Annotated in this window: 43 protein-coding genes and 2 pseudogenes; 21 read left to right on the plus strand and 24 right to left on the minus strand. The window is 62.0% G+C overall.

The genetic code is table 11. The annotated features are described in order from the left end of the window. The 3 genes and pseudogenes from ASF98_RS13110 to ASF98_RS23730 all read right to left on the minus strand — a co-directional run. A pseudogene (locus ASF98_RS13110) lies at positions 1–287 on the minus strand (biotin synthase BioB); the annotation flags it as partial. A 182-nt stretch (positions 288–469) separates the two neighbouring features. After that, on the minus strand, positions 470–2626 hold the full coding sequence (locus tag ASF98_RS13115; protein WP_055802484.1) for an amylo-alpha-1,6-glucosidase: 2157 nt from the start codon (positions 2624–2626) through the stop codon (positions 470–472). Positions 2627–2758: 132 nt separating this feature from the next. After that, positions 2759–3142 (minus strand): MerR family transcriptional regulator, encoded by a 384-nt coding sequence (locus tag ASF98_RS23730; protein ID WP_082506830.1) that lies wholly within the window; start codon positions 3140–3142, stop codon positions 2759–2761. Between the two features lie 282 nt (positions 3143–3424). On the opposite strand from ASF98_RS23730, the gene ASF98_RS13125 reads away from it, so the two are divergent. From ASF98_RS13125 to ASF98_RS13175, 11 genes are all read left to right on the plus strand, one after another. Further along, positions 3425–4477 carry a zinc-dependent alcohol dehydrogenase family protein gene (locus tag ASF98_RS13125; RefSeq protein WP_055802488.1) on the plus strand — a complete coding sequence of 351 codons (1053 nt, stop codon included), beginning with the start codon at positions 3425–3427 and terminating at the stop codon, positions 4475–4477. A 48-nt stretch (positions 4478–4525) separates the two neighbouring features. Next, positions 4526–6007, plus strand: a complete 1482-nt coding sequence (locus tag ASF98_RS13130) for an aldehyde dehydrogenase family protein (RefSeq protein ID WP_055802494.1) — start codon at positions 4526–4528, stop codon at positions 6005–6007. 708 nt (positions 6008–6715) lie between these two features. Next, positions 6716–7162: a nuclear transport factor 2 family protein gene (locus ASF98_RS13135; protein ID WP_200939359.1), complete on the plus strand. Its 447-nt coding sequence runs from the start codon at positions 6716–6718 to the stop codon at positions 7160–7162. Positions 7163–7255: 93 nt separating this feature from the next. Beyond that, the gene (locus tag ASF98_RS13140) at positions 7256–8386 is read left to right on the plus strand and encodes a substrate-binding domain-containing protein (RefSeq protein WP_055802498.1); all 1131 of its coding nucleotides are present in this window, start codon (positions 7256–7258) and stop codon (positions 8384–8386) included. A 38-nt stretch (positions 8387–8424) separates the two neighbouring features. Next, the gene (locus ASF98_RS13145) at positions 8425–10971 is read left to right on the plus strand and encodes an ATP-binding cassette domain-containing protein (RefSeq protein ID WP_200939360.1); all 2547 of its coding nucleotides are present in this window, start codon (positions 8425–8427) and stop codon (positions 10969–10971) included. Between the two features lie 4 nt (positions 10972–10975). Next, complete coding sequence (locus ASF98_RS13150) at positions 10976–12007, plus strand: ABC transporter permease (RefSeq protein ID WP_235505894.1); 1032 nt, start codon at positions 10976–10978, stop codon at positions 12005–12007. Positions 12008–12093: 86 nt separating this feature from the next. Next, positions 12094–12444, plus strand: coding sequence for an EthD family reductase (locus ASF98_RS13155; RefSeq protein ID WP_055802502.1), 351 nt, complete (start codon positions 12094–12096; stop codon positions 12442–12444). A gap of 33 nt (positions 12445–12477) precedes the next feature. Further along, the gene (locus ASF98_RS13160) at positions 12478–13335 is read left to right on the plus strand and encodes an LLM class F420-dependent oxidoreductase (RefSeq protein ID WP_055802503.1); all 858 of its coding nucleotides are present in this window, start codon (positions 12478–12480) and stop codon (positions 13333–13335) included. Between the two features lie 122 nt (positions 13336–13457). After that, a complete protein-coding gene (gene npdG / locus ASF98_RS13165; RefSeq protein ID WP_055802505.1) occupies positions 13458–14159 on the plus strand; it encodes an NADPH-dependent F420 reductase in 702 nt (233 codons plus the stop codon). Between the two features lie 7 nt (positions 14160–14166). Then, a complete protein-coding gene (locus ASF98_RS13170) occupies positions 14167–14892 on the plus strand; it encodes an SDR family oxidoreductase (protein ID WP_235505896.1) in 726 nt (241 codons plus the stop codon). A gap of 206 nt (positions 14893–15098) precedes the next feature. Beyond that, the gene (locus ASF98_RS13175) at positions 15099–15713 is read left to right on the plus strand and encodes a TetR/AcrR family transcriptional regulator (protein ID WP_055802508.1); all 615 of its coding nucleotides are present in this window, start codon (positions 15099–15101) and stop codon (positions 15711–15713) included. 102 nt (positions 15714–15815) lie between these two features. Here the strand turns inward: ASF98_RS13175 and ASF98_RS13180 are convergent, their stop codons facing one another. The 9 genes from ASF98_RS13180 to ASF98_RS13220 form a co-directional block, all read right to left on the minus strand. After that, positions 15816–16616, minus strand: coding sequence for a coenzyme F420-0:L-glutamate ligase (locus ASF98_RS13180; protein ID WP_055802510.1), 801 nt, complete (start codon positions 16614–16616; stop codon positions 15816–15818). After that, positions 16601–17392, minus strand: a complete 792-nt coding sequence (gene cofC / locus ASF98_RS13185; RefSeq protein WP_055802513.1) for a 2-phospho-L-lactate guanylyltransferase — start codon at positions 17390–17392, stop codon at positions 16601–16603. Before cofC ends, ASF98_RS13180 begins: the two co-directional genes overlap by 16 nt. 30 nt (positions 17393–17422) lie before the next feature. After that, complete coding sequence (locus ASF98_RS13190) at positions 17423–20047, minus strand: bifunctional FO biosynthesis protein CofGH (RefSeq protein ID WP_082506831.1); 2625 nt, start codon at positions 20045–20047, stop codon at positions 17423–17425. Positions 20048–20117: 70 nt separating this feature from the next. Continuing rightward, positions 20118–21140, minus strand: coding sequence for a 2-phospho-L-lactate transferase (cofD, locus tag ASF98_RS13195; protein WP_055802515.1), 1023 nt, complete (start codon positions 21138–21140; stop codon positions 20118–20120). A gap of 424 nt (positions 21141–21564) precedes the next feature. Then, positions 21565–22386 (minus strand): SDR family NAD(P)-dependent oxidoreductase, encoded by an 822-nt coding sequence (locus tag ASF98_RS13200; RefSeq protein WP_162242329.1) that lies wholly within the window; start codon positions 22384–22386, stop codon positions 21565–21567. Between the two features lie 88 nt (positions 22387–22474). Further along, entirely contained in the window at positions 22475–23371 is an 897-nt protein-coding gene (locus tag ASF98_RS13205; RefSeq protein ID WP_200939361.1) for a nuclear transport factor 2 family protein, read from the minus strand. A 17-nt stretch (positions 23372–23388) separates the two neighbouring features. After that, positions 23389–23943, minus strand: a complete 555-nt coding sequence (locus ASF98_RS13210; RefSeq protein ID WP_235505897.1) for a flavin reductase family protein — start codon at positions 23941–23943, stop codon at positions 23389–23391. 29 nt (positions 23944–23972) lie between these two features. After that, a complete protein-coding gene (locus ASF98_RS13215) occupies positions 23973–24716 on the minus strand; it encodes a hypothetical protein (RefSeq protein ID WP_156372400.1) in 744 nt (247 codons plus the stop codon). Then, the gene (locus tag ASF98_RS13220; RefSeq protein ID WP_235505910.1) at positions 24713–25813 is read right to left on the minus strand and encodes an LLM class flavin-dependent oxidoreductase; all 1101 of its coding nucleotides are present in this window, start codon (positions 25811–25813) and stop codon (positions 24713–24715) included. Before ASF98_RS13220 ends, ASF98_RS13215 begins: the two co-directional genes overlap by 4 nt. A gap of 206 nt (positions 25814–26019) precedes the next feature. On the opposite strand from ASF98_RS13220, the gene ASF98_RS13225 reads away from it, so the two are divergent. After that, positions 26020–26502 carry a nuclear transport factor 2 family protein gene (locus tag ASF98_RS13225; protein ID WP_055802525.1) on the plus strand — a complete coding sequence of 161 codons (483 nt, stop codon included), beginning with the start codon at positions 26020–26022 and terminating at the stop codon, positions 26500–26502. 1535 nt (positions 26503–28037) lie between these two features. On the opposite strand, the gene ASF98_RS24165 is transcribed toward ASF98_RS13225, so the two are convergent. The 10 genes from ASF98_RS24165 to ASF98_RS13270 all read right to left on the minus strand — a co-directional run bounded on the left by ASF98_RS24165 (position 28038) and on the right by ASF98_RS13270 (position 37653). Further along, on the minus strand, positions 28038–28178 hold the full coding sequence (locus ASF98_RS24165; protein ID WP_156372401.1) for a hypothetical protein: 141 nt from the start codon (positions 28176–28178) through the stop codon (positions 28038–28040). A 401-nt stretch (positions 28179–28579) separates the two neighbouring features. After that, on the minus strand, positions 28580–29362 hold the full coding sequence (locus tag ASF98_RS13230; RefSeq protein ID WP_082506833.1) for an enoyl-CoA hydratase/isomerase family protein: 783 nt from the start codon (positions 29360–29362) through the stop codon (positions 28580–28582). 46 nt (positions 29363–29408) lie between these two features. Continuing rightward, positions 29409–30386, minus strand: coding sequence for an NAD(P)H-dependent flavin oxidoreductase (locus ASF98_RS13235; protein WP_235505899.1), 978 nt, complete (start codon positions 30384–30386; stop codon positions 29409–29411). A 165-nt stretch (positions 30387–30551) separates the two neighbouring features. Next, the gene (locus ASF98_RS13240; protein WP_235505906.1) at positions 30552–31670 is read right to left on the minus strand and encodes a zinc-dependent alcohol dehydrogenase; all 1119 of its coding nucleotides are present in this window, start codon (positions 31668–31670) and stop codon (positions 30552–30554) included. Between the two features lie 117 nt (positions 31671–31787). After that, positions 31788–32543, minus strand: coding sequence for an SDR family NAD(P)-dependent oxidoreductase (locus tag ASF98_RS13245; protein ID WP_082506834.1), 756 nt, complete (start codon positions 32541–32543; stop codon positions 31788–31790). 25 nt (positions 32544–32568) lie between these two features. After that, positions 32569–33585, minus strand: a complete 1017-nt coding sequence (locus ASF98_RS13250) for a cyclase family protein (protein ID WP_055802532.1) — start codon at positions 33583–33585, stop codon at positions 32569–32571. Positions 33586–33593: 8 nt separating this feature from the next. Then, positions 33594–34052: a VOC family protein gene (locus ASF98_RS13255; protein ID WP_024368561.1), complete on the minus strand. Its 459-nt coding sequence runs from the start codon at positions 34050–34052 to the stop codon at positions 33594–33596. A gap of 54 nt (positions 34053–34106) precedes the next feature. After that, positions 34107–35267 carry a mandelate racemase/muconate lactonizing enzyme family protein gene (locus ASF98_RS13260; RefSeq protein ID WP_055802535.1) on the minus strand — a complete coding sequence of 387 codons (1161 nt, stop codon included), beginning with the start codon at positions 35265–35267 and terminating at the stop codon, positions 34107–34109. Positions 35268–35275: 8 nt separating this feature from the next. After that, a complete protein-coding gene (locus ASF98_RS13265; protein WP_055802536.1) occupies positions 35276–36643 on the minus strand; it encodes an MFS transporter in 1368 nt (455 codons plus the stop codon). 92 nt (positions 36644–36735) lie between these two features. Further along, complete coding sequence (locus ASF98_RS13270) at positions 36736–37653, minus strand: LysR substrate-binding domain-containing protein (protein WP_055802538.1); 918 nt, start codon at positions 37651–37653, stop codon at positions 36736–36738. 166 nt (positions 37654–37819) lie between these two features. On the opposite strand from ASF98_RS13270, the gene ASF98_RS13275 reads away from it, so the two are divergent. Beyond that, entirely contained in the window at positions 37820–38530 is a 711-nt protein-coding gene (locus tag ASF98_RS13275) for an SDR family oxidoreductase (protein ID WP_055802540.1), read from the plus strand. 37 nt (positions 38531–38567) lie between these two features. Continuing rightward, positions 38568–39380, plus strand: coding sequence for an alpha/beta fold hydrolase (locus tag ASF98_RS23735; RefSeq protein ID WP_162242330.1), 813 nt, complete (start codon positions 38568–38570; stop codon positions 39378–39380). A 26-nt stretch (positions 39381–39406) separates the two neighbouring features. On the opposite strand, the gene ASF98_RS13285 is transcribed toward ASF98_RS23735, so the two are convergent. Continuing rightward, the gene (locus tag ASF98_RS13285) at positions 39407–40045 is read right to left on the minus strand and encodes a TetR/AcrR family transcriptional regulator (protein WP_082506837.1); all 639 of its coding nucleotides are present in this window, start codon (positions 40043–40045) and stop codon (positions 39407–39409) included. 191 nt (positions 40046–40236) lie between these two features. Between ASF98_RS13285 and ASF98_RS13290 the strand changes: the two genes are divergently transcribed. The 7 genes from ASF98_RS13290 (at position 40237) to ASF98_RS13320 (ending at position 50204) form a co-directional block, all read left to right on the plus strand. Next, on the plus strand, positions 40237–41733 hold the full coding sequence (locus ASF98_RS13290; RefSeq protein WP_235505908.1) for an ABC transporter substrate-binding protein: 1497 nt from the start codon (positions 40237–40239) through the stop codon (positions 41731–41733). A gap of 67 nt (positions 41734–41800) precedes the next feature. After that, positions 41801–42742, plus strand: a complete 942-nt coding sequence (locus tag ASF98_RS13295) for an ABC transporter permease (RefSeq protein WP_055802545.1) — start codon at positions 41801–41803, stop codon at positions 42740–42742. Further along, positions 42739–44556 (plus strand): dipeptide/oligopeptide/nickel ABC transporter permease/ATP-binding protein, encoded by a 1818-nt coding sequence (locus tag ASF98_RS13300; RefSeq protein WP_055802547.1) that lies wholly within the window; start codon positions 42739–42741, stop codon positions 44554–44556. The genes ASF98_RS13295 and ASF98_RS13300 overlap by 4 nt, the downstream gene beginning before the upstream one ends. Then, positions 44553–45413 carry an ATP-binding cassette domain-containing protein gene (locus ASF98_RS13305; RefSeq protein ID WP_055802549.1) on the plus strand — a complete coding sequence of 287 codons (861 nt, stop codon included), beginning with the start codon at positions 44553–44555 and terminating at the stop codon, positions 45411–45413. Before ASF98_RS13300 ends, ASF98_RS13305 begins: the two co-directional genes overlap by 4 nt. A 55-nt stretch (positions 45414–45468) precedes the next feature. Further along, entirely contained in the window at positions 45469–47958 is a 2490-nt protein-coding gene (locus ASF98_RS13310; RefSeq protein ID WP_055802551.1) for a beta-glucosidase, read from the plus strand. 37 nt (positions 47959–47995) lie between these two features. Beyond that, positions 47996–49021 carry an alpha/beta hydrolase gene (locus ASF98_RS13315; protein ID WP_055802553.1) on the plus strand — a complete coding sequence of 342 codons (1026 nt, stop codon included), beginning with the start codon at positions 47996–47998 and terminating at the stop codon, positions 49019–49021. A 16-nt stretch (positions 49022–49037) separates the two neighbouring features. Then, entirely contained in the window at positions 49038–50204 is a 1167-nt protein-coding gene (locus tag ASF98_RS13320; RefSeq protein WP_055802555.1) for a serine hydrolase domain-containing protein, read from the plus strand. Positions 50205–50230: 26 nt separating this feature from the next. On the opposite strand, the pseudogene ASF98_RS13325 reads toward ASF98_RS13320, so the two are convergent. Next, positions 50231–50355, minus strand: a pseudogene (locus ASF98_RS13325) (adenylate kinase); the annotation flags it as partial.

Genomic DNA, 50355 nt, shown 5'->3' on the forward strand with positions numbered 1-50355 from the left:
CCTCTTACCGGGCTGTCAAAGAGGCCGGACTGGCTGCAGAAGTGGCAGTCCTCGGGGCAGCCGCCGGTCTTGATCGAGATGATGCCCTCGACCTCGACGTCCTCGCCGCAGTGCTTCAGGCGCACCTCGTGGGCCAGTTGAAGGGCGGCGGGAAGGGCTGCGTCCGGGAGGCGGAGGACTTCCTCGAGCTGCGGCTGGGTCAGGCCGATGCCGTCTTCGAGGACCTGCTCGCGGGCTATTTCCAGGATTTCGTGGCGGGTAACGGGCGGGTCTGCCTGAATCGTCATGTGATGGTCCCTTTGTGATGGCTAGCTGTTATGTCTGTGCAAACAGACGCTAGTTTCCAAATGACCGCCAGTTTTTGTGTGATGTCTACAAAGCAGATGACCAGACCTTGGATGGGATTGTTAAGGGCCTCTGGAGAGTTACTTCTTTGGGATAGATCTACGGTTGACGGATGCGGATCCCGCTAACCCTTTTCGCGCATTCTGGCCTGTTCCACCAGGTCGGCCGCCCACGGCCGGGTTCCGCGGTGGAAGTGCATGCCCTCGGGCAGCCCCTGGACGCTGGCCTCAGAACCGGAGATGTCGATGGTGATCCGGCCGCCGGCCATCGGCGCATTGCTCATGTGCAGGTCACCGAAGGATTCAGGGAGCACAGGATCCATCCAAAGGCCGCCTAGGGCAACGTCGGCGTAGTAACCCATCAAGCCCTTCACCAGCTGAATCGGGGTGGTGGCGGCCCACGCTTGCGGCGAGCACGCCGTCGGATAGGGGACTGGTTCGTCGAAGTCCTCGCGGCTGAAGCCGCAGAACAATTCGGGCAGCCGTCCCTCTGAATACTCGGCCGCGTCAAACAGAGCTGTAGAGATCCGTTGTGCCTGCTCCGCCAAGCCGTAGCGCAGGAGCCCGGCGGCGATGATGGCATTGTCGTGGGGCCAGACCGAGCCGTTGTGGTAGCTGGCGGGGTTGTAAGCGCCCATGTTGCTTGCCAGAGTCCGCACGCCCCAGCCGCTGAACATTTCCGGGGACATCAGCCGTTCGGCCACCAGAGGGGCCTTGTCCTCATCGACGATGCCGAACAACAGGCACTGCCCCATGTTGGAGGCACACGCATCGACTGGCCGTTTCTTTCCGTCCAGGGCGATGGCGTAGTAGCCGCGGTCGGGCAGCCAGAACTGTTCGTTGAACTGCCTCTTCAGCTGTGCCCCGCGATCGCGGTACTCAGCTGCCAGGGCCTTGTCGCCGGCGTCGTATGCTATCCAGGAGCGCGCCATATACGCGCTGTAGACGTAGGCCTGCACCTCGCACAATGCGATCGGTGCCTCGGCCAGGCGGCCGTCGGCAAAGTTGATGCCGTCCCAGGAATCCTTCCAGCCCTGGTTGATCAGCCCGCGGTCGTTGAGGCGCTTATACTCGACAAAGCCGTCGCCGTCCCTGTCTCCGTAGTCGCGGATCCAAGCGAGTGCCCGGTCCGCATGGGGCATTAGGGCGGAGATGGATTCCGGGGCAAATCCCCAGCGGCTGACTTCCCCGAGCAGAGCCACGAACAGCGGGGTGGCATCGACGCTGCCGTAGTATGCGGACTTACCCCCCAGTGCCAGCCCGCTAGAAACGTCGAGCCGGACCTCGTGCAGGATCTTTCCCGGCTCCTCTTCGCTCATCGGATCCACCACGCTGCCCTGTCGGGCGGCCAATGTCTGAATGGTGCCAAGGGCCAGCGAGGGATCCACCGGTAATGCCATGAGCGACGCCAACAGCGAGTCCCGGCCGAACAGTGCCATAAACCAGGGCGCGCCGGCAGCGACTACGATCCGGTCCGGGTGATCAGGATCCTCAATACGAAGGGCACCCAGGTCGTCATAACTGCGCCGCAGGGTCCGTTCGATGGAGCGGTTGCCCATGTGCAGCACCGGAATCCTGGACACCCACTCCTGCCTGCGCAGGTCGCGCGGAGACATTTCCCCTTCGGTCGCGTGAACGAACGGCGCCAACGGACCGCCTCCGTCGACTGTGGGCAACACACTCAGCGTGGCGGTCCATTGTCCGTGCGGCGGGATAACCTGGCGGTAGGTCAGGGCCTCCGGTGCGATGTCGGCGCCGCCGGCCGACACAACGACGCCCTTTCGGACGCTCTGCCACTCGGCGCGGATGATCAGCCTGTCGCCATCCGCTTCGCGGGACTCGGCCCAGCGCCGCTGGATGCGTGCCTCCTTCACCTCGAAGAGGTCCGCGAAGTCTGCCTCGACTCTGAGTGATACAACGCACTCGGCTGGGGCCGGTGAGTAGTTTCGGACGGTCACCTGCTCGAGGATTCCGGCACCCACCTCTCGGAGGCGTTCGACGATTAGCGGGCTGTCGGCGTACCCGTCCGTGCGGGGAACGCGGCCCACAAACAGGGCCCGATACGGTTCCTTCGTCTTCGCGGCCAGCGGCTCTAATGGATGCCCATCAACGGTCAGATTCCACCGGGACAGGATGCGGGTGTCCTCATAGAACACCCCGTGCGGGTGTTCGGGATTAATATCGCCGTTCGCCGAGGAGATGCAGAAGGATGAGCCTTCCACTAAGGTGACCGACCCGGACCCCATGGGCCCGGCGGCAGTATCAGCGTTCCATCCAGCCATCCCGACTCCTTTAGAGGATTGACTTCAACGGCTCAACACCCGGCAACGTCGCGCGGACCCCGTTCCCCGAATGAACGCTGCACTATCTGTGAATCGACGCTACGCTTCTGTGCCCAGCGATGCCAGTGTCATCTAGCTACCTGAGAGCCTTGACGGGCGGGTGTGATTGAGCGGAGCCAGGTATTCGCTGATCATGTTCCGGTGCCGGGTCAAGGAGCGGATTCGATCGTCAATGTTGGCTAGCTCTTCACGCAGGCGAGTGGCTAGTGGGCCGTCGGGCTCCTCCGAAACATCAATGCGGTGACCGTCGAGGCAAGGAAGGGCACACCGAATGACCTCGGTGGGTAGGCCGGCGTGAAGGAGTGCCCGGATCTGCTTGACGATTTCCACTGCGCCGTGCGGATAGCTTCGATAGCCGTTGGCCGAGCGATCCGGGTGCAGCAGACCCTGCTCTTCGTAATACCGCAGCAGGCGGGTCGAGACACCTGTGGCCTCGGCCAAGTCACCTATTTTCATCTTGTCTCTTTCATCGGGTGGCACGCGACGCGGGAGGAGCCACAAGCCGCCAGCTTGACCTTCACACTTATGTGAAGGGTTACGTTGAATTCAACGATACAGGGACCTCTAAATGCGAGAGGTGTCTTTTTGCTGGGACGGTTCGCTGTAACCCGAAGTCACGGTGCGTCCCGATTGACAGAGGGTGAGACATAGGTAACATTGAGATAGCAAGAACAAGCGATTGTTCGTCTCGATTGCGATCAAGGATGATCTGGCTGTTGCAGCCACGGATGGAGAAACATGAAAGCGTTAGTACTTACAGGATTCGGCAAAGAACTCGAAGTGCTGGATGTCCCGGAGCCCGAGCTGACGCCAAAGGGTGTCATCATCAGGGTCGAGGCCAACGGTATTTGTCGAAGCGACTGGCACCTCTGGATGGGCGACTGGGACTGGCTGGGCCTGAAACTGGATCTTCCGCATGTGATGGGCCACGAGTTCGCAGGCGTCGTCGAGGAAGTCGGCTCCGAAGTTTCGCGGTACAAGAAGGGTGATCGCGTAGTCGTTCCTCATGCTCATGGCTGCGGACATTGTGAGTACTGCCTCGCCGGGCACAACAACATCTGCGAAAACGTCTCCTTCGCCGGCACCAACTACTGGGGCGGCTACGGTCGGTTCGTGCAGGTCCCCGACGCCGATCGCAACCTGGTCCGCCTCCCGGATAACGTCGACTTCGACGCTGCCGCTGGTCTGGGCTGCCGGTTCATGACTGCATTCCACGGCATTGTGGACCAGGTAAGTGTCAAGCCGGGGGAGTGGGTCTCCGTTCACGGTTGTGGCGGCCTGGGCCTGTCCGCCATCCACATTGCGTCGGCAATGGGTGCCAACGTGATTGCCGTGGATATCAACGAAGATTCCCTGGCACTGGCGAAGTCGCTCGGCGCTGTCGCCACGGTTAACGGACAACACGAAGATCCCGTTGCGGCGATCCGTGAACTCACTCAGGGCGGAGTCCACGTGGCCGTGGACGCTCTTGGTATCTCGATTACCTGCCAGGCGGCCGTCAACAGCCTCCGCAAACGAGGGCGTCTCCTTCAGGTCGGGCTGACGTCGAAGGAAGAAAAGGGCATGATTGCCCTGCCCATCGACAGCATTGTCCTTCAGGAGCTGTCAATCGTGGGATCCGCAAATATGCCCGTCTCCCGCTACCCGGACATGATGCGCATGGTCGAGCGGGGCGTACTCAATCCCGGCAGCATGATCACGAACCGGGTTGGCCTTGAAGAGGCGGGCAACATCATTTCATCCATGGGCGACTTCAAAGGCAGCGGCATCAGCGTCCTCAACCGCTGGTAACACCCCGAACGAACAACCATATACCTGAACAGCTGAAAGGCTCCGAAAATGAAGATGCTTATCAATGGAGAGAAGCGCGACGCCCGCGGGGGCGGCTTCTCCGAAACCCTCAACGTCGCCACCAACGAGGTAATCGACACCATTCCCTCGGCCACTGTAGAGGATATTCAGGAGGCCCTCGAGCATGCTCAAAAGGGGGCGAAGATCTGGGCCTCCACGCCGGCACATCAGCGCTCGGCCATCCTCACAAAGTTTGTCTCGGCACTGCGTGAAAATATCGAAGAACTTTCAGTTCTGCTTGCCGGGGAGAGTGGCAAGATACTGGCGCACTCCCGGAATGAACTCGAAACTGCCGCCCGCATCTTTGAAGGGTTCGCTGAAGAGTCCAAGCGGATCTTCGGCCAGTCCATACCGTTGGACATACAGCCAGGCCTCGAGGGTGACCTCTTGATCACCAAGCGCGAACCCTTGGGTGTCATTGCGGCGATCCTGGCCTTCAATTTTCCCGCCGAGCTCTATGCGCAAAAGGTGGGCGCAGCTCTCGCAGGTGGAAATGCCGTGATCGTTAAGCCGCCGCAGGACGATTCGCTCACGTGTATTCGCATGACAGAACTGCTCTTGGAGGCAGGCGTTCCGGGCAACACACTCCAGATTGTCACCGGGTCAGGGTCCGTCTCAGGGGACTACCTGTCCCGGAGCCCCTTGATCAATGGGCTGAGCTTTACCGGCAGCACCAAGGTGGGTGAATTGATCGGCGAAAATACTGCCCGCAACGTTGTCCGCACCTTCCTGGAGCTCAACGGCAACGATGCCTTCATCGTCTGCGAAGATGCGGACATTGATCTGGCTGTTCAGCACGCGGCAATCGGTCGGCTTTACGGGAATGGACAGGTCTGCGTTGCCACCAAGCGGATCCTGGTCGAGGAATCCCGCTACAGCGAGTTCCTCGAAAAGCTTACGGATCAGGTTCAGGGAAAGAAGGCAGGGGATCCGACCGACCCCTCCACCGAAATCGGCCCTCTCATCAACGAGCGGGCCGCCAAGGACGTCGAGAACCAAATCCAGCAGGCGGTCTCGGAGGGTGCAACAGTCCGGCTTGGCGGCAAGCGCGACGGCGCCTTCATCGAACCCACAATCCTTGAAATCACCAGGGAAGTAGGCATCGCAACCGACGACGAGATCTTCGGGCCGGTGTTCTCGCTCATGCCCTTCCGCGGGATCGACGAGGCGATCGACATTGCCAATGCTTCCTCCTTCGGCCTCGGCGGCGCCGTCTTCTCCACCGATTTCCACAAGGCGTTCTACGCGGCCGGCCGCATGCAGACGGGAATGGTCTCGATCAACGGCGGCAACTGCTACCGCCCCGACGGCAGTGCATTTGGTGGCTACAAGAAGAGCGGCATCGGCCGGGAAGGCTTCCTGTACACACTCGAGGAACTCACCCAGATCAAGAGCATCGTGATGCGTGGAATTCTCACTGATCCCTTGTCCGCTAACCCGTCCGGCACGGAGACCATCACCGGGGATTAGCAGGCACGGCTGGCCGGTCCTGCAGGGGGCTGGCCAGCCGGGTGCGTGCGTTGTAATCAGATATTGATGCCAATGAAATCGGCGTTATGAATTAGGCGACAGATAAACCATTGCCTGGACAAATAAACAATGCACCGGAATTTCGCAATGGGAAATGGATGCGCAATGGAGCGAAATATTTAATATCCGGGGTTATTTCCTCGGCAGGAAAATTATGTGACCGCTGGCGAGTCACTACATGCACTGATTCGGCTCGATGCTATTCAGCCAGCACAGCTTAACAACTATAGGTAACGGTGCGCCTCCGCGGCGTTTCCGCGCGATTTGGACCGGTCCTGGCGGCGCACGTCTGTACGAACGCCGTCTCGGCGCACCCCACAAGTAATCCTCTGGGTCACTTGTGGGGTCTTTTGCGTGCCCGTTTCCGGGGCCTTGAGTCTGACTTATTTTGAATCAAAAGACACAAAATCAATTCTGTACAGATGCATTGACAAGTGGTGCGCGTCACAGCAAACTAGTGTATGTTCGTATCCATACAGCCTGCCGAATTGGTCCGCCGGTGCGTATGAGCCGCAATGAAGCAGCCCGCGAGACGTCGTATATGTCTCAGACAGAAGAGGCCCTGAAATGTCTATTGAAATCAATGAAGATCGCAGTCCCACTGCAACGCTTGAGGAGCTAAGCCGGCGACTCACGCGACTCGAGGATGTGCAAGCAATCGAGAAGCTCAAGTACACCTACGCCGGCTACTGCGACGACTCTTACAACCCCGACGGCATCGCAGCCCTCTTTGTTGAAGACGGCCGGTGGATCGTCGATGGCGAGGGTGCCACTCTGGTTGGCCGCGACGAAATTCGAAACCACTTCGCTGCCCTGTCCGAGAGGATCTCGTGGGCCCTGCATTTCGTGATGGCGCCTAACATCGTCGTTTCAGAGGACGGTACCCGGGCTACGGGCACCTTCTACTTGCTGTGCCTTTGCACTATCGAGCAAACGGATGATCCAGAGAAGAAGGACGCGGTCGTGCTCACCGTCACGTATTCGGACAAGTTCGTCAAACGAGACGGACGCTGGTTCTTCGAAGAACTGATCGGCCGTACCCACCAGGTCTCGAACTGGGACAAAGGCTGGGTCGAACAGCAGTTCCGGAACTAGTCCTCCTGGTATTCCGCGCCGCCCTCGCGGCGCGAGACCGCTGGCAGCAAAGGTGCGCCCGCGTCACACAGATTCTCCCTCTAAGGAACTAACATGAAATGCTCGCTAACTTCCCGGCGGACCCTCTCGATCGCCGCCGCAGCGTTGACCGCCCTGCTCTTCACCGGCTGCACTGTCGAAGGCCCCACTGCAACCTCGGCCGGGGGCGCCGCCGGCGCGGCTTCCAACGCCGGGGGCAACCCGCTCCCGGTGGAACAGCTGTGCGGCGACAGGCCGATCAAAATTGCGCACGTGGCAGGATTCGGCGCCAATTCCTGGCGCAAGATCACCGAGGCCGAGCTCAAGGACGAACTCGCTGCGTGCAAGAACGTGACGGTCGACTACTCCCAGGCCGACGGTGATTTGCAGAAATACATCACCGCCATCAACTCCTACAGCGCCCAGGGCTATGACGCCATTGTCACTTACGACGACTTTGGCAGCCAGGCCCTGAGCGCGCTATCTAATGCCAAGAAGGCCGGTGTGGTTGTCGTCCCCTACATCGCCGATCCGGGCGGAAAGGTCGGAACTGACTACGACGGCTATGTCGCCTATGACTTCAAGACCGAAGGCGACACCATGGCCAAGTGGCTGGCCAAGCAGGTTCCTGCCGGTGGCAATGTCATCTTCACTGGCGGCCTTCCCAGCGGGAGCCCGTCAACAGTGGAACTCCTCAAGGGGATCCAGGCGACCAATGAGCAGACGGGCGCATTCAAGATCGCAACTCCTGACCCCATCGCCTCCAGCTGGGACCCGGCCTACATGCAGCGTGCGATGTCCGGTGTGCTGACGAAGTTCGAAAAAATCGATGGCTGGGCCTCCGATTACGGCGTCGCTGACCTTGGCGGACTTCGCGCCATGGTCAACGCAAGCCGGCCAATTCCTCCCCTCGCCACTTCCGCGACGGACAACGAACTCGGCTGCTTCTGGCTGGAGCAAAAGGACAAGAACCCCAACTTCCAGCTCCTGACCCTGGACGGAACCACTACGGTGGTCCGCATCGCCGGCCGTAAAGCACTCGCTGCACTGAACAAGCTCCCGGACAACGAACCGGAACTCTTCCAGCTGCCGACCTTCATCGATACAGCCAACGGAAAGCTTCCCACCTGCAACAAGGACCTGCCGCCGGACGCTGACCTGTCCTCCGCCCTCTCGCAGGAGAAGCTGAAAGCAGTCTTCAAGTGACTTCCTCGGTCCATGGAACTGTGCACAAGGAGATGACCGTGATCCAACAGGATCCCCAGGGGCTGGTTCAGGCAGAACATGGCCCCGCCTCAGACGACGGACAGGTAGTGCTCCGCCTGCAGGGCGTCGATAAGCGCTACCCGGGCGTCCACGCACTGAAGAACGTTTCCCTCGATGTCCAAAAGGGCGAAGTTCACGCTCTCGTCGGTGAGAACGGTGCCGGCAAGTCGACCCTTGTGGGCGTGGCAGCCGGTGCGGTCCTTCCCGACCTGGGTTCCGTTCAAATCGGCGGAGCCACCACCGATTCCCCGACACCCCAGTGGAGCCGAGAGCAGGGGCTGGCCATTGTGTACCAAGAGCCTGCCCTGCTTCCCCACCTGACTGTGGCCGAGAATATGCGGCTGGGAATGCCGAAGGCTTTGCGTCCAACAGTCAGCGAGCAAGTGCGGTGGGCCGAAGGAATACTGGAGGGCTGGAAGAATGTTGCCTCCATCGATCCGCGGTCCCTCGTCGGCAGTCTGAAACCGGACGCACGATTCGTCGTGGAAATCGCCCGGGCCATGGCGGAGGATCCGAAGGTCGTCGTTCTTGACGAGCCGACTGAACATCTCCTTCCCGCCGCTGTCGAGGAGCTCTTCCAGCTGATTGACGCCGTCGTGCAACGGGGAGGGGCGGTCGTCTATATCTCCCACAAAATCAACGAAGTGAAGAAAATCGCAAACACAATCTCTGTACTTCGTGACGGTGCGCTGGAAGGGACCTTCCCGGCCAGCGAAATGACGGAGCAGGACATCGTCAACCTCGTCGTCGGGCACCAGAAGTCCCGGGAAGTTGCCAGGGCGACAACCCTGGACCCTGCAGCACCTGTGCAGCTGAAAATCGAGGGCCTGAACGGACACGGGTTCTCAGACCTCAACATGGAAGTCCGCAAAGGCGAAATCGTGGGCTTCGCCGGCATCGAAGGTCAAGGCCAGCGCGACGCCCTGCGCGCTTTGGCAGGCCTGTCACGCAGCAAAGGTTCGGTGACCGTCAACGGCGGCCATGTGAGGCTGGGAAGCACAACGAACGCCACCCGCGATGGAATCGTCTACTTGCCGCATGACAGGCACAATGAAGGAAACTTCTCGCGGCTAAGCCTGCGCGAGAACGCGTCCATCGGTTCGATCGCACAGTTCGCCAAGGCAGGAATAGTCAGCTCCCGGCACGAACAGAAGTCGGTGATCAAACAGTTCGCCGCCCTCCGCGTCAAGGCCCCGTCGGCCGATGTGGACATCGATACGCTTTCGGGCGGAAACCAGCAGAAGGTGGTCCTCAGCCGTGTCCTGCTGGGCGGTTCGCCCGTTTTGTTGGCGGATGAACCGACCCAGGGCGTCGACGTCGGAGCCCGGGGGGAGATCTACCAGATCCTTCGCACGGCTGCCGCGGAAGGGGCATCAATCATTGTCCTGTCCTCCTCAGCCGCCGAACTCGAAGAGCTGTGCGACCGCGTCATCGTTTTCTCCCGGGGTCACGCCGCGAAAGAACTCATCGGTGACGAGGTTTCCGAACGACGGATCACCGAGGCTGCACTCACCGCCAGCCAGCACCGCAACGTTGCAACCGAGGCGAAACGCCCGGAGAAAAAATGGAAGCGGCAGCTGGCTGAGAATGATCTGATGCCGGGGGGCGTGCTCCTCATCGCCACCGTCGTCCTCGGAATCGTCGCCGCATCGCAAAGCAGCTTCTACCTCACGCCCCGCAACTTCGGGCTCGTTCTGCCGCTGGTCGCCATCCTGGCGTTTTTCGCCATAGCCCAGCAGTTGGTCATGATGGTCGGCGCCATCGACCTGTCCGTGGGTCCGTTGGCCGGCTTCCTTGTGGTCCTCGGCTCGTTCGTGCTTTCAGAGTTCCGATCGCCGGCCGGCATTGCCATCGGCATCCTGATAGTCACGCTCGCTGCGGCAGCCGTAGGGGTCATCAACTGGTTCCTGACGACGATCGTTAGAATCACTCCGCTCATTGCCACGTTGGTCACCTTCACGGCGCTTCAAGGCTTCGCCTATCTTCTGCGGCCCCTCCCCGGAGGACGCATGGACCCGACCTTCACCGGCATGGTTGCGTCATCCTTGGGATTCCTGCCCTGGATGCTGGTCGGAGCGATCGCGATTGCGCTCGTACTTGAGGTCACCCTCCATAAGTCCCTCTTCGGGGTCCGGCTCAGGGCAGTAGGTTCGAACCCGGTGACGGCAAAAAAAGTGGGGGTGAAGTCCAACCTGGTGGTACTGGCCGCCTACGTCGGCTGCTCGGTGTTGGTCGTTCCCGCCTCACTGATGCTCATGGCCCAGGCAGGAACCGGAAATGCAAGCATCGGTGACAGCTACACGCTGGCGAGCATCGGAGCCGTAGTCCTGGGCGGCGCCAGCATCTTCGGCGGCCGCGGATCGTTCCTCGGCGCCATCATGGGGGCCATCCTCGTCATCCAGGCCAACACCGTGGTGCAGTTCCTGGGCCTCCAAATGTACTGGCAGCAGTGGTTCATTGGCGGACTCACGCTCGCCGCCGCAGCCTTCTACTCAAAGACTCGCTCCCTTTCGGAACGGACGTAGAACCATGACAATCACGAACGAATCCGCTGCAACCCGGATCACTGACGGCGGAACAGCGCGTAAAGCCGCGCAGCAACTCACCCGCTCACCAATTCTCATCGCTACGGTCGGCCTCTTCCTTCTAAGCTGGCTGATCGCCCCGGGAAGCGTCTCCAGAAGCTCCATAGATTCGCTGCTGCCCTTCGCCGCCATCCTCGCCATCACGGCCATCGGTCAGACTCTTGTCGTGATGCTGAAAGGCATCGACCTGTCCGTCCCCGGCATGATGACCATGGGCGCATTGGTCAGTACCCAATTCGCGGCAAAAAACAACGATAACGTGGCCCTCGCACTGGCCGTTGTTGCCCTCATCGCCGTAGCCGTCGGCCTGGTCAACGGACTGGTCATAGCGGTATTCTCCGTCACTCCGCTGGTGGCGACGTTGGCCATGAACGCCCTGCTGCTGGGAGCCGCACTTGCCTACTCCGGAGGTACCCCCACCCGCGCTCCCCAGTCCGTCTCGGACTTCGCCTTGGACAAGACCCTCGGGGTGTCGAACACTGTCTGGCTTTCGGTCCTCCTGGTGGTTGTTGTTGCCCTTGCCACGAAGCGCACGGTCTGGGGCCGGCGTCTGGTCGCGGTCGGAGCCAACGAATCCGCTGCGAAGATCGCCGGCATACGGGTGGTCGGCCTGAAGGTCAGCGGCTACGTTGCGGCTGCTCTCTGCTACAGCGGCGCCGGCGTCCTTCTTGCCGGATACATCAGCACGCCGAACACAAATGTTGGAAACCAGTACCTGTTGCCAGCCATTGCCGCCGTAGTCGTCGGCGGCACAGCGCTCAATGGCGGTCGAGGCAAGATCCTCGGCACAGCTATCGGGGCACTCTTCCTCAGCCAGTTGACCCAACTTGTCCTGTCCCTGGGCGCTCCTTCGTCCACTCAGCTGCTCATCCAGGCGGCCGTCATTGCGGTTGCTGTGGGACTCCAGTCCGTCAACGGAAAATCCTTGCTGACCCGGCTAGCGCCGTTACGCGGGCGTCAGGACAGACCCGCTTAGACCATCCCCGCGGAGCATGACTCTGCAAACTGCCGGCGTCACCGTGGTCGCCGACAGTCACATGCGCCACCAACGAAAGGAAAAACATGACCGAGAACAGCGTTCGTCCGGTTAAGACCATGGCTCTTCTGGGCCGCAAGCCAGGTATGTCTTTCGACCAGTTCTGCACCTACTGGAGGGATATTCACGCGCCGCTGGCATCCAAGGTCCCCGGTGTGACCCGGTACGTTCAACGCCACATAGTGCCCGACGGCGGCGAACCGGACAACGAGTTCGGCATCGACGGGATCGCCATCCTGGAATACGAAAGCCAGGACGCCATGGAACAGGGCTGGGCCACGGAAGCCGGGCAGGCTGCGTTGGCTGACGTGCCCAACTTCCTGGGAAAGCACTCCGTGATCGTGCTCAACGATTTCGCCGTCGTCGAGAACGACTAAGCCCAGCCCCTTCTACAGAAAGACCTGAGAGCAATGGATATTGGTGGAGTCTATTTCTTCACGGATGAAGGACCGGATCCGGTGAAGTTCGCGCAGGAAATGGAAGCCTACGGCTTCGAATCCCTGTACGTCCCCGAGCACACTCACTTTCCGACGTCGAGGAAGACGCCGTACCCTGCCGCTTACGGGGGAGGTGAACTACCGAACTTTTACCTGCGCACGTACGACCAGGTCGTCACGCTTTCCTACATCGCCGCAACGACCAAGCTGAACATCGGGACCGGCGCATGCCTCATCGCCCAGCACGACCCGATTTCAAAAGCCAAGCAGCTTGCCACCCTTGACTATTTGTCCGGAGGGCGTCTGACTGTCGCCGTCGGTCTCGGCTGGAACGCAGACGAGGCCGAAGCGCATGGTGKGATCTGGAAGCAGCGGTTCAGTATCGTCAAGGAGAAGGTTGCCGCGATGCGGGCCCTTTGGACCGAGGACGAAGCCAGTTACGAGGGCAAACACGTCCATCTCGCCCCGAGCTGGTCGTGGCCCAAGCCCCAGCAGGCAGGCGGCCCGGCAGTGTTCATCGGCGGCGCCGGTCCCACGACGTTCAAGCACGCCGCAGAATGGGCCGACGGCCTGTATATCGTTCCGCCGCCGGATGACCCCACGCTGGAAAAGACCCTCCCCAAATTCTGGGAAATCGTTGAGGAAGCGGGGCGCGACCCGAAGACCATGCGAGTGGCCGTAGCGTCCGCACCGCCGGACCCCAAGGTGCTGGAGAAATACGCCGAACAAGGCATCGAAAGGGCCGTTCTCTGGATCGACCCGTCGGACCCAAGCCAGGCTTTCCAGAACCTGGAAGCCGCAGCGAAGGCCATGCGGGAATTCCAGCAGTAACTGTTCTTCCTTCACTGCCGATAGCTTCCCTGATCCCGTCATTGGCCGCGGACGGATTCTGCATCCGCGCCGGCCAATGACGGGATTGTCCAATTCAGTATCAACGAGCTCCAAGGATCCTCATGCAACTCGACAACGTCCCGCGTCCCTCAATCGGAATTCTCGGCGGAACAGGAGCCCTCGGCGGTGGCCTCGCCTACCGCTGGGCCGCGGCCGGCCTCAAAGTCACCATTGGCTCCCGCAACGAAGAACGTGCCGCCGAGGCAGCAGCCCGGGTAAGCAGCGGCAGTCCAACAGCACATTCCGTCACCGGCACCGGCCTGATCGAATGCGCAGCAAACGCTGACATCGTGGTGGTCGCAGTCCCCTGGGAGGCCCACCGGGAAACGCTGGAACAGATTCGCGATGCCGCCCGCGGAAAGGTCGTGATCGATGTCGTCAATCCGTTGGCCTTTGATAAGGGCGGGGCGTATGCCCCTCGGGTAGAGGAGGGCAGCGCGGCGCAGCAGGCGCAGGCTGTACTCCCGGATTCGCACGTTGTGGCAGCCTTCCACCACGTGTCGTCCGTCCTGCTTTCCGACCTCACAGCGGAAACCGTGGACACAGATGTCATGGTCCTGGGAGACGACGCCGAAAGCACCAAAAAGGTCCAGGAGTTGGTACGCCTGATCCCCGGTATGCGTGGCATCTACGCCGGCAAGCTGCGCACGGCGGGTGCTGTGGAGGGTCTTACCGCCAACCTGATTGCCGTCAACCGCAGGTACAAGACGCACGCCGGAGTCGGCTTGACCAACGTCGAAGAGGTGGCGCATGCCAAGGCTTGAGGGCAAGGTGGCGCTGATCAGCGGCGCTGCCCAGGGCATGGGGGCCAGCCATGCGCGGGCCATCATCCAGCACGGCGGCAGCGTGGTGATCGGTGATGTCGACGATGAACGCGGTAAGCTCTTTGCCGATTCTCTGGGGCCCCGCGCCAGATTCGTCCACCTCGACGTTCGCAACAGCGCCGACTGGGACGACGCGGTTGCAATTGCTGTTCGCGAATTTGGCGGTTTGAATGTCCTCGTCAACAATGCCGGGGTGTTGAGGCACAACGGTGTTGAGCAATGTTCCGACGAGGAATGGGAACTCGTGCTTGGCATCAACCTCACAGGGGCATTCAAGGGGATCCGCGCAGCCGCCGGTGAGCTCAAGAAATCTTCGCCGTCGTCTGTCATCAACATCTCTTCCACCGCAGGACTCAAAGGATTTGCCGGGTTCACCGCGTACGGAGCTTCCAAATGGGGCTTGCGCGGCCTGACAAAAAACGCCGCCATTGAACTGGCGCCGCACGGCGTTCGCGTGAACTCCATACACCCGGGCAATATCAGGACCCAAATGATCGACGGCCTGTACATGGACTTCAGCCATGTACCCCAGGGCCGGGCCGGGGATCCACAGGAGATCAGCAACCTCGTGGTTCTCCTGGCCAGCGATGAAAGCTCATTTTCAACCGGAAGCGAATTCGTGGCCGACGGCGGCGAAACGACAGGGCTGCCAGCCATCGCGCAGGCCGAGTAACCCGTCGAAAACGAATTCGGATGGCGACATGCCCAGGCGTTTGCCCCGCAAGGTGGGGAAGACGCCTGGGCATTCGTTCCCGGCCACCGAACGCGACGGCCGGACGACTCCAGAGACTGACGCTTCCGACGTTGGAAGCGGAAATAGTAAGCAAACGTATGTCCGTGCGTTAAACTTGGGACATCGACGAAACGATAGGTGGCGAAATGGTTGCAACGGCGGAACGCGGGACGGCGCAGGCCATCCGCGAAGAGGCGGCAAAGCTATTTTTTGAACGCGGTTACGACGCGACGAGCCTACGGCAGGTGGCTTCGGCAGTCGGCCTGATGGTGGGCAGTCTCTATAACCACATCGACAGCAAGGAACACCTGCTGCTGCAGATCATGGGCGGGATCATCGACGACCTGCTGGATAGCGCCCGAAAGGCGGTCATGGTGGACGGGGACGCCATCGACAAACTTGAGTCCGTGCTGGCTGCCCACCTGACCTTCCATGCGGAACGCGCCCAGGAAGTGTTCATCGGCAACGCCGAACTGCGATCGCTCTCCGACGGCGCCCGCCATGTGGTGATCGAAAAGCGCCACGAATACGAACTGTTCCTCCAGGGACTGGTTGAGGACGCCGGCCGCGCAGGACTCGCCGACGTCATCGACGCCAAAATCCACGTCTACAGCTTCGTGGCCCAGGCCACCCATATCGCCAGCTGGTTCAAACCCGGAGGACGGATGAACCTGGACGAGATCGTCGCCATCTACACCAAGCTGGCACTGCGCGAACTGAAGGTCGCCGACGCCGACGCCAGGGTCGACCAGCGAGGCTGACAGGGATTGCTGGCAAATCTGGCCCGCCGGAGCCCGGCCTTTTTTCCCTGATCGGGTCAGAAGGCCGGGCTTTCCAGGTATCGATCCCAGCCTCGTTCGGGGCTATTTGCCGCGAGGCCTCAAAGCAGTCGCGGCGTTCTGTCCATCCTTGTAGCCGTTGGAATATGCCTCGTCACTTCCAAGTCTGAACATGTCCTGTGCCGCTGGGCGGACCAGGCTGCGCGCTGAACCGGCAGGGGCTTCGATGTCTTCGAGGACCAGATGTCCCAGGCCTCGCACCAGCGCGACGGGGCATCCGCTGGATTTGCCTTTGACCAGGTCTGCCGCACCCGCGATTTCATCTGCGACGGCCGCCGCGGAGGCGAGAAGCAGGTTCCCGTGGGGGTCGCGGGTTCCCCGATAATCGTCAAGCACGCGCAGGCCGGCCGCGCCTATGGCCGCGTCTGTCTGGCCTTCGCGCCACGGCCGGCCGAGGGTATCGCTGAGTATCACTCCGATGGTAACGCCGAACTGCCGGCGCAGGTCTTCGCAGAGGCGCCGGGCGGAGTCATCGGGATCGATAGGAAGAAGCAGGACGGTGCCCTCGGGGGTGTTGCTGTTGTCGACTCCGGCGGCCGCGAGTACCAGCCCTTGCCGGTTTTCGACAATACGGGTCAGCCCGCCCGGGTAAGGCCTGCTGGCCACGAGGCGGACTGTCTCGGCGGTGATGGCGGCTTCACGGTCAGTGGCAGGAATCTGCCGGCCTTCGGCCTTGGAGACGATCTTGCTGGTGACGACCAATATGTCTCCGTCCTGGATCCCCTCGGCTGAGTTCACTAAGGCGGCACCAATGATGCCAGCGAGGTTGTCGTCGGAGGCAATCTCGGGGATGCCCTTAAGCGGGGTGATTAGAAGGCCGGACATGATTTCCTTTGCACGATGAGGTTTTCGGATAAGCGTGGGAAGGCGCCGTCGCCGGCTCGCGCGGGTTGGGACGACTGGAAGCGTGAGCAGATCAGGACAGCGCGGGTATTTTCGCCCACACCGACGCGGATTGCGGCGGCGAGATCATCGACGGTGTCAACATCGGCCCGCAGCGTAGAGCCGTGCGGGATGGGTGACAAATGATGTGCCGCGGCTATGTGCGCGTCGCGGGAGCGATAACCGAAGAGAGGGCGAACCCGTGCGCCCGGCAGCGCTGAAATCATCGTGGTCCCGGTGCCGTTTCGGTCCTGGACAACAGTGAGCGGTTGATGCCCCGCACACTCGAGTGCATAGTCAAGGTCGGCGGCTGTCAGGCACGGCAAATCGGCTGTGATCGCAGCGACAGGAATGGCCCTGTCCAGCGATCGGGCGAACTCGATGCCGGCGTCGACAGCCGCATTGAGCCCGAGTCCCTGGTCTTCAAGCATCCGAATTTTCGGATGCGACATGACGGCGCCCGGGTCCGAAGACACGATAATGATGCGGCCAACACTCGCGGCGGCTGCGGCCGCCGCGACGGTATCGCGAAGAAACCCCAGGGCCAGCTCGCGTCGAAGAGGCGGATCTATTGTCACCGTCCCAGCACTGCCCCGAAGGCGGCTTTTGGCGCCTGATCCACCTTTGAAGGGCACGATCAGCGCCCAACTGGCGTTCTGGTTGCCTGGGATTATGGGCCCGCCTCCGGAGGCATTGGCGGGAGAGCCGCCGTTAGTCATCGGATGTTCCTTTCGTGGTTTGCGTAGCTGCTACTTCAGCGACAGGGGAAGCAGCCGAAGATTCTTGCCCGTGGCGGCGAATCCGGTGTCCGCGTTCTTGCGGGCGACAGCCAGACGTTCCTCCGATGGCGTTCCGTAGGTTGTAGTGCGCTGCAAAGGAATGCGGCCAATGGAGCTGATCACGTCCTCGAGTTCCGAAACGGTCTTTTCGGAACCGTTGTCGGCGCCGGCCATGCGGCTGATTGTTTCTTCCATGAGAGTCCCGCCCAGGTCGTTGGCTCCTCCTTGAAGCATGAGCTGAGTGCCAACGGTGCCGAGCTTCACCCATGAGGTCTGGATGTGATCAATCCGGCCGTGCAACATCAGGCGGGCAACTGCATGGACGGCACGGTTTTCCTGCATCGTTGGTCCTGGTCGCGCAATGCCCGCAAGATAGACCGGGGCGTTGGTGTGGATGAAGGGCAACAGCACGAACTCCGTGAATCCACCCGTTTCATCTTGAATCCTGGACAGGGCGCGCAGGTGTCCCACCCAGTGAGTCGGATTGTCGACGTGGCCGTACATCATCGTCGAACTGCTCCGGATGCCGAGCCGGTGCGCGGTGCTGACAATTTCGATCCACGTCGCGGCGGGGAGTTTTCCCTTAGTCAGCAGCCAGCGGACGTCGTCATCGAGAATTTCCGCGGCGGTGCCCGGAATTGAATCGAGCCCGGCGGCGCGTGCCTCGGTCAGGAACTCCTCGAACGACATGCCAAGACGTGCCGCGCCGTTGACGATTTCCATCGGGCTGAAGGCGTGCAGGTGGATGTCGGGCTGCCGCTTCTTCACCTCGCGGGCAAGGTCGAAGTATGCCGTCCCGGGCAAATCGGGATGGATGCCGCCCTGCATGCATATTTCAGTCGCGCCGATTGCCCAGGCTTCATCAACACGGTCCCCGACCTGTTTCATCGACAGGGTGTAGGCATCTGCATCGGTTCGCCGCTGAGCGAAGGCGCAAAAACGGCAGCCCGTGTAGCAGACATTGGTGAAGTTGATATTCCTGTTGACGACATACCGCACTTCATCTCCGACGGTCTGTTCCCGGACGGCGTCCGCCAGTGCGGCCAGTGCCTCCAGCTCCGGTCCTTCGGACGACAATAGCCGGAGGTATTCGGCATCTGAGAGTCCCGCCGGGTTGTTCTCCGCTCGGGCGAGCACCCGCCGGATCTCGCGGGCCTCGTGGCTGTCGGGGGAGTGGTTTGATCTGCGGCTGCCGGCTGCGTCCTCGCGAAGTGCAGCCCAGTCACCGTAGACGCCGTCGAAATCGCTCCGGCGGTCACCAGTGCGGCCTATAGTATCGATCTCCGTATGCAGATTGACCCGGCCCTGACCGACGGTACTCCATTCCACGTCGGGGTCCTGCCAAGGCAGTCCAGTGGGGTTGAGCCCCTCGATGGCCAGCCCGTCGGGGCTGGCCAGGGCACGGACGTGGGGCAGAATGCGCGGATCCAGCCACGGATCTTCTTCTTTCACGTAGCGCGGGTGGGCGGTGAGACGTTCGCGCAGCGTGAAGCCGCTGGCCGCCGTCAAACGAGCAAGATCATCCAGATGGGGCCACGGGCGTTCAGGGTTGACGTGGTCAGGAGTGAGGGGGCTGACTCCGCCCCAGTCGTCGATCCCGGCGCTGATCAGGAGGGCCAGTTCGTCGGTGTCGGTGAGGTTCGGAGGGGCCTGGAGGCGCATCTTGGGTCCCAGTACGAGTCGAGTGACGGCGACGGCGGCCACGTACTCTTCCGTTTCAAGGTCTGGTGACGCCATCATGGCCGTTGCGTCTTTGGCCCGGAAGTTCTGGACGATGACTTCCTGGATGTTGCCGTAGCGGCGGTGGACGGCCCGGAGCGCGAAGATCGCGTCGACGCGCTCGGCGTAGTTTTCGCCGATTCCCAGCAGGACCCCTGTGGTAAACGGGATGCTGGAACGTCCCGCGTCTTCCAGTACCCGGAGCCGCAGGGCAGGTTCCTTGTCGGGGGAGCCGTAGTGCGGCCCGTCCTTCTCCGACCACAACCGTGTAGCCGTCGTCTCGAGCATCATTCCCATGGACGGTGCGACTGGTTTCAGCCGCTGGAGCTCCTCCCATGTCATGACGCCCGGGTTCAGATGCGGGAGCAGGCCGGTTTCTTCCAGAACCCTGACCGCCATCGCACGGACGTAGTCCAGGGTTGAGTCATAGCCGTGGGCATCGAGCCATTCCCGTGCCGCCGGCCAGCGGTCCTCGGGTCGGTCCCCGAGGGTGAAGAGCGCTTCCTTGCACCCCAGTTCGGCGCCCTGGCGGGCGACGTCGAGGATTTCGTCCGGTGACATGAAGATGCCTTTTCCGGCCTTCTTTAGTTTGCCCGGAGTGCTTACGAAGGTGCAGTAATGGCAGCGGTCACGGCACAGGTGGGTTACGGGGATGAAAACCTTGCGTGAGTACGTGATGATGCCGGACTGGCCGGACTGTTCCAGGCCGGCATCGCGGACCCGAGATGCCGAAGCCATCAGCCGTTTGAGATTGTCTCCTCGGGCGTGAAGGAGAGTCTGTGCCTCGTCAGGGTTGAGTGTCACTCCATCATCGGCGCGGCGTAGTGCCCTCCGCATCGCACTGTCCGACGGGACAAACGTTTCCATCACGCTCATGATCAAACTCCAGGGGTAGGGACAACAGGTTTTGCAGCCGGACGGCGCGGGTAGGGTGTCAAGGCTCTGACTACAGGGGCGCGGGACGGGAAACGGAGGAAGCCATGGCCAGTGCTTCTGATGCCATGGCCGCGGTCGTGTGGATGTCCGTCATCCAGAGCGGGGCCACAGAGCCACGGATCCCAAGATCTTCAAGTGCAGGGACATATTCGGCATCGGCGTCATCCATGAGCCACCCGTCCAGGACACCACCGCGGCTTCGGGCGCCGTAAAGGCCGGCCACCCCTAGCGCGGTAGCGTCGACGCCGACGGTCTCCAGGCATTGCTCTGCCATGCCGCGGACTGCTGTTCCGCCGATGATGGGGGAAAGGCCGACGACCGGGGCAGCCGTGCTGCGCAGGGCGTCACGGACGCCGGGTACTGCCAGGATGGTCCCCACCGAAACAACCGGGTTGGAAGGAGGGATAAGGATGACGTCCGCCGAACCGATGGCGTCGATAACCTCAGGTGTGGTGGTCGCCGAGTCCAGTCCCACTTGGATGAATTCTGTGACCGGGACGCCGGCACGGTAACGCACCCACCATTCCTCAAAATGGATCAGCTCACCGGCCTGATGTTCATCTATGTCCCGGGCCAGCCGAACATTTGTTTCGACTTGCCCGTCGCTCATCGGAAGGAGCCGAACTCCGGGACGCCAGCGCCGGCACAGTGCCTCAGTTGCTTGGGTCAGTGTGGCGCCTTCGCGGAGCATGTCGGTGCGGACAATGTGCGTACCCAGATCGAGGTCGCCAAGGGTGAACCAGTCCCATCCACGGCCGTAGGCGCTGATCTCAGCAGATGCCCGCCGGGTTTCGCCACTTCGGCCCCAGCCCTGATTCTCGTCGACTCCGCCACCCAACGTGTACATGATGGTGTCCAGATCCGGACAAACCCGGAGGCCGTTCAGCCACATGTCGTCCCCGGTGTTGGCAATGACATTGACGTCGACAGCGCTCTGGCCGGACTCAGCGGCGACTGCGGCAAGGTGCGCGAGCAGACCCCGAATGAAGCGGGCACCGCCAACACCACCGGCCAGAACCGTGATTCTCTTCATCGTGAAGCACCGACCTCTCCCGCAGCCTAAAGCAAGGAACTACAACGTTCCGATGCAAACGAACAATCGCTTGTTCTCCAATAATGTTACCTGCGTCTCACGGGGTGTCAACAACAGTGCGGTCCCTCGCGAACGTCATTTCCCAGAACATGGGCAACCCGCGGTGGACGGACACAACAGTGGTGGTGGAGAGTTTCCGGCCTGCGTCCATCCCCGTAGGGGCCGGTCCCTTACTCGACTAAACCGAGCCGGTATCTGTCTGAACCCCTGGGAGTGTGAGTGGAACGAAATGCGATGGCTCCCACGGCCGTTGTGCGACAGCCATCAATGGCGGTTGGTGCTTGAACCAGCAGCATGCTGTACCTGCGGGCCGCCGTGCTTCGTTCCGCGGCGACGCTGGCGGAATTAGACCCATGCGGGTACTTCAGTTCGCGGTGTAGCCGCCATCGACAGCGAGAACGGCGCCGGTGATGTAGGACGCCTCCGCGGAGGCGAGAAAGACGAACGGAGCGGCGATTTCTTCTATCCGTGCGCGCCGACCGAGCGGTGTGAAGCGCGCGATCCTTTGGTCGGATGCCGGGTCATCGTGTGCGGTAACGCCATCCATGATGGACTCGACGTAGCCGGGCGCGATTGCGTTAACCCGAATGTCGAACTCTGCCCACTCGATCGCCAGCGTCTTGACGAGCTGGTTGATTGCACCCTTACTCGCAGCGTAAGGCGCCAAGGTGGGAATCCCGACACTACCGGCAATTGAGGATGTGAAGATGACTGATCGGCCCGGCCCGGGATTCTCAGTCCAGATCCGGGCGGCCGCCTGCGCGAGCTGAAAACCCGCCCGTACGTTGACGGCCATGATGGCGTCCCACTGGGATGGTGTGCAGGCCAATGCGGGCTGGATGATATCAATGCCGGCGTTGGCGATGAGCGTGTCGAGCCGTCCGTGGAAGTCGAGGGTGTCCTCGACGAAGGACCGGGCCACGGCTTCGTTGCTGGCGTCGCCCCACACCGCGCTCACGCGTCCGGGGCCGCTCGCGAACTCCGACCGAAGCTGCTCTGCAGCTGCGGCAGTCTCCTCCTGATGAAGGCCGCCGACAGCGACGGACGCGCCTTGGCGCAGGAACGCTCGCGCGATCCCCAAACCGATGCCTCGGCTGGCGCCGCTGACGGCTACGACCTTGCCCGTCAGGTCGAACAGCGGTAATGGCGACCCGGTCATGTCGGCTCCTCGTTTCTTCTCGTGCACGCTCTCGGCCTTCGTCGACATTTCAACGGCGGTCGACAAGTGGCAGACGGACGCCCTGCTACTTCGGATGCAGTTGGCTTCATTAATATCACTTCGTTGTGATCCAGCCAGGGCGGTAGTCAAAGTAGGAGATTTTCCACGCGCCGTGTTCCAGCCGAAGGTCGAGTTTGTAATGGGCTCCATACAGGTCTTGCCCGTCGGGGGTAAGCGGCTGTTGGGGGATGACCCGCCCAATTACCATGTGAGCCGTCGTTTCATGCTCATCAACCTCGATGCTCAAGGGGCGGCCGAAGTGCTGCATCCAGGGCCAGTGGCGACGGAACTCCTTCTGCTGTCCAATGATTTCGTGACGCCCGTCGCGGTGACCCATAGGCGGGAATTCACCGAAAGCGTCTTCGGTGTAGCACCCGCTCAAGAGACCGAAGTCGCCTTGGTCGATTGCCCAGGCATAACGGGCGTAGGCATCGGCGACCTGCTGGACTGCGTCCGTGGATGACAGCGGAGGAACGCCGCGCGCCCAAGGGGAGTCCAATTCGCTGACAATGGTAGGCGTCGGATCGCCGAGTTTCCATCCCCGCCCGGGGAGTCCATTCCAGTCGGAAAATCTGGATGTGTCTCCGTCAGTCCAGGGAATCGACAGCTTCAAATCGCGGAATCGCCACCCGTCCTCGCCGCGGGTGAGGTCTGCGACAAGCACCGCTCCGAAGACGGCCGGGGCCCTCGCGGTGGGATCAGCGACATGGCCGAACAGATAGGCGGTCAGGACGGTGTGGCTGTCGTTCCCTGCAACATACTCGTTGGTAGACACCAATTGCAGAGGCATGGCCATGCCACGATCGGCTGCGAGTAGCGCGGCGATGTTCTCCGCTCCGACGGCTTCGCCGTGTGCGCTGCTGTGTATCGAAGATGATGCGTGGAATGTATGGCCGAGTGTCTTGCTGTCGCCGCCGGCCCATCCGGCCAGGAACGATTCGAGGGCGGACAATACGTCGTCTCTAATGGTCAATTCTTGTCTCCGTAATGGGTACCAAAGACCCCGCTCCAATAGGTCAGGGGCGAGCCTCGGCCGGCGTCTGTTTCTTCTACATTCACGAGAACGAGCATGTGGTCTCCGGCCGGCGTGATTTCAGCAACGCGGCCGGCTATCCAGACGTGCAGGTCTGGGAGCCGGGGCGCACCAGCTTCGGGCTGCCATACGATGCCCTCGAATTTGTCCTTACTCTTGGTCGCGAAATGGCGGGCAATCGAGCCCTGCCCCTCGCCGAGGACATTTACCCCCAGCGGGCTGCCAGGCTTCAGGGCGGCAAGGAGGTTAGACCCTGCATCCAGGGATATCAGGACCATCGGAGGTTGCATCGAGAGCGACAAGAACGCGCTGACGGTGGTTCCGAATGCACTGCCTGCGCTGACCGTGGTCACGACCGATACCGGAGTGGCGACGTGGGCCATGGCTTTCCGGAAGCTGGCGGCCGAAATGGTCCGGTCCCGGCTGTTCCCGCGCGGAGACTCGGCGGGGCGGGGCGGCGTGCTGTGTCGGTTGTGGCGTGCTGCAACCACGCCTTCCGAAGTCGTTTCGCAGGTTCCGCTCACAGGGTGCCCCGCGCGTCAGGGTGACGGTCGTCGTAGACCGTGCTACGGCTCAGCGGCGCGATCTGCAGAGGCGCTGGGAACGCAGTATCGCCGTCGTCATGGAATCTCCACGCGGCGGTGTGAAAGTTTCCGTCAGCGGTACCGATGGTCAGGAACGCGTCGTAGACGGGGGAGCGTTCGGGTACAGGTGCCCAAACGTCTACTTTCGAGACCCCGTCGGTGATGTCACAGAGGGCATCAGCGGCTTCTGCATGGGTCAGCTGCGTTCCCAATAGTGCGTGCATAAATCCGGAGACTCGATGTTCCGCCCAAGTGGGTGCATATACGCGTTTTGTGTTCGGCAGGATCGGCGTTTTATCCAGCGCCACGAACCGGGGAATTTCATCAGCAAATGAGACAGTGGTTTGGTAGCTAATGACCGACCCGCCAGCACTACCGTCCGCGGTTGGTGTCTGGTAAGCGACGAGGAAGTCCAGAGTGCCCTCTGCGCCGGTCCGTTCCGTCCAATTGGAATGGAGGATGCGGTGCGAGCTGACTTCATCGGGAACGGTTCGGAACCACTGTGCCAGCTCCAGATGCCCGTGCGCGAATTGAACCTCACCTAGACGTCCCGTCAACTGGATATTGTTCTCGAAGAGGTCGAGGTGTTCCACAACGTTTCCGGCGGGCGACTCCAGAAAGGCGAACCAACGGTGAGCCAGCGAGAGTGCTGCGTGACTTCTGCGGGACATTGCGGTCATGGCTGCGGGATCGATTCCGCGAGGAGCGTGGCCCTAGGCCGGGAAAGCGAGAGTTCGGCCGCGAGTGCTTCCAGGGCAGCGGCCCTGCGATGTTCCCCAGGCATCATTGGGTTGATCATCACCTCGTCCGCGCCGTAGCTATCGGCCAGGTCTCGAAGGGACCGCGCGACCTTTGCCGCAGTGCCTGCGATGACCCGGCCCTGATTGCGTTCGCGGGCGGCCAGCTCCGTCGGGCTCCACTGGTGGTTCCGCGCCCTCTCTAGCGAAGGGATCCGCGGGAAGGGCGAGGCGCCCTCGGCGTGCGAGAGCCAGAGATGGAACGCGTCGGCTAAGTCGGCCGACTCGGTCTCGTCCTTGCCTACGGCGACAAACACGGCGGCTATCACCGCAGGTTCAGCCAGGAATGCACTGGGGCGGAAATCCCGCCGGTACTGCTCAGCTGCCCTCGGTCCACGGGCGCTAGGGTTGATGAAATGGGCGAAGGTGAAGCCTATTCCGTTGGTCGCGGCCAGTTCCGCCGTTGACCCGCTTGCTCCCAGGACCCAAGGCAGGGGCAGGGATCCAGCATCCGGGCTCGCCGATACGCCCCTGTATTGGGAGTCCGCGGCGTGGCCACCGGTAAGGAAGCCGAGAAGGTCGGCCACTTTCTGTGGATATGGCAGCAAGCCCGATTTCTCGTCATTCAATGCTGCGCTCACCCGTGGATTGGCCCCAGGGGCGCGCCCAAATCCCAGATCGATACGGTCCGGATTCAACGTCTCCAGCGTCTTGAAGTTCTCTGCTACCTTCACGCTGCTGTAGTGCGGCAACATCACGCCGCCGGAGCCGATCCTTATCCGAGTGGTAGCCGAAGCGAGATGAGCAATCAGGACCTCGGGCGAGACACTCGCCATTGCCTCAATCCCGTGGTGTTCGGACACCCAAAAGCGCGAATAGTTCAGCTGTTCGGCCAACTGCACAAGCCGTGTCGATGCCCTGAGCGCAACCAACGGCGTCGCACCCTCGTCGATGGGTGCGTAATCCAAGATTCCCAGTTTCAACTTTTCCTCCTCATCATTGCCGCTGTTGGCGATGAGAACCAACGTAAACCTTGCCATCCATGTCAAGGTCAAATCCTTGGCGCGACCTCATGCCGCGCTTATGTCGAACCCCTCCGAGCGTCCGCTTGACCTTCACACAGATGTGAAGGCCTATTCTTCAAATCGAGCGGCTGGCCCCGACCTCGGATGTGCTAGCGCGAGGCGGATCTCAGCCGCACGCGGTGATCACAATTCCCGTCCCCGATCCAAGAGAAAGAGACGTTATGGAACGCATCGAAAGGCTTCTGGCCATTGAGGAGATTAGGAATCTCCGGATCAAGTACGCGCATCTGCTCGACACCAACAACGCCCGCCTGCTGGGCGAGCTCTTTACCGGCGATGCCATTTGCAACGCCGGCCGGGGACAGTGGGAAGGGCGGGCTGCCATTGTCGACGGATTGAGCGCTGCATTTGCTGAATACGACAGGGCGGGCACGGGGACGTACCCGTTCCACCACGTGATCACAAATCACTGGGTAGAGTTCACCGGCGCGACCACTGCCGAAGGTCGCTCCTACCTCGTGGATCTCCAGACTGACCCGACTCAGGCTCGCTGGATCCTCCTAGGTACCTATGCCGACGAGTATCGCTTTGAAGGGGGAGTTTGGCTCATCAGCCGCACGCGACTCGACATCACGTGGCCATCGCGATCCATCGGTGGCGGACTGCCCGGGGATCGTCTGGTACTACCAACCAGCGCGTCGTGAACCTGCACCTGGTCATGCCTGCTCGACGGCAGTTCGACGCCGTCGAAAAACTAAGCGGTACATATCCCGACCCTCGGGAACAGCAACTGTTCGCCGCGCCAAACAGTCTAGGAAGGGCTCCGTTGATCGGACAGTTGCAATCGTCCGGGCGGCGCCGGCCTGCGTGTCGAACCTGACCCGCCGGACATAGCCTTCTCGCGGCGCCGCCGCACCCTTCCCCTCCTTGCGAAAGCCATTGAAATGAAATCTTCCCCGCTCAATAACAATCGGCGGAACTTCCTTGCACTGATCAGTGCTGGTGCGTCCGCCCTCGCCGGAAACGTCGCTGACCGAATGTACCTGACGCTGACTACGGGAAGCGCGGCAGACTGCGAGGTTGACGCGTCGGTAGCCGGTGCCGCCGAAGACACTGCACAAACTGGACCGTGCGGAAACCGTGGCAACTGAGTGCTGCGGGGCGTTGAAAGCTGAATCGGTTGCATCAACTGGATTCCGACAGGTTCCTGTGGACGTCATGTAAGAGTCTGCAGACTCTGTTATGACATGACTGAGTGGAAGGTTTCACGGTGACTCAAGAAATTGCTGCCGTGAGTGCTGATGGCCTGCGTCGTGCAAAATGCGGATGTTCGAAACACGGTGATCAGGCCCACTTCCAGGCAGTCAAAATCTGACAGGTCAACGAAGACCGTACCCCACAGTTGTGGGGTGCGGTCGTAGGTCTGAAGGCTTTTAGCCCGCGAAATTAGTGTGTGGACAATGTCCACACTTTGAACGTCGGATCGGGTCGTACCGGGGTCGGACTGGCCCGGATTCGGCATATTTCCGCGGGAGCCCAGTATTCGCCGGGGCTGGAATGCAGTTCGAGTCCCACCTTGGGCACAGCATGACCCCTCGTCAGAGGGGTTTTTGCTTTAATGTGTGGACATTGACCCTCCCCGGGTCCCTCTGACGCTGTCCGCGGTCTGTGCCTGGCGCCGCGGTCGCCTGTTCGGTTGTGTGGGTGGCAGTTCAGAGTCCTGGCTAGTGGGCCATCCGTATGCTGGAATCTAGGGTGATATGCCGTCCTATCTAGCTGATCCGGTGGCCGGTTGTTGGCCCTCACTCCTTCATGGCCGGGAATTGTGGCGACGACATGACGAAGCCGAATTGTCTTCGCGGATAGCTGCCTTCGGCGAACCTGTCTAAGTGCGCTCATCGCGTGTTTGTCCGGCCAAAGGGCGTGGGGACAATGTCCACACTTTGTCCACCGCCTGCTTGTCGACGCGCATTTTGATCCCTTACTCAAGGTTCTGCCGACACCACTTTCATGCAGGTCTTTGTTGCAGGCGACATGACTTTGCGGCCCGGATCACAGGATTCCTAGGAGGCTCCGGGTTCAGCGGGCACGTCTCCGGGGGGTGTCTGGCGCTGGCGTTTGATCCGTCGACAGTGTGAAGGTGTGTGGGATCCGGACTCTTCTTCCGGGGCCGCTCCAGGTTTGGCTGATCCGTAAGACCTGTCCATGGTTGGACGCGCGGCTATCGTCTTCCTCCCATTTACAGGGTCAGTGCCGTTCCGCTAAGAACGGCGTCCCGAGCAGGCTCGCGGTAGACGAGGCGGCTGCCGCGCCTCTCAGAGACGGGCCCGTCACCGACGGTCATTCCGCTGAACACGGCGACGATCACGCTGGCGGGCACTGGATGTGTCTGTCAGACTTGTGCGTCGTTCTGATATATGGAGTCACCGCTGGGTTTGAGGGTCCGGAGTGCAACTTGGGGAACCGGGAGCGGTTCAATGTTCGTGAGGAAATAAGCGACGGAGGAGCGCCGAACGAAACTTTGAATCGTGAGCGGCGCGGAGCGCCCTGGTTGCGCGGAGGAACCGCCCAGCGAAGATGGGGATCAGAATGAAAAACAGCGAAGATGCTTCTGGTGGTTCATGGAGGTGGGGGAGCGGGGCGGCCTGATATCAGAATGAAATGCCGATTGTGGTCCGCCGCGAGAAGTGAATGCGGCCCGCGCCTATTCGACGCTCCCCCTGGGAGTTCGCCCGGCAACTCGTGCCCGTCCCTCTATCCTTGTTGCGTGCGTAGGGAGTACTACTTCCCGGTGAACCGCGGCTCTCGCCGGTCGAAGAAGGCCGCTTTTCCTTCAGCGAAGTCCTGCGAATAGTACAGCTCCCGCTGGATCTGTTGCTCGGCGGCGAGAGCGTCGTCGACATCCAGCCGTCCGGCCGCGAAGAATTCCTTGATCGCAGCCAGCGACCGCGGTGCGCGCCCCGTGAGCACGGCGGCCAGGTCCACGGCCCGCTGCAGCGCTTGGCCTGCGGGGACCGCCTCGTCCGCAAGCCCCAGCGTGAGCGCCTCGCTGGTGCCGACGGGGTCGCCCAGGAGCAGTACCCGCTTGGCTGCGGACTGCCCGATCCGGTGCGACAGAGAGCCCATCAAACCTCCATCGGGGAGCAGTCCCAGACGGGAAAACGGAAACAGTGCCTTTGCTCCCTCTGCCATGATGACGATGTCGCAGGCCGCCATTAGCCCAACACTAATGCCGGCTGCCGGGCCTTCAACGGCGGCGATCATGGGTTTTGCGGATCCGGTCACCAACTGCACCAGCGTCCGGATCCGGCTCATCCGTTCATTGCTGTCTTCCTTCGTCGCGGGCGGCATCGCGGAAAGGTCTCCGCCTGAGCTGAACGCTCCGTCTGCCCCTGTGAGGACCGCAACGCGGACGGCGTCGTCCGCAGCGGCCGCAGCGAGGGCAGCGATCAGTTGTTCACGCATGAGTGTGGAAAGGGGGTTGCGGCGAGCCGGATCATTCAGCGTCACTACCAACACGCCGTCGTGCAGGGCGGTCAGCACCAGCCTTGCCGGGGGCATCATTGCCCCGACAATCGTTGGCCCGCACTTCGGCGGACAAGAAGACAAGTCATGCGCGGGCTGCAATCGTGGCGCTAAGGCGTGACTGGATCAGGCCGTCGGCCTCCTGCACAATTCTGGCAACCAACTCTGAGCAGCCTGGCACATCGTGAATGAGCCCTTGGACCATACCAACGGTCCAGACACCGGACTCGGGATCGCCGTCTGTGTAGACCCGTCTGCCCCGGGACCCAGCCACCAAGTTCTTGACGTCCTCGAAGACACCGCCGTTCGCGAGGATCCCGACTGCCTCGCGGCTGACCGAGTTGCTTGCCACGCGCGAAGTATTGCGGAGTGGCCGGAAGATGAGCTCGGTGTCCAGCTCGGTGGCCGCTACGATCGCGTCCTTGATCTTTGGATGAATTGGAGATTCCTGGGTGCACATGAAGCGCGTCCCCATACTGATTCCTTCGGCTCCAAGCGCCAGCGCCGCGACCAACCCGCGGCCGTCGGCTATTCCTCCGGAAGCCAGTACCGGTATCCGGAGACGGGCGGTGGCTGCGGGAATCAGGACAAGGCCAGGGACGTCGTCCTCGCCCGGATGGCCGGCGCATTCGAACCCATCGATGCTGACAATATCTACACCCAGGGACTCGGCCTTGAGCGCATGCCGCACACTGGTGCACTTGTGGATGGTCCTGATCCCCTGCGCCTTGAAAACGTCAACAAATCGACCCGGATTGTTTCCGGCGGTCTCCACCACCGATACCTTTTCGTGGACGATCACGTCGCGGTACTCGTCATAGGGAGGAGGACTGATGGACGGCAGTATGGTCAGGTTCACTCCGAACGGGCGGTCCGTTAGTTCACGACAGCGTCTGATTTCACGCACCAGATTCTCTGGTGAGCCAGTGGTCAGCGCGCTGATGATGCCGAGCGCGCCGGCGTTGGAGACGGCGGCCGCAAGCTCGGCGGTTGCCACCCACTGCATGCCGCCCTGCACCACGGGATGTTCGATGCCCAGAATCTGCGTTGCCCGTGTTTTCATGACCAGTTGTCTTCCCCGGGAATCACGCCGTCAACCATGCGGCGGGTCCGCGACCCCGTCGGGTCGGGCCGGCGGACGTGGGTCGCGGTTGTGTAGACCGTGGACATCTTATGAATTCCTTTAATGAGTTAGGTTTGCTCTGCCCGTTCTGCGCCGTCTGCCGTCCTACTGACCGTCGTTCCTTGGGCGGTCGGGAAGTGCCGGAATGAGCAGGACCTTGCAAGAGTCCTGGGAGAGAAGCCCGATGGCCGCGTCGAGAGCGGAGAGCGGAAGGCGGTGGGTCACGAACTTGGACAGGTCCAATTTCCCACTGGCGACAAGTTCCGCGATCTGCTCCCACGTTCCCCAGAGAGCGCGCCCGAAGCTGCCTGTGAAAGTCAGCCCCTTTTTGATCAGGTACGCGGCGACGTCCAGTTCAATCGGCTTTCCTGGAATACCCACGGCGACAGCCGTTGCTTCCCTCCGGAGGGCTTCAAGGAGCGCCGGCAGCGCAGCGGGTACTCCTGAAGCCTCGAAGGCGACATCAAAACCAATTTTGTCGCCCGAAAGCTTCCTGCACGTCCCGACGACATCATCTTCGGGGGCAAGTGCTGTTGCGCCGAGGGCTTCGATGAGGCCTCTGCGGTAGGCGTTGGGTTCCACAACGACCACGTTGGCGGCACCCATGGCGCCGGCGATTGCGGCGATGAACAGGCCGACGGGGCCTCCGCCGCTGATCACAACGTCAGCCCCGGTGAGGTCGATTTTGGATCGTTGGATGGCGTGCATGGCGACCCCGGCCGGCTCAAGGAGGGCGCCTTGTTCCAGCGGAAAGTCCTCGGGCAGCCTGAAGCAGGCCGCGGCCGGTACTACGAGCCGCTCGGCAAAGCCGCCATCTAAATGGAGACCGAGGAGTTCCATATTGAGGCAATTGTGGGCGTCACCGGTCCGGCAGGGGTAGCAGTCCCAGCAGGCGACGTGGGACTCGAGCGCCACCCTGTCGCCCACTTTGAGGGATTCAACACCTGACCCGACTTCGATGACGGTGCCGGCACACTCATGCCCCAGCACCACGGGAATCTTGAGGTTGAATGCCTGCGCCATGGGTGAGTACTCGTACAGTGCGCGGTCGGTTCCGCAGACCGACGCTGCAGCGATTTGAATCTTTACCTTCCCGGCCGAGACCTGCGGTTCGGCATAGGCCGTGACGAACTCGACGCCGCGCTCGGGCCTTGCCTTGACCACGGCACGCATGGTGCTGCCGGCATGGGTGGATTCTGCCTCGGGAGCACGCAGGGATGTCATTCTTGAAACCTGTCTGTTGGGATTTGGCGCGAAAAGTGGGGATGTTGGTGCAAAGGGAGGGGCCGCCGTCGGCTCGGCGGCGGCCCCTCCCTCCAACCCCGCGGGGACGGCGGCGTTTCAGCCGAAGACCACACCGCCGTTGACGTGAAGGATCTGTCCTGTGATGGTGCCGGCGTCGGGTGCGAGGAGGAAGGAGATGGCGGCGGCAATTTCCTCCGGCTTTGAGAGGCGTCCCAGGAGTGACATTCCGGCGATCCGGTCGCGGTCGGTGTCGCTCAATACATCGGTCATCGGGGTTTCCGTTGCCCCGGGGGCGACCATGTTTACGCGCACGCGGTGGGGGGCAAGTTCGCGGGCGTAACCCCGAACCAGTCCGATGAGAGCGGCTTTGGAGGTGGCGTAGGCGCCGTTCCCCATCAGTCCGCCTCCGGTGAACGCGGCGGCGCTGCCCAGGACGACGACGGTTCCCAAGGCGCCTGCGCGGATAAGGTGCGGCCCCGCCGCGGAAATCGTGTTCTGGACCCCGATCACGTTAATGTCGAGCACCCGCCGGAATTCGGCGACATCGATGTCGAGCAACGGTGACCGGCTGACTATGCCGGCGGCGGCGACGACGCCCGTCAGGCTTCCCCCTTCGGCGAATTGGTCGGCTGCACGCCGCATGGCGTCGGCGTCGGTCACGTCGGCGGCAATCGCGAGGTGTCCGTCTCCATCCAGCGTCGCTACTGCTTCTGCGGCGGCTGTGGGGTTGATATCCACGATGGCTACGCGGGCACCTCTGGCCGCAGCCTGGCGTGCACAAGTCAGGCCGATGCCCGATGCGCCGCCGGTGATGAGGACAGCTTCGGCTTTCACAGATTGGGGTTGATTCACGTTACGTGCTCCTGATGTTCATTTCTTAGAGGATTGCCATTGCGTTGGCGGGGCTGCCGACGCCACCTAACAGGTTCAGCGGCTGTGCGGTGAGGAATACGTCGTACCGTCCCCGCAAGGTGCAGGCGGCGGCAAGTTCGTCGAGTACCCAGAGTTCACCGATGGTGAGTCCCAGCAGCGGGATAAGGATGCGGTGCAGCATCCCGCTGTGACTGGATTTCGGCATCGTACCGGTGAGTTCTGCGTCGACGGTGAGGTTCGAATCTGTCGCCGGCCATGCCTCGAGCGCGATGTTGTCCGACGCCGCCACCGAAACCTGGTGATCCCAAAGCCACGCCGCCGTGTCTTCCGACTGGCGAAGGCCCGGCGAGCGAAGGACACCATCGGAACGATCAGGGCCCTGCCGGAAGTACTTCAGCCATCCGGTGCGGATCATGATGATGTCACCGGGATGAATCGAACTCCCTTGCCACTCGAGCGTTGCGTCAAGGTCCTCGACGGGAATTTGTTCGTTGCGGGTCTGGTCGATGGGACGGCCGACCGCTTCGCGGTAGGCGCCCACATCGATGAGCAATCCTCTTCCTGCAATTCCGCGTTGCGCGACCGCCTGGACGCCTAGGTCGGGTTGACCGGCAACCAGCCCCGTGGGATCGGAGTCGTTGTAGAAGCCGCGGTCCGGGTGTCCGAAGTGTCGAAGTCCGTCGATCTGCGTGGACGCCTGCAGGAACAGGTTGTCGATTCGGTCATCGCGGTGGAAGTCATTCAAACCGAACACGGTGTGTTCAATTGATCCGCGGTGGGCGATGATCGGCGGGTCGAACTCGGTTAACGGAAGGTTGAGCGGTACGACGTCGCCTGTCACGATACTCCCGCGTGCGGCGAGCACGCGTTCGGGAGTGAGGTGGTTGAGCGTGCCGAGCTGATCTGCCGGGCCCCACAGGCCCCACGCCGTTCCCCGCAGCCGTCCGGGGCGATCGAGTAGCTGGTCGAACCGGGGGAACTCACCCCCTGAGGTATGCGGAAGGGCTTGAGGAGTCGTCATCGGCTGGTTCAGGATTCGCCCTCGGTCATGACCTGGTGGATCTCGATCATGTTGCCGGCGGGGTCGGTGAAGAAGATCTGGTGCCAGCCCTCGACCGACCAGATGCCCCAGTCGTCGAACGGGATGTTGTGCTCGGTCAAGCGCGCCTTAATCGCCTCAATGTCATCGGTCCGGAATGCGAAGTGCCCTCCGATGAGCGGGTTGACCGAATGCCCTTCCTGCGCCGCGAGGTATGGCTGGCGCTGGGTGGCGTGGATCTGCAGCTCATTCGGGTCGCCGGCGTCGAAGAACTTGGCGGCACTGTCCCACTCGGCGTCGCCGTCGATGTCCTTGTCCGCGTTCTTGGAAGTGGCGATCATCGCAGGGGAAGGGAGTTGGTTGAGCCCCAGGGCCTTTCCGTAGAAGTCGGTCAGCAGCGACATGTCATCTGAGGTGACGTTGACGTGGTGGAGACGGAGGTAAACCATGATTGGTCCTTTGATTGATGGGTTTGGGATTGGGAGGGCAAGTTTTGTGCGGTGTCAGAGGTCGACGCGGTAGCGGGCGACCTTCTCCGGATCGAGTCGGACGCCGAGTCCGGGTCCGTTGGGGACCCGCATGTGCCCATTCTCGATCAGGAGTGGTTCCTGGAGTAACCCGTCGGCCATGTCCAGGTAGTTGGACAGTTCCGCGGCGGACCGTGCGGTGATCTCTTGGGATGCGCCGAACACGAGCGAGCATACGGTGCCGAGGTGCGCGTCGATCTGGTTACCGATGACTGCTTCGATGCCGAGACCCTCGGCAAGGTGGGCGACACGGAGCGAGTCGGAGAATCCTGTCCGGGCGGTTTTGATGCTCACAGCCGTCGCTGCACCCGCGAGGATTTCGCGGGTGACGTCTGCGGGGGTCGGAGCGCTCTCGTCGGCGACGAACGGGATTGGGCACTGCGAGACGAGCCAGCGTCTGCCCAGTACGTCATCGGCGGGGCAGAGTTCCTCGACGCGGCTGAGGCCCACGTCTTCGAGCTGACGAACCGCTAGGGCGGATTCCGCTGCTGTCCATCCGCGGTTCCCGTCGATGTACAGTTCGGCCTCGGACCCCAGGGCTTCGCGCACGGCTTTGCAGACGGCCACGTCCAAGGGGATGGGGCGGCGTCCGACCTTGATCTTGAAGCTCGAGATGCCGAGCGTCTCGCGCAATTGGATGGCTTCCGCGGCCACGATCTTGGGATCATCGAATCCCAGCATGTGGCTGACCTGGAGCTGGTCGGTGAAGCCTCCGAGAAGGCTGTGGACCGGGGTTCCGATCGTCTTGCCCCATGCGTCCCACATGGCCATGTCGATTGCGGCTTTGGCAGTGGGGTTTCCGACTGTTCGTGCCAGCCGTGACCGGACCAGTTCGCGGTCGAGGATTGAGAGACCGATGATGGCGGGTGCGAAGATCTGCTCGATCACGGCCACGATCGACGCTTGCGTCTCACCGTAGGTGTAGGGGCGCGGGGGTGCTTCGGCGATACCGACTACCCCGTCGCTGGTGACGATCTCCACGAGAACGTTGTCTGCAATGTCGATCGATCCGCTCGCGAACCGAAGCGGCTTGCGATAGGGGATCGCGTACGGCACGGTTCGTACTTCGAGGATTCGTGCCGCCGTTGACGGCTCATGGCCCGGAGCCGCTGTATGGGTGGCTGTTTGAACTAGCAAAGTTTCGGTCATCCTTCGGTGTGCGGATTGGCGGCTGTCCGTGCAGCTGTTTCGGTATTCAAAGTCCCGCGGAGTCCTCCGGTGTGGCGGTCGGCCCATCCGATCAGGATGTAGTTGAAAACTGCTGCGAGGGCAAAGAAACCGGACATGACCAGCAGGCCGGCGGAGGTAGTTCCGGTGAGGTCGGTCAGCCACCCGAGAATGTACGGGCCAACGAGGCCGCTGACGTTACCGACGCAGTTGACCAGTGCGATGGAGACCGCGGCCAGTGCGCCGGCATAGACCTGCGCGACGGTGGCCTGGAACGTGGAGAGGACGGCGAAGAAGCCGGCAGCGGCGACACTCACGCCGATGAGTGACAGGAAGGGGTTCCCTGAGAGAACTCCGATGAGGAGTCCCAGCGCGGCGGCAACCATCGGGATGGTGAGGTGCCAACGACGTTCACCCGTACGGGAGATGCTGCGGAGAATAACAAACATGACGATTGCCGAGAAGATCCACGGAAGCGCGGAGACGTACCCGGATCCGACAGCGTCGAGATGGAATTGCTCCTTGACGATTGTGGGGAGGAAGTACGTGATCGACCAGAATCCGATCAGGATGAAGAAGTACGTGACCGCGAATGCCCAGAGTGAGGGCCTGCGCAGCGCTGCCGGGAGCTGTTTGAGTTCGTGGGCTCCGGAATCCGCGCGCTGTGTGACGTTCTGTGCAAGGTATGCCTTTTCTCGTTCGTCGAGCCAGGGTGCTTTTGCAGGCGAGGAGGGCAGGACGAAGAAGATGACGACGGCGAGGAGGATTGCCGGGAGACCTTCGAGGAAGAACACCCACCGCCATCCGGCGATGCCGGCGACGCCGTTCATGAGAAGGATCGATGACGTAACCACGGAGCCGACCGCCAGTGCGACCGGTACAGCGAGGTTGAGCCACGACATTGCCTTCGGCAGCAGGCGGGCCGGGCACCAGAGAGCGAGGAAGAGCATTGCCCCGGGGGAGTAGCCGGCCTCAGCCAATCCGAGCAGGAACCGCATGATGTAGAGGGTGACATCGTTCTGCATCCATGCCATGGCGATGGTCACGACACCCCAGGAGACCATGATCCGCGCCAGCCAGATCCGTGCGCCCACCTTGGCGAGGAACATGTTCGAGGGGATCTCGAACAAAAGATAGCCGATGTAGAAGAATCCGGCCGCGAGGCCGAAAGTCGCAGCAGTCAGGCCCAGGTCCTTGGACAGCGGGCCCGCGATCACACCGAGATTGGCGCGGTCTATATAGGAGATGAACATTCCGAGCATTAGGAGCGGAAGAACCTTGACCGTCACTTTTCGGAAGACGCGGGCCTCGATGCCCGGATCCACCGCCACAGGAGTTGTTGTCATCGCAATTGTCTCTCTTCATTGAGGGCGTGTGATTTGGTGCCTTCACAAGAGACTAGCTAGAGATTCTTCTCAATAGAAATACCAATTACCTCTCATTTGAGAGCGAAACCAGAAAGATCAGGGGTGGGTAGAGCCGACTCCGAGACCTTCAGGACTGCCGCAAGCGCAGGGGACTGGTCATCCTTGCGCCAGGTCAGCGTTGCGAACATATGGCTGGGGTTAATGTCGACCAGTTCCCGGTAGACGATTCCGACGGACTGCGCCGGCGTCACGGAACTCAGGGTGATGGTGATGCCCGCCCCGGCAGCGACAAGGGCAAGCGCGGTCGCCGAGTCGGGCGATACCTGGACCACCCGTGGCCGGAACCCAGCAGTGATGCAGAGGGCAAACATGGTCGCCTGGAGAATTGATCCGGTGTCAGAGGGAAGGCTGACAAAGTCCTCGTCGTGAAGGTCCGCCAGCGAAAGATTGGGCTGATTGGCTCGTGGATGCCCCTCCGGCAGTGCACACAAAATCTGCTCCACTTCGACGACGCGCGATTCGAGCTCCGGGTGCGGCGTAGGAAGGCGGGCGAAAGCAAGATCCAGCGAGCCCTCAAGGAGCTTGTCCAGCGCCGTATATACGTAGGTCTGCGATTCCAGCTGCAACTCGATTCCGGGATGCGACTCCCGCACCGCCCGGGTCAGCAGCGGAAGCGCGCGCTGGCTCGAGGCCCCGGCGAAGGCGATCCGCACCCGACCCTGGTCTCCGGCAGCGATCGATTCAGCGAGATTCTGGACCGCGACAACCTGGCTGAGCACCTTTCGTGCCGGAACCAGCAACCTTGAGCCTGCATCAGTCAGCGCAACGCTGCGCGTGCTTCGCTCGAACAGCTGGAGGCCGAGACTTTGTTCGAGCTGCTTAATGCGCGCACTAAGAGGCGGCTGGGACATGTGCAGCTTCGCGGCCGCCCTGCCGAAATGTAGTTCTTCGGCTACAACGGCGAAAGCCTCAAGATCCTTAATATCCACGACTGCTCCCTGATTCGATTATTCTGTTCTCTGGATCAGATTAGCCCTAATTAGTATGAAAGTCAGGTACTATCCCGGTCTCTTTGGACGGATACTAGAGAGCGTGTGTTGCGCCGAAGCAACAGCGTTCCGCTCATGCCGATGTGTGCGGAGGAAGGAAAATCTCATGGTCGAACGTCTTCTGGTTACCGGCGGAGCGTCAGGAATCGGACGCGCAATCGCACTGCACGGACTCGAGCAGGGATGGGAGGTCGTAATCCTTGACAGGCAGCACGCCGGCGTCGGTCGCTCAATTATCGCGGACCTCTCCGACGTCGAGAGCACAGCGGAAGCCTTGGAAACGGCCCTGTCGGAGGGTCCCATTACACGCCTGGTCAACAACGTTGGCGCCGTCTTCCCGGCCCCGCTCCGGGAGCAGACTCTGGGCCAACTTGATCAATCACACGCACTAAACCTCCGATGTGCCGTACAGTGCACCCAAAGTGTCCTCGAAGGCATGACGGAAGCTGGATTCGGTCGCATCGTCAACATGTCCTCGCGCGCTGCCCTGGGCAAGGAACTGCGCACCGCCTACGCTGCCGCTAAGGCCGGCCTTATCGGCTTGACCCGGACGTGGGCTCTGGAACTCGGAGAGGCCGGGATTACGGTGAACGCGATAGGGCCTGGACCCATCGCCACCGAGTTGTTCATGAACGCAAATCCGGAAGACTCGCCGCAGACCAAAGCCATCATTTCGTCCGTTCCCGTCGGCAGGCTCGGCCAACCCGATGACATCGCAAACGCTGCCGGTTTCTTCCTCGACGAGCGATCCGGGTTTGTAACGGGCCAGACGCTGTATGTCTGTGGCGGACTTACGGTCGGATCGAATCCAGTGTGAGGACAATCAACAACCCTCATTGCCCAAGGAGGCGCAATTGACTGGTCATGAAAAGTCGTTTCGAACCACGGACGGTGTTCGTCTTGTCTATGACGACCACGGCTCCGGCCCCGCCGTTCTGCTCGTGCACGGGTTTACGTGCAGGGCTGCGCACTGGGCGTTCCAGCGTGAGGCGCTCGTCGCTGCAGGCTACCGAATGCTGGCCCTGGATTTGAGATTCCATGGCCGTTCAGACTCGCCGTCCAGCGGTCAACGCGTGTCCCGGCTGGGGAAAGATATCGGGGAGTGGATCGAGCATCTGGAACTTGACGATGTGGCGCTGGTCGGACATTCCTTGGGAGTCTCCGTCTGTCTCGCTTACTTTGATCTATTCGGCACGGACCGCGTACGAGCGTTCGCGGCCATTGACCAGTCTCCGAAACTAGTGAATGACGAGACCTGGGCCTGGGGCGTAAGGTCAGTCGAATGGACCAATGTCTGGGACGCGGTAAACGGCCGATTTCAATGGGGTAACCCCGCCCTGGAGCCACCAATGCCACCTCATGTCGGCAAAATCCTCGCCGAAGCCGGCAGCCCCGCTGATTTCCCGGTAGGGGCGGTGCTCCAGCTGCTGGCGGACCATTTCACTGCCGACTGGCGCGACGTTGTTCCGACCGTCAATTCCCCGGCTTGGGTAGCCACCGGCCGTTACTCGCCATCATTTCCGCTTGAAGGTATGGAATGGTTTGCTGGGACTCTGCCGGACTCCTCCCTGAACGTGTTTGAAAACAGTGGACACTGCCCTCACTGGAACGAACCCGAGGAGTTCAACCGGGAACTGCTCGCATTTCTCCGGCGGACCCTGCGGTAGGGGTGACGCCGGGGCCTTACTGGCCCCTAGAACGTCTCCGTGGTGATGGCGCGCAGGAAAGCCTTTAGTTCAGCCGCCATATCCACGGAATGGTTGTCCAGAAGCCACTGCAGCTGCAACCCGTCCATCAGCGCCACCAACTGCCGTGACGCTACGGCCGGCACGACCCCAGGCCGCAAGCTGCCGCGCCGCTCCAGGTCGGAAAACGCCTGGCTGCCGACATTGCGGACCCAGTCGTAGCGTCGCTGAAAATACTCATGGGCGGGGTGCGTGGGGTCCGTCGACTCGGCTGACAAAACGCAATGGAGCGCAACCAGTCCAGGTACCGTCGTGTTGTTGTGCACCAGCCGGACAATGCCATTCAGCGTGTCAATACCGTTGTCGGTCACGATCGCGGCTCCAGTCCAGGAGTCCTCATCGCGAAGGGTGAGTACGGCCTCCAGAAGTGCCTCTTTGCTGGGGAAATGATGGAGAAGGCCGGTTTTTGTCAGGCCGATCTTGTCGGCAATGTCCTGGATGGAGCCGGCTCGGTAGCCGGACGTCGAGAAGACCTCGAACGCAGCCGCCAGGATCTCCTGACGCCGTCCCTCCGTCTTGGCGTAGCTTCCGCGGGGACGCCCGCGGCGTGGAACTTTGGCGACAGCACTTGCCGCTGTTTCTGTCATCTGGAAACTCTAACAACCTTGCGCGGAGCGGGTGGCGCGCCCCGTGTGCCTCGTCACAATCGCCGAGATATTGCTTCGGATTATTAAAACGTACCACTTGGTCTGTTTTCGTGTTACGGTCTTTCCCACTGGCAGTCCATGGTGGACGCCACTGACCGCGAAAGGGACCAAAGATGTTCCGATCTAAGCGAATGGCCGCTCTTGTCGCCGCCGTTGCCCTGAGCCTTACCGGCTGCGCAGCCGGTGGAGAGGCTCCTGCAGCCCAGACTTCACAAACACTGACCTTGGGCACACTGATGGCGCCCAAGTCCTTCGCGGCTGCGGACTCTGACTTCGCCAACGTGTCCCCCTTCTACCAGGCGGTCTATGACACCCTGCTGCGTATGGAGCCGGACGGCACCCTGGTTCCGATGCTGGCAAGCGAGTGGACGTACAACGCAGCCAAAACAGTCCTGACCCTGAAACTGCGGGATGACGTAAAGTTCACCGACGGCACCGTATTCAATGCCGACGCCGCCAAGCAGAACCTCGAGCGATTCAAAGCCGGCACGTCTGCCGACGCGCAGTTCCTCGCTGCGCTCCAGAGCGCCAAGGCTGTGGATCCCACCACCTTGGAGCTCACCCTCTCGGCTCCGGATCCGGCGTTCCTGGGCTACCTGTCCAAGGACGCCTCGTTCATGCAGAGCCCGGCGTCCTTTGCCAACGCAGATATTGCAACCAACCCGGTCGGCTCGGGACCCTACGTTTTGGATACCGCCGCCACCGTCACCGGAACGTCCTACAGCTACAAGCGGAACCCGGACTACTGGGACAAGAACCTGGTTCACTACGACAACCTGGTTCTGAATGTCTACCCGGAACAGACCTCGCTGCTGAGCGCCGTCAAGTCCGGAACGCTCAACGGCTCACTCATTGATATCGCGATGATTCAGGAGGCTGAAGCTGCCGGCTACAAGAACAATCCGTTCGAGGGCAACTGGGTTGGATTGATCCTGTTTGACCGTGCGGGTACCACCAACCCCGCTCTCAAGGACGTCCGCGTGCGCCAGGCATTGAATTATGCCTTCGATACGAAAGCTCTGCTGGATTCCGTAAACCAAGGCCGCGGCACGACCACCACGCAGGTGTTCCCGCCATCCTCGGATGCTTACGACGAATCGCTGGACTCCCGGTACGCCTACGACCCCGCGAAGGCCAAAGCGCTTCTGGCCCAAGCTGGCTACCAAAGCCTGACGTTGAAGATGCCTTCCACGCCGCTGGTGAATAGCGCAGTCTTTGCCCTGATAACCCAGCAGCTGAAAGACGTCGGAGTTACTGTCGAGACCGTCGACGCCGGTAACAACTTCATTGCCGACCTGCTGGCCGCGAAGTATGCGGCAAGTTACATGATCCTGGAGCAACAGTCCGACTGGCAGTTGATCAACATGAAGATCGCTCCGAACGCGGCATGGAATCCCTACAAGTACGCCGACCCCAAGGTAGACGAACTGGTCAAGAAGATTAACCTCGGTTCCGAGGATGAGCAGAAGTCTTCGGCTAAGGAGCTGAACAAGTACATCGTCGAACAAGCTTGGTTCGCGCCCTGGTATCGCCCACAGAACAGCTTCGTGACTGACACCAAGACCAACGTCGAGCTTCAGACGGGCAACGTGTACCCGTTCATCTGGTCCTTTACTCCCGCCTCCTAGCGGAGGGCTGCCGGTCCGGGCCCTGAACCCGGCCCGGCAGCCTCTGTCACCCCTTAAGGATTTTCGAATGTACCAATTCGTGCTGCGGCGCCTGCTCTCGGGTGTCCTCCTGCTGTTTGTTATCACCACGGTCGCCTACCTGCTGTTATATGCGGGCGGCGGCGACATCGCCCGCCGCATCGTGGGCCCTACTGCCAGCGATGCTCAGGTGGCGCTGAAGGCTAGCCAGCTGGGCCTGGACCGTCCCCTCGTTGTCCAGTACTGGGACTGGCTCACCGGTGCATTAACTGGCGACCTCGGCCGGTCCTGGTTCAACGGCCAGCTTGTCAGCGCCGGCGTCAGCAGCCGTCTGTCCGTGACCCTCTCGCTGGTCCTTGGTGCAACCATCATCGCGGCGGTCGTCTCGGTCGTCGTGGCAGTCTGGGCCGCGGTCCGCCGCGGCTGGGTGGATCGTGTGGTCCAGTTTGTCGGCGTCCTCGGCTTCGCCATCCCGGGTTTCCTCATCGCGCTTGGCCTGGTGTCCCTCTTCGCACTGAACCTTAAATGGTTCAAAGCCACCGGTTATGTCCCAATTACGACGTCGTTCGGCGGCTGGGCGGCAACCGTCACCTTGCCGATCGTTGCCCTCTCCATAGGCTGCATTGCCGCCGTCGTCCAGCAGATCCGCGGCTCGCTGATTGACGCGCTCCGCCAGGACTACGTGCGGACGCTGCGCGCCCGCGGACTCTCCTTCAACCGCGTGGTCTACAAACACGTGTTGCGCAACGCCGGCGGCCCCGCCTTAGCAGTGCTCGCAGTGCAGTTCATCGGTTTGCTGGGCGGCGCCGTCATCGTTGAACAGATCTTCGCCCTGCCCGGCCTGGGGCAAATCACTGTTGCCGCCACCGGCCAAGGTGACATTCCCGTCGTGATGGGAGTGGTCGTGGCGACCGCGGCCATCGTCGTGATCGTCAACCTCGTCATCGACCTTGCCCAAGGCTGGCTCAACCCGAAAGTTCGGCTGTCATGATCGAATCACCCCCACCGATGCCCGCCGGGGCGGCCAAGGTTTCCTTGTTCCGCAGGCTCTTGACCCACCCGACCGGTGTCGTTTCAATGGTCCTCCTTGTCCTGGTGGCGCTGGCCTCCGTCCTTGCGCCCCTGCTGGCAACCCACGACCCCAACACCGCGAGTGTGCAACAGGTGCTGGCAAAGGCTGGCTCCGAGCACATTCTGGGCGCAGACAGCGCAGGCCGCGACGTCTTTAGCCGGCTACTGTTCGCGGGGCAGTTCAGCCTCGCCGGTGCCCTCGTCGCCCTCGCCGTGGCGCTTATCCTCGGTGTCACCGCCGGCTTGGCCGCGGGGTACTACGGCGGCTGGTTCGACTCCGTGTCCTCATGGCTCACCGGACTGATGATGGCCCTTCCCGGCATGGTGGTGCTGCTGGCAGCCCGCGCTGTGGTTGGCCCGTCGATGTGGCTCTCCATGATGATCTTCGGTGTCCTGCTGTCGCCGGCGTTCTTCCGATTGGTTTACGCCTCGGTCACGGCGGTCCGCAACGAGCTGTATGTCGACGCAGCACGCGTCTCCGGGCTTAGCGACGTCCGGATCATCGGCCGCCACATCCTTACCGTAGTCCGGGCACCTGTCATCATCCAGTCCGCCATGGTCCTCGGCATTGCCATCGCCATCCAGGCCGGCCTCGAGTTCCTCGGGTTGGGCGACAGAAACATCCCAACATGGGGCAGCATGCTCAACGACGGCTTCATCAACATCTTTAAGTCACCCACCCTGGTGCTGTGGCCTGCCCTGATCATCGGGCTGGTGTGCATAGCGCTGACTCTGCTGGCTAACGCAATGCGCGACGAACTCGAACGAAGCCGCGGACCGGTCAAGAAGAGCCACAAGGCTGCTGCAGCTGAGGCAGCAGCCGACGCCGAAGGTGCCGCCGAGAAGCGCGGTGCCGCCGCCGTCGTCCACGCTGACGAGCCGAATGAAGACGCCGGCGAGATCCTGTTGGAAGTCACTGACCTGGGCGTCGGTTACGACCAGCCGGACGGTTCCACCACCCACGTGGTGAACCACGTGAACCTGACCGTCCGCCGAGGCGAAGTCCATGGCCTGGTGGGCGAATCAGGGTCCGGCAAGACACAGACCGCGTTCTCCATCCTCCGGCTCCTGCCGCAGGGCGGACGCATTACTGGCGGGTCCATATTCTTTGAGGGCCAGGACCTGGCCCAACTCTCTGAAAAGGAGATGACCAAGGTCCGCGGAAAACGCATCGCATATATCCCGCAGGAGCCCATGTCGAACCTGGATTCCGCCTTCACCATCGGCAGCCAGCTCATGGAGCCCATGCGGGTCTGCCTGGGTATCTCCAAGGCAGAAGCCCGCAAACGGGCCCTCTCCCTCTTGGCGAAGGTGGGCATCCCCAACCCGGAACGCACCTTCGACGCATACCCGCACCAGATCTCCGGCGGCATGGCACAGCGCGTCCTGATCGCGGGGGCCGTCTCGTGCGAACCGGACCTGCTCATCGCCGACGAACCGACTACCGCTCTCGACGTCACAGTCCAGGCCGAAGTCTTGAACCTGCTCCGCGAACTTCAGGACGAACTGAACATGGGCGTCATCCTGGTGACCCACAACTTCGGCGTGGTGGCCGACCTTTGCGACCGCGTCACAGTGATGCAGACCGGAAGGGTGGTGGAAACCGGACCCGTGCGCTCCATCTTCAACCACGCCCAGCACCCTTACACACGCCAGCTGCTCGGAGCGATTCTCGAGGACACGGCACCCCGCGGGCAGTACACCCTCAAGGAACTGAAAGGAGTGGCGTCATGACCGAGACACTGCTCGACATCAAGGACGTCGTGGTCGAATACCCCTCCAAGGGCTTCCGGAAGGAGCCGTTCAAGGCTCTCAAGGGCGTCTCCTTGGACATCCGGCAGGGGGAGACCGTGGGCCTGGTGGGGGAATCCGGGTCCGGCAAAACCACCCTGGGCCGCGCCGTGCTGGGACTCGCACCGGTAACCGGCGGCGGCATCAAATACCGGGGCCGGGAAATCTCCAAGGCCACCCGGGCCCAGCGCAGGGACCTCAGCCACGAGATCCAAGTCGTCTTCCAGGACCCCTACACCTCGCTGAACCCGTCCATGACCATCGAGCAAATCCTCACCGAACCGCTCACCGTCCGCAAAGTAGGGCGTCAGGCCGCTAACAAGCGCGTAGCCGAGCTCCTGGACCAGGTCCGGCTGCCACCGGGTGCCGCACACCGGCTGCCGCGGGAATTCTCCGGCGGGCAGCGCCAGCGCGTCGCCATCGCCCGTGCCCTGGCCCTGGACCCGAAGCTGATTGTGTGCGATGAGCCTGTCTCTGCCTTGGACCTCTCCACCCAGGCCCGCGTTATGGAACTGTTCATCGAGATCCAGGAACGCACCGGGGTGGCCTACCTCTTTGTCTCCCACGACCTCGCCGTTGTGCGGCACCTCAGCCACCGTGTTGCCGTGATGTACCACGGCGAGATTGTTGAATGGGGCGACGGCGAACAGGTCACCGGAGCGCCGGAACATCCCTACACACAGCGGCTGTTCATGGCCGCGCCGATCCCTGATCCCGACCGGCAGGCTCAGCACCGCGCCGACAGGCTGCGGCTCCTGGAACTCCAGCGCGAACAAGACGTTCAGGCCGGCGTCGCCTGACCAGCATCCACCTGAGCATCGACACGTCCTCCGCACCGACAGCCAGAAAGCCACCATGGAAAACCTCATTACCGATACCCGCGCCACCGATGAGAGGGCAACCGACCAGCGGCTCGCGGGCCTCCTGGCTGAACTTAGCCTCGAGGAAAAGGTCCGGTTATTGACCGGCCGTGACTTTTGGACCACCTGGCCGATCGCAAAGATCGGCCTGCGCCGCATGCTGTTCTCAGATGGCCCCACAGGCGTCCGTGGCGAAGCGTGGGATGAGCGCGAGCCGTCCATGAACTTTCCATCGGCCGCGGCGATCAGCTCTTCCTGGGACCCGGCGATCGCGGACCGGCTTGGTGCCGCGTCCGCTGTCGAGGCCCGTCGCAAGGGCGTGGACGTTGTTCTGGGACCGACCATCAACCTCCACCGCTCGCCGCTGGGCGGCCGCCACTTCGAAGCCTTCAGCGAGGACCCTGTCTTAACGGCGGAGCTCGCCGCGGCCTACGTGGCCGGAGTGCAGCGCAATGGCGTGGCGGCTACCCCGAAACACTACATCGCCAACGATTCCGAAACGGACCGCTTCACCGTGGACGTGAAGGTCGGCGACCGGCCCCTGCGCGAGATCTACCTTCTTGCATTTGAAAAGGCCATCGTCGAGTCCAAGGCGTGGCTGGTGATGAGCGCCTACAACGCCATCAATGGCACAACCGCCACTGAGAACGACCTGCTGGAAACCCCGCTGAATCGCGAGTGGGGCTTTGACGGCGTGGTTATCAGCGACTGGACAGCCGTCCGCAGCGTCAACAGTGCCAATGCGTCCCAGGACCTGGTCATGCCGGGCCCCGAGGGGCCCTGGGGCGCGGCCTTGATGGTGGCCGTCAAGTGCGGCCGGGTTCCCGAGGCCGCCATCGACCGAAAGGTGCTCCGGATCCTGCAGCTCGCCGCCCGTGTGGGCGCACTGGAAGGCTTCGACGCCGTCCAGCCCCGTCCGGTGGACCGGGAAGACCTCATCGCGTTCGCCCGTGAAGCTTCCGCGGCCGGGACAGTGATGGTGAAGAACGACGGCGTGCTGCCGCTGGCGCAGACCGCGGTCGGCAAAGTGGCGGTGATCGGGCACAACGCCCGTTATGCCCGAACCCAGGGCGGCGGCTCCGCCACCGTGGTGCCGGAGAAGATCGTCAGCCCGCTCGACGGGATCCGCGCCGCTTTCGGTCCGGGCAACGTCAGCTACAGTGTGGGCGCCGTGGTGCAGGAAGGCATCACGGGGCTTCCCTTGGATCAGATCACCAACCCGATCACCGGCGCTCCCGGAGTGCGGGTCCGGTTCCTCGATGCCAATGGCGGAGAACTCTTTGCAGAGGACCGGCGCTCCACCGCCTTGGTCTGGTTCGGCGGGGACGCGCCCATCGCGGCGTCCTCCACGGTCCAGTTCCACACCCTCTACACTCCGGAAGAAACCGGACCGGTCCGGCTGGGATTCTCCACCGTGGGCCACGGACGGATCTTTGTGGACGGCGTACTGGCCCGCGAAGCAACCATCGAGGCCACCGGCACGGACTTAGGGGCGGCGTTTCTTGCCCCGCCATCCGCCTCCGTCGAAATCCGGGCGACCGCAGGGGTGCAGTTGCAAGTCCGGATCGAACTCGACCTAGCGAACCGTGCCGGTGCCCTGGCCAACGCGCTGGCCATTACCATCGGCGTGGAAGCGGACACCAGCCACCCCGACGCCCTGATCGACGAGGCTGTCGAGGCGGCCCGTGCAGCCGACGTCGCCGTCGTTGTCGTAGGTACGAACTCCAGCGTCGAATCAGAAGGCTATGACCGGACCTCCCTGGAAATGCCCGGCCTGCAGGACCGCCTGGTCCACGCCGTGGCCGCCGCCAATTCCCGCACCGTAGTCATCGTGAACTCCGGCGCCCCGGTCCTGCTGCCTTGGCGGGACGAGGTGGCCGCAATCCTGATTGGCTACTTCGGAGGCCAGGAATTCGGTCACGCCCTCGCCGATATCCTGACGGGCGCCACCGAACCAGGTGGCCGTCTCCCCACAACCTGGCCCGCCAGCCTGCAGGACGTGCCCGTCATTAACGTCACCCCGGAGGCAGACGGCACGCTGACTTACGACGAAGGCATCCACATCGGCTACCGCGCATGGCTCAAAGCCGGCACCAAACCCGCCTACGACTTTGGCTTCGGACTCGGCTACACGGATTGGGCCCTCGCCGGCGTCAGCTTCCCCGGCTCCGCTGCTCCCGGCGCCGTCGTCCCCCTCACGGTTACCCTGACCAACTCAGGGGCGCGGTCGGGCAAGAACGTGGTCCAGGTTTACGCCGAAAAGCCCGGCTCCGCCGTCGACCGCCCCGTCCGCTGGCTCGTCGCCTCGACCCCCGTCTGGGCCGAACCAGGCGAAACCATCACCGCTGAGCTGCAGCTCCCCACCCGGCTCCTGGCCTACTGGGACAACGGCTGGACCTACGAACCCGGCGAATACAACCTTCGCATCGGCACGTCCGTCACAGCACTGCCGCTCGAAACCACTCTGGAACTGATTCGAAACTGAGCTTTTTCTCAACGACTGAATAGGAGCAAATCAAAGCATGGGCGAGAGCAGCACGGAGAACCAGAACACTCTGTACGCCAGGCAGTTGATACGCGAGTTGGAGCTGAACGGACCCCCGCCTGATCTTCGTAGCGACACGGACAACGAGTCGTTACTTACTATTTACCCGGGGCTGGCTGCTGTGTCGACGCTCGACGTTGCGGTTCCCGGTTCTGGGGCTGGCGTGCCGGGACGGCTTTACCGTGCACCCGGCGTAGCCTCGGCCGGCTTCGTCTGGGTCCATGGCGGCGCGTTTATTGCCGGAGACCTGAACATGCCGGAGGCCCACTGGGTGAGCCTGCATCTGGCGTCCCAAGGCATCTCGGTGCTCTCGCTTGACTACCGCAAGGCACTTCACGGAGTAAAGTACCCGGAACCGTCAAACGACGTCCTGGCGGGGTGGCTTTGGGCACTTGAAAATGTCAGCGAATTCGGGCTGGAAAACGCGGAAGACCTTCATCTCGGCGGGGCCAGCGCGGGGGCTGCCCTAACCGCCGCGCTGACCGGACGGCTCAGGGACGGTGCAGGGAAGATTCCGGCGTCCTTGCTGCTCGCCTACCCCCTTGTCCACGCCAACCTCCCCCCGATCAGTGAGGAGCTCATGGAGAAGATCGAGGGCGTTCCGGCAGACTTGGCCTTCACGCCGGAGTTCGTCCGCGAAGTGAATCTAAACTTCGCCGGCAGTGAGGACAATTTTGGAGATCCTCACGCGTTTGCCGGAGTCGGTAGCCTTGATGGATTTCCCCCGGTCTACATCATCAATTCCGAGGCCGACACCCTGCGTGCATCGGGCGAACTCTTCGCGGCTCAATTGGAGGCTGCAGGAGTTCCCGTCCGGGTCGAAATCGAACCCGGAAGTACCCACGGACACTTGGACCACCCCCACTCCGTCCCTGGCAGGAATTCTGTCGACCGGATGGTCCGGTGGCTCCGCGAGGAACACTCACCCGCATCCTGTCGGCCTACGGTCGGCGCAGGGGAGCAGGCTGCCATGTTCGTGACACAGGCATCCTTCGAAAATTAGAGAAAGGTACTAAGCGATGACCGTCGCCACGGCACCCACCCGCAATCAGTCCACAGGCACCGTAGCACCCGGTTTCGAAGCGGTACGCGATGAATTCGATGCGTACCTGTCCGATGACCCGAACTACAGCGCCCAACTCGCCGTCTACTGGAAAGACCAACTTGTGGTCGACCTGGTTGGAGGAGATGGACTCAAAACCGACACAATCACAGGAACGTTCTCCGTAACAAAAGGCGTCGCGGCGATCACCCTGGGGACGTTGATTGGCTCGGGTGAACTGGATCTGGACCAGGCCGTGGCTCACTACTGGCCGGAATTCAGTGCCTGCGGGAAGAGTGCGATCCTCGTCCGCGAGCTGTTGTCTCATCAGGCCGGGCTTGTGAACGTGGACGGCGGGCTGGACGATGCCGACATCTTTGACTCGAACCGCGCCGCGCCAAAGCTTGCCCAACAGCGGCCGTTCTGGCGCCCCGGAACCGCTTTCGGCTACCACGGTCTGACCATCGGCACCTTCATGGAGGAGCTGGTACGGCGGATCACGGGCCAATCCTTGCAGGAGCTCTATGAGGCCACCGTCCGCGCACCTCGCGACATCGATTTCTGGCTCGGCCTCCCGCTGTCTCAGGAGGACCGGTTCGAAGCGCTCCGGCCGGCGCGTCCAACTCCCGAACAGCTGGCAATGATGAGCCAAAGCCCGATGTCGCCGGACGGCCTGGGCGCCCTGATGTTCAACGGTGTCAACAATATTGTTCCGCCGAACCTCGGGCCCTACTCACCCAATTTGCGCGAAGTACGAGCCGCCGGACCCGCCGCATTAGGCGGCATTGGATCGGCGAGAGGACTCGCGCAGGTTTATGCTGCCGCCATTGGCCTGGCAGGGGAGGCTCTTCTTGACCCCGATACTCTCGCAGCGATGGGGCAGCAGCAAGTGTGGGGCGTTGACCGGGTCCTGAACTTCCCGACGGCGTTTGGGGTCGTTTTCATGAAGCCTCACCCAGGCAGTGATTTCGGCAGCTTCCAAGCGGTTGGGCACGATGGCGCTGGCGGGGCGCTGGGATATGCAGACCCCCTCTACGACGTCAGCTTCGGCTACATACCTTTGCAGATGCAACTCCCCGGCGGCGCAGATGCCAGAGCGCTTCGCCTCTCGCGAACCGTGCGTACCGCGATACGCCAAAGCTAGAGGGAACACAGGCTGAACGGCGTTGGCTAAGCTGCCTGTGCTGCCTTGATGGCCTGCATGACGCGGTCGGTGACCTCGTCGATGCCGCCGATGCCGTCAACCTGGGTCAGGATGCCGCGCTCGGCATACTTGGCCACAACGGCTTCAGTCT

This window comes from Arthrobacter sp. Leaf337 (genome assembly GCF_001423745.1).
GTDB lineage: Bacteria > Actinomycetota > Actinomycetes > Actinomycetales > Micrococcaceae > Arthrobacter.

Excerpts from the sequence above, each read along its gene's own strand:
- ASF98_RS13115 (WP_055802484.1), bottom strand. The coding sequence starts at position 2,626 with ATGGCTGGATGGAACGCTGATACTGCCGCCGGGCCCATGGGGTCCGGG.
- ASF98_RS13290 (WP_235505908.1), top strand. The coding sequence starts at position 40,237 with ATGGCCGCTCTTGTCGCCGCCGTTGCCCTGAGCCTTACCGGCTGCGCA.
- ASF98_RS13235 (WP_235505899.1), bottom strand. The coding sequence starts at position 30,386 with ATGAAAACACGGGCAACGCAGATTCTGGGCATCGAACATCCCGTGGTG.
- ASF98_RS13220 (WP_235505910.1), bottom strand. The coding sequence starts at position 25,813 with ATGGCAAGGTTTACGTTGGTTCTCATCGCCAACAGCGGCAATGATGAG.
- ASF98_RS13255 (WP_024368561.1), bottom strand. The coding sequence starts at position 34,052 with ATGGTTTACCTCCGTCTCCACCACGTCAACGTCACCTCAGATGACATG.
- ASF98_RS13285 (WP_082506837.1), bottom strand. The coding sequence starts at position 40,045 with ATGACAGAAACAGCGGCAAGTGCTGTCGCCAAAGTTCCACGCCGCGGG.
- ASF98_RS13315 (WP_055802553.1), top strand. The coding sequence starts at position 47,996 with ATGGGCGAGAGCAGCACGGAGAACCAGAACACTCTGTACGCCAGGCAG.
- ASF98_RS13175 (WP_055802508.1), top strand. The coding sequence starts at position 15,099 with ATGGTTGCAACGGCGGAACGCGGGACGGCGCAGGCCATCCGCGAAGAG.
- npdG (WP_055802505.1), top strand. The coding sequence starts at position 13,458 with ATGCAACTCGACAACGTCCCGCGTCCCTCAATCGGAATTCTCGGCGGA.
- ASF98_RS13305 (WP_055802549.1), top strand. The coding sequence starts at position 44,553 with ATGACCGAGACACTGCTCGACATCAAGGACGTCGTGGTCGAATACCCC.
- ASF98_RS13310 (WP_055802551.1), top strand. The coding sequence starts at position 45,469 with ATGGAAAACCTCATTACCGATACCCGCGCCACCGATGAGAGGGCAACC.
- ASF98_RS13125 (WP_055802488.1), top strand. The coding sequence starts at position 3,425 with ATGAAAGCGTTAGTACTTACAGGATTCGGCAAAGAACTCGAAGTGCTG.
- ASF98_RS13180 (WP_055802510.1), bottom strand. The coding sequence starts at position 16,616 with ATGTCCGGCCTTCTAATCACCCCGCTTAAGGGCATCCCCGAGATTGCC.
- ASF98_RS13130 (WP_055802494.1), top strand. The coding sequence starts at position 4,526 with ATGAAGATGCTTATCAATGGAGAGAAGCGCGACGCCCGCGGGGGCGGC.
- cofD (WP_055802515.1), bottom strand. The coding sequence starts at position 21,140 with ATGAAGAGAATCACGGTTCTGGCCGGTGGTGTTGGCGGTGCCCGCTTC.
- ASF98_RS13265 (WP_055802536.1), bottom strand. The coding sequence starts at position 36,643 with ATGACAACAACTCCTGTGGCGGTGGATCCGGGCATCGAGGCCCGCGTC.
- ASF98_RS13300 (WP_055802547.1), top strand. The coding sequence starts at position 42,739 with ATGATCGAATCACCCCCACCGATGCCCGCCGGGGCGGCCAAGGTTTCC.
- ASF98_RS13250 (WP_055802532.1), bottom strand. The coding sequence starts at position 33,585 with ATGACGACTCCTCAAGCCCTTCCGCATACCTCAGGGGGTGAGTTCCCC.
- ASF98_RS13320 (WP_055802555.1), top strand. The coding sequence starts at position 49,038 with ATGACCGTCGCCACGGCACCCACCCGCAATCAGTCCACAGGCACCGTA.
- ASF98_RS13275 (WP_055802540.1), top strand. The coding sequence starts at position 37,820 with ATGGTCGAACGTCTTCTGGTTACCGGCGGAGCGTCAGGAATCGGACGC.
- ASF98_RS13230 (WP_082506833.1), bottom strand. The coding sequence starts at position 29,362 with ATGATGCCCCCGGCAAGGCTGGTGCTGACCGCCCTGCACGACGGCGTG.
- ASF98_RS13155 (WP_055802502.1), top strand. The coding sequence starts at position 12,094 with ATGACCGAGAACAGCGTTCGTCCGGTTAAGACCATGGCTCTTCTGGGC.
- ASF98_RS13215 (WP_156372400.1), bottom strand. The coding sequence starts at position 24,716 with ATGACCGCAATGTCCCGCAGAAGTCACGCAGCACTCTCGCTGGCTCAC.
- ASF98_RS23730 (WP_082506830.1), bottom strand. The coding sequence starts at position 3,142 with ATGAAAATAGGTGACTTGGCCGAGGCCACAGGTGTCTCGACCCGCCTG.
- ASF98_RS13240 (WP_235505906.1), bottom strand. The coding sequence starts at position 31,670 with ATGACATCCCTGCGTGCTCCCGAGGCAGAATCCACCCATGCCGGCAGC.
- ASF98_RS13295 (WP_055802545.1), top strand. The coding sequence starts at position 41,801 with ATGTACCAATTCGTGCTGCGGCGCCTGCTCTCGGGTGTCCTCCTGCTG.
- ASF98_RS13190 (WP_082506831.1), bottom strand. The coding sequence starts at position 20,047 with ATGAGCGTGATGGAAACGTTTGTCCCGTCGGACAGTGCGATGCGGAGG.
- ASF98_RS13150 (WP_235505894.1), top strand. The coding sequence starts at position 10,976 with ATGACAATCACGAACGAATCCGCTGCAACCCGGATCACTGACGGCGGA.
- ASF98_RS13225 (WP_055802525.1), top strand. The coding sequence starts at position 26,020 with ATGGAACGCATCGAAAGGCTTCTGGCCATTGAGGAGATTAGGAATCTC.
- cofC (WP_055802513.1), bottom strand. The coding sequence starts at position 17,392 with ATGACTAACGGCGGCTCTCCCGCCAATGCCTCCGGAGGCGGGCCCATA.
- ASF98_RS13140 (WP_055802498.1), top strand. The coding sequence starts at position 7,256 with ATGAAATGCTCGCTAACTTCCCGGCGGACCCTCTCGATCGCCGCCGCA.